Consider the following 57671-nt stretch of genomic DNA (forward strand, 5'->3'; position numbering starts at 1 on the left):
TCAGATAATTTTTATTTGCGGGTAACTTAAAAAATAACATTCTCGTCTGTATTATGCGTTTTTAAGTGTAATACCTCCAAATATTGTACTTCCGGTAATGTATATCTTCTTATTCGGATCCAGACCTATTCCGGAAGGAAACCGGCGGTCGTCGACATCACCCAATAAAGAGGAAATGTTGGAAGAAGCCTGCCAGTGGCTTGGAAGAATAATTTGTGTACTTCCGAATAACTGAAATACCTCTATCGCTATTGGTTGCTGCAGATCCGCCTGTAATAAATTGATTTCTACAGAACCGAATAAGTTGGAAACACGGCCTCCAAGAAATTTTTTGGATAACACCAGTTTTTTCATTGAACTGAATGCTGAGTTTACATTCAGGATATCTTCAGACTGTGGATTGAACCGGTCATAAGAAGATTGCCCCGTACTTTGGTACGAGGACTGAAAATTAGGATCTGTATTTTCGGTTTTACTTTCAGAAGAACAATTTGCAGCTGTTTCTTCTGATGAATCAACTACTCGTTTATCCCAGTCAAAGTCATCCTGACCCGGTGGTACCGGAGGCACAGGAGGTATGTAGTTTGAATTCTTTTTAGATATCAGGTAGTATCCAAGTATAATGATACCAAGTGGAAGTATTACTCGTCCGAAGGAAAGGTCTGTAATTTCTCTGAATAGAAAAAGCCCACCAATGATTAACAGGATAATAGAAGCCTTACGTTCAAATTTGGAATTGACACCTATAATAAGACCTACCACCACCAATATCATCGGCCAGCTAAACAACCAGTCCGGGAACAGATCTCCGATGTTAAGGTTTTTTAATAGTAATGCTAATCCAGTTATTATAATGATTGCTCCTATGGTATTACGGTTGTCGTTCGGCATGCGTGGGATATTCGGAGGCGTCGAGTTATTATTTGTCGTTTTCATTGTTTTATTTGTTTTACTATGTTTTTGATAGTTCAAATGTAGAGCTAATATAAGGAGAGCAAAACACTATTTAGGTTATTAGAATCAAAAAGTCGGTGAATATCGCTTTTTTATCGGTAAAATGTTTTCCAACCATTATTTGTCATAAAAAAAGCAATATTTTCCTATTTTGAGAAAAATAATAAGTTTTTTATTATTAAAATTTGGAGAAAAGAATATAATTATTATATATTTATGACGGAAAATGGAACTTAAACTTAAATAGTTAATAATGGGAGATTTTGAAAACAAAGAGCGCGAAGAGGTATTTTCAAAAAAAGTGAGAGCTGGAAAACGTACTTATTTTTTTGATGTAAAGGCAACTCGTTCAGACGATTATTACATTACCATCACAGAAAGTAAAAAACGTTTTGAAGACGGACAGTTTATCAAACACAAGATTTTCTTATATAAAGAAGATTTTGAAAAATTTGCTGAAGGATTAAAAGATGTTGTGGAATACATCAAGTCGAATCAGGATGTTGTTGAGAAACGTTACGAGCCTAATTTTGAAGATGCAGGTTATGCTGAGGGTAGCAAAATTGCTCAAAGAGACGACTTTTCATTCTAAGGTGTGCCTAGCCTAGAATAAGAGCCACTATTCCCATAGTGGCTTTTTTTATAAAGTTGTTACATCTGTTTGCTGAAAAGCAGATGTAATATGCTTATTTTCGAAGAACTTAAAAAATAACTTCAAACTTAATATGAATAAATATGCTGCCGGTTTTTTCGGCTTGTTTGTACTGTTCTATCAGCATAGTGATGCACAGACAAAACGTCTGAATTTTGAACAGTCATGGGGAAGACAGCTTTCTGTTACCAAACCAATTCCTTCCTTTTCCGGATGGGCAGACGGGACGCATTATCTGGAAGGTAATCCCAGAGATAAGCAAATGTTCCAGGTAGATGTCAGTACAGGAGAACGAAAAAGCTACACTGTTCCGACAAAATCAGGTACAACCGTAGAAGTGAAGGATAAAGATGTGCAGATCCGCTTTGCGGATGGTACAGTCAAAAAACTTACGAATTCTCCCGATATAGAAGAACAAAACCCAACCTTATCTCCGGATGGAAATTATGTCGCTTATACCAGAGCGAGTAATCTCTTTGCTGTCCAGGTGTCATCGGGTAAGGAGATTCAGTATACAACCGATGGTACTGATGTGATCTATAACGGTTATTCTTCATGGGTATATTATGAGGAAATATTGGGGAGATCTACTAATTATAAGGCTTTCTGGTGGTCTCCGGACAGTAAAAAGCTTGCCTTTATGCGGTTTGATGATACAGAGGTACCTATGTTTCCCATCTATGTATCCAAAGGTCAGCATGGATATCTGGAAAAGACACGCTATCCGAAAGCAGGAGATAAAAATCCTTTGGTAAAGGTTGGTGTTGTAAATACTGACGGAGGCGCTGTGGTCTGGGCCGACTTTAATGAGCAGGACGATCAGTATTTTGGCCAGCCTTACTGGGCATTTAACAGTGAAAATATTATGGTGCAGTGGATGAACCGTGAGCAGAATAATTTAAAATTCTATCAGGTAAACCCGCAGACTGGAGCGAAGAAAGAAATCTATGACGAGAAACAGCCTTCCTGGATAAATCTGGATCACGATGAGCGTATTACCTATTTGTCGGATAATAAGCATTATATTCTAAAATCCGACAAGACTGGCTGGGCGCATTATTACCTATATACATTAGATGGTAAGCTGATTAATGCTATTACCTCAGGAGACTGGCAGGTGACTTCTATTGCACACATTGATGAGAAAGCAAAGGTTCTGTATGTGAATGCGCGAAAAGAAAATTCAGCAACAGTAGATTTATACCGAGTAGATTTTTCAGGTAAAAACTTTAAGAGACTTACTTTCGGGGACTATACACACAATGTGTCTGTATCCCCTGATGGTAAATATTTTATAACTAATTATTCCAATATCAATACACCTAATAAAGTAGCGTTATTGCGTACGGATGGAAAACTGATTCGTGAGCTGGCAGACAGTAAGGGTGAAAGTTTTGCGGACTATAAAATTGGTAAGACAGAGTATCTGACTATACCTTCGGATGATGGTAAATATCAGCTTCCGGTTATTATTACTTATCCGACTGATTTCGACGAATCAAAATCTTATCCTGTTGTGATGAGCATCTACGGAGGGCCGGATGCCGGAACTGTCAAGAATACCTGGAAAGGAACTTCTAACCAGTATTGGGCTATTGAAGGGGTTATCCAAATCGCTGCGGATCACCGGGCTTCAGGTCATTTTGGTAAGCAAGGGGTTGCTCTTATGCACAGAAACCTAGGACATTGGGAGATGATAGATTATAGCACTGTAGCAAAATGGCTGAAGGCAAAACCCTGGGTCAAAAAAGATAAATTGCTGATCACAGGACATAGTTATGGTGGATATATGACTTGTATGGCGCTGACTAAAGGATCTGATTATTTTGATTACGGAATAGCAGGGGCTCCGGTGACCAGTTGGGAATTATATGATACCCATTATACCGAGCGCTGGATGGATACACCTCAGGATAATCCGGAAGGGTACAAGAGCGGATCTGTCCTGACTTACGCTGATAAATATAAGGGTGGTCTGCGTATTATGCATGGTGATCTGGATGATAATGTGCATCTTCAGAATACGATTCAGCTAGTGGACAAACTTACAGACAGAGACAAAGCGTTTGAGCTGATGATCTATCCGGGAAGCAGACATGGTTTTGAGGCATCAAAACGTAAATATGATTTTAATGAGCGCGTTCGCTTTTATTATCAGTATCTGTTAGAGAAGCCTGTTCCTCAGGATTTTAAATAGATTTTTATAATGCCCGAATAAGAAAAAGAGGTTTTGCTGTTTGTCAGTCAAAACCTCTTTTCATTTATAATTGTTAAAAACTGTTTTTTTTGGTAAAAACGGATGGAAGGAGTTGATGCACACGAAAATAAATCACATCTTTGCGGTAATTCTATGAGTTCAATGATACAATATTTAAAGGAAAGCACGTTTGCTGTAAATGAGGTGTTTGCAAAATCTGTAAACATTCTGAAAAATCATTATTTTTCGGTGGCAGGACTATGTTTTTTACTATTTGTCACTTCTAATTTGTCCAGTATGCTGGCCAGCTATATGAGCGAGTACAATATTGTTTTAAGTGGTTTCATGGCGTTGATTTTTATGATCTTTTATTTCGGGGTGAACCTTACCTTGTTTAAATATATCATGGAGATTATCGATAAAGAGGACGGAGCTAAGTTGTCTGTATCTATTCCGACTACAAAAGAGCTTCTTTACTTTTTTACGGCTATGTTGATCATATTGGGTGTCTCCATGGTTATTCTGCTTGTTATTTCAGTGGTTTGCTGGCCTTTAATCTATATCAAAAAAGAAGTCAGTACAATGGCTAGTGTATCTCTGATTGTTTCAGCTATACTAACGTTTCTGTTTATAATCCGGGTAGCTTTTTATCCGTTCTTTATTATGGACAAGCATGCCAGTTCATTCCGGTCCATCCGGTTGAGTTTTGCATTGACAAAAGGCAATGTGACTAAATTATTGCTGATTCTTTTTTGTTTTGCGATGCTCCATATTTTGCAGGTTTATTTCAATTTTGCAGGATATACATTTTTTTCCATATTTTTAAGCATCATCAATTCCTTTCTGGTTGTACCTTTATCCAGTATTGTGATTACGGTTGCCTACCGGAATATGATGACTGCTTATGCAGGCGGAGAGAATCCGGAGATTTTAAAGAATATTATTTAAGAAATTTAACAACCCTTGGAGTATAAAACAATAGCGGTACTCGGTTCGACAGGTAGTGTGGGTACACAGGCATTAGAGGTAGTCGAATCTTTTCCCGAACGATTAAAGGTGTCTGTACTTACCGCAGGATCAAATGCGGATCTACTTATCAAACAAGCCCTTCAGTTTCAACCCCGCGCTGTCGTTATAGTAGATGACAGTCAGTATCTTCGTGTCAAGGAAGCCCTTGTGGGTTATCCAATAGTTGTCAGATCAGGAGAAGCAGCGTTGGAAGAAGTGGTGCAGTATGAGGATATTGACATCGTATTGAATGCAATTGTCGGATCGGCGGGACTTCGTTCTACCGTACGTGCAATCCAGAGTGGAAAGGATATTGCTCTGGCTAATAAAGAGACACTTGTGGTGGCAGGAGAGCTGGTCATGGGGCTTGCCCGTAAGCATCAGGTACGTATGCTACCGGTGGATTCGGAGCATTCTGCGATTTTTCAGTGCCTTACAGGTGAAGAAGCCAATCCGATTGAAAAAATATATCTGACCGCTTCCGGAGGACCTTTCAGAGGTAAAGATCTGGATTTCTTATCTTCCGTGACAAAGCAGCAGGCTTTAAAGCATCCGAACTGGTCAATGGGTGCCAAGATTACTATTGATTCGGCCTCTTTAATGAATAAAGGGCTGGAAGTTATCGAGGCCAAATGGTTATTTGATCTGGATGCAGATCAGGTGGATGTCATTGTACACCCGCAGTCTATCGTCCATTCACTGGTGCAGTTTAGAGATGGTTCTATGAAGGCACAAATGGGCGTGCCGGATATGAAGTTGCCTATTCAGTATGCATTGACCTATCCTTCCAGATGGGAGAATAAATTTGAACGATTTGATTTTGCTAATTTTGCAAGTCTTACATTTGAACCTGCCGATACAAAAACATTTCGTAATTTGGCGATTGCTTATGAAGCATTGCGTCAGGGGGGCAACAGTGCTTGTGTCATGAATGCTGCAAATGAGATTGTGGTTGATGCTTTTCTGAAAGAAAAAGTATCGTTTCTGGGCATGAGTGAAGTGATAGAAAAAACATTGGGACGTGTGGAGCATGTAGCAACTCCTACATTGGAAGATTATTTATATGCCGATCAGGAGAGCAGAAGGATTGCTCAGGAGTTGATTTAAGAATTAATGTAAAAGATTAAAAAGTTAAATGGGAGTTTTAATAATGGTTGGACAGGTCGTCTTAGGCCTGTCAATTTTGATTGTATTGCACGAATTGGGGCATTTTTTAGCAGCACGTGCATTCGGTATTAAAGTAGAAAAGTTTTATTTGTTTTTTGATGCCTGGGGTGTCAAATTATTTAAATTCAATTATAAAGGTTGTGAGTACGGTATTGGATGGTTACCTCTCGGAGGATACGTGAAGATTGCCGGTATGATCGATGAGTCCATGGATACAGAGCAACTGAAGGGAGAACCTCAGCCCTGGGAGTTTCGTTCGAAACCAGCCTGGCAACGTCTTATCGTAATGCTAGGCGGAATTATTGTAAACATTGTAGTAGGAGTAGTGGTGTACTGGATGCTGGCTTTCAGTCAGGGTGAATCTAATTTCGATAACCAAAAGCTTGTAAATGGAGTTGTGCCGGGGATTATCGGTAAGCAGATCGGCATACAGACCGGAGACCGTATTGTTGCAATAGACGGTCAGAAAGTAGGTTTTTTCAAAGAGCTTCTGAGTTCAAAAGTACTGATGGGTAATACCAATCTGACAATTGAGCGTAACGGAGAGACAAAAGAAATTCATGTTCCGGCTGATATTCTGAATGCTGTAGCAGACCATAAAGCAAATGAATTCGTACAGATCCGTACCAAGATGACCGCCGTAGATAATGTGGTAAAAGGTTCGGAAGCGGCCAAAATGGGACTCGTAAAAGGAGATAGTGTGATTGCTGTAAATGAAGTGCCTGTTCGTTTCTTCGATGAATTCAAATCCATCTTAGAAAAAGATGCGGGTAAGCCTGTCATGTTGACTTTAATAAGAAAGGGACAGACGATTACAGTGAAAGGGCAGGTTGATAAGGACGGAACCTTAGGATTCAACCGTAACTACGATTACTCTCTTCCATTAGTTATTACAGAGTATAGTCTGGCGGAAGCATTTCCGGTAGGAGCAAAGCAGGCTTTTTCTGTTATCACAGATAATATTAAAGGATTCGGTAAGATCTTCCGAGGAGAAATCAGAGCTGATAAGGCGCTTTCAGGTCCTGTAGGTATTGCTACGTTATTTGGAACAGAAGTCGATTGGGTTCGTTTCTGGAGTCTGGTAGGAATGCTGTCAATGGCACTAGCTTTTATGAATCTACTTCCTATTCCTGCACTGGACGGGGGACATGTAATTTTCTTGCTTGTGGAAATGATTCAGGGCAAGCCATTGAGCGAAAAATTCCTTGAAAAGGCGCAAATGGTAGGTTTCTTTATCTTACTGGCTTTAATGATATTTGTGTTTGGAAATGATATTTTCAAACTCTTTAAATAAAGATTTTCAATAGATAAGCAGAAGGTCTTTCATTTGAAAGGCCTTCTTGCTTTTTAAAAGATATACTATGGACGGAACGAACAGAGCAGATATAAAACCAGGGATACTGGTTAATATTATTTTGAAAAAAGATCAACGTACGGGAGCATTGACAGAGGGTATTGTAAAAGATATTCTGACATCATCATCTTACCATTCCAGAGGTATCAAAGTACGTCTTACAGATGGTCAGGTAGGTCGAGTAGCAGAGATTATAGATGAAGATTAATGTGTGCGGAATAAAAGTGTTGAAAACTTCTTAAAATAATTATACTATTTTAATGAATAATATGTACCTTTGTCCCTCGTGAAAATTGAAGTAAATCTTTTCAAGGTGAGCGCAGAATTTATCAGTGTATTCATTGATCAATATGTCGATTAATTGCTATTTAGCCCGTTGAGGGCTTTTTTTGTGCCCTTGAATGATGAGAAGAAAGAGAAGCTTAAACATAAAATAATAAACGTTAATAATGACCAACTACAGCAAATTGCCTGCAATTTTAGTTTTAGAAGACGGTACCGTGTATCATGGTAAAGCTGCTGGGAAAATTGGAACAACTACAGGAGAGATCTGTTTCAATACCGGCACTACTGGTTATCAGGAAATTTTTACCGATCCTTCTTATTTTGGACAGATTATGGTAACGACCAATGCTCATATCGGGAATTACGGTATTGCCAATGAAGAATCTGAATCTAATCAAATCCAAATCGCAGGATTGGTGTGTAAGAACTATAATATCAACTATAGCCGCAAGATGGCTGATACTTCTATTCAAAACTACTTTGAAGAGGAGAATCTTGTTGGTATTTCAGATATCGATACCCGTTCATTAGTCCGTCATATTCGCAGTAAAGGTGCAATGAATGCGATTATATCTTCCGAAAATCTGGATGTAGAGTCTTTGAAAGCACAACTGGCACAGGTTCCTTCGATGGATGGACTGGAGTTGTCTTCAAAGGTTTCGACCAAAGAACCTTATTTTTATGGGGATGAAGATGCTTCGACACGCATCGCTGTTCTGGATCTGGGTATAAAACGTAATATTTTGAGAAACTTTGACGCACGTCAGGTGTATGCAAAAGTTTTTCCGGCAAAGACAACATTTGCAGAAATGGAAGCATGGGGAGCTGATGGTTACTTTATCTCTAATGGCCCTGGCGATCCGTCTGCAATGCCTTATGCGATTGATACCGTTAAAGAGATTATTGCTGCTGAAAAACCAATGTTCGGAATTTGTTTAGGACATCAGATATTAGCTTTAGCGAATGGTATCCGTACCAGCAAAATGCACAATGGCCACAGAGGTATTAATCACCCTGTCAAAAATATTATTGCAAACAGATGTGAGATTACTTCCCAAAACCATGGTTTTGGTGTGGTAGCAGAAGATATTGAAAAATCAGAAAAGGTCGAGATAACGCATGTCAACCTAAATGATGGTTCTATAGAAGGTATCCGTGTCAAAGGTAAGAAAGCATTTTCGGTGCAGTATCACCCGGAATCATCTCCGGGTCCGCACGATTCGAGATATTTATTCGACGATTTCGTTGCTTTGATCAAAAAATAAAACGCTGTATAACAGTTAGAAAGGGTTGAATTGAAAATATTCAACCCTTTTTTATTATTCTGCTGTAGCGTAAAGCCAGTTTGTCCCGTTAGGAGTATACAATCATATTTAGGTTTATGATTTGAATGGTAATCAATGTTTAGCAAGACAGCCCTCCTGTCTTGCTTTTTTTATTTAAATCTCTCCCAAATAATTTTCTAAGAAGCATATTTTAGTTATATTTGGTTGTATATAAATGATAAAGCATAAAAAGTGTACTTTATACACTTAGTGCTGATTTTTATTTGAAGATAATCATACAACCAGAAAAAAATAACAATGAGTTTAATTATTGATGTTAGAGCGCGTCAGATTTTGGATTCGCGCGGAAATCCTACAATTGAAGTAGATGTAACTACACAAAATGGTTTTACTGGTCGTGCTGCTGTACCTTCGGGTGCTTCTACCGGTGCGCATGAAGCTGTAGAATTGCGTGATGGCGATAAGAAAAAATACTTAGGTAAAGGTGTTCTTAAAGCTGTTGAAAACGTAAACACTAAGATTGCGAAAGCCTTGGAAGGTGTAGATGTATTCGAGCAGAATGCAATCGACAAGTTAATGATTGATCTTGACGGAACAGAGAATAAAGGTAAACTGGGAGCTAATGCTATCCTTGGTGTTTCTCTGGCTGTAGCTAAAGCTGCTGCACAGGAAAGCGGACAACCTCTTTACCGTTATGTAGGTGGTGTCAATGCAAATACATTGCCTATCCCGATGATGAATATCATCAACGGTGGTTCTCACTCTGATGCTCCTATTGCTTTTCAGGAATTTATGATTATGCCGGTTGGTGCGCCTTCATTCTCTGAAGCTTTGCGTTGGGGAACGGAAGTATTCCACAATTTGAAGAAAATTCTTCACGACAGAGGATTATCTACTGCTGTAGGTGATGAAGGTGGTTTTGCTCCTACATTTGAAGGTACTGAAGATGCTATAGAGACGGTATTAAAAGCGATTTCTGCTGCAGGTTACAAACCAGGTAAAGATATCTGTTTAGCTTTAGACTGTGCTTCTTCTGAGTTCTTCAAAAGCAACAAATACGATTATACAAAATTTGAAGGTTCTAAAGGTGCTGTACGTACTATCGAACAACAAGTAGATTACCTTGCTGAATTGACAGAGAAGTATCCTATTATCTCTATTGAAGATGGTATGGCTGAGGATGACTGGAAAGGATGGAAATTGTTAACAGATAAAATCGGTGACCGTGTTCAGCTGGTTGGTGATGATTTGTTCGTAACCAATACTAAACGTCTTCAACAAGGTATCGATCAGCATACTGGTAATTCTATCCTTGTAAAAGTGAACCAGATCGGATCGTTAACAGAGACTATCAATGCGGTATCTCTTGCTCAGACCAGCGGATATACTTCTGTAATGTCTCACCGTTCAGGAGAAACTGAAGATACAACTATTGCAGATTTAGCAGTTGCGTTAAATTGTGGCCAGATTAAGACAGGTTCAGCTTCACGTTCTGACAGGATCGCAAAATACAATCAATTGTTGCGTATCGAAGAAGAATTGGGTGCAAATGCCCGTTTCATTGGTAAAGATTTCAAATACGCAATCAAGAAAAAATAAACATTAACAGCAATGTTAATATAGAAAGAGACTATTTCGATAGTCTCTTTTTTATTTTCAGAAAATTACTTTAATTTTAGCTTGTTAGAAATTAATAGGTAATAGTTTGTACTTTTGGCATATGGAAAGATTTTTGTACGTTATCCGAAATAAATACCTGCTTGCAGGTGTAGCTTTTGTGGTATGGATGTTATTCTTTGACCGAAATGATTTCAGTACGCAATACAGTTATCAGAAAGAAAAGTCTAATCTGGAAAAAGAAAAGGCATACTATGAGAAGGAGATAGCTGGTATTCAGCAGACTATTAAGGATGTACAGAATAATCCCAGTGAGATTCAACGTATAGCACGGGAACGCTATCAAATGAAAAAAGATAATGAAGATGTCTACATTATCCTTGAAAAGGAAGCCGAGAAAAAATAATATAAAGAGAAGGGGTATCTGATTTCAGATACCCCTTCTTGTTGATAAAAGATATATTGATTATCCCTCAGATATAGCATTGATAATATCATATTGCGTAATGATATTGATTCTTCCGTATTCATCTTCGACTAATACTGCCTGAGAATCCTTATTGATCAAGGCCGAAATTTTGTCTATAGAGGCATTAAGATCTACAAATGGAAAAGGCTTTGTACTGATGCTTTGCACTTTTGCGGATTTAGTGGATGGATTTTCCAGAAGTGCCGACAAAATATCAGACTCTGTTATCTTTCCGACAACCATTCCCTGCTGTGTAACAGGTATCTGGGAAATATTCAATGTTTTCATTGTGTTGAATGTTTCAATCACTGTCTGGTCAACATCTGCTGTTACAATGTCCTGTGTTTCCCGTTTTTTCAGAATAGTCAGAGCCGTTAATTTTTCATCTTTCAGAAACCCGCGTTCACGTAACCAGTCTTCATTGTACATCTTACCCATATAACGGGACCCGTGATCATGGAAGATAACCACAACTACATCTTCATCCTTTAGAGATGCTCCCAGCTGCAGGAGTCCTGCAACAGCAGCTCCTGCCGAGTTCCCGGCAAATATGCCTTCTTTTCGGGCCAGATCTCTGGTCTGAAGTGCAGCATCTTTGTCTGTTACTTTTTCAAACAGATCGATGACGCTGAAGTCCACATTTTCAGGAAGAAAATCTTCACCTATACCTTCCGTGATATAAGGGTATATCTCGTTTTTATCGAATATTCCTGTTTCCTTGTATTTCTTAAAAACAGATCCGTAGGTATCGATACCCCAAACTTTCAGATCCGGATTTTTCTCCCGGAGATATCGGGCTGTTCCCGATATAGTTCCGCCGGTTCCTACTCCGACGATCAGATGCGTGATCTTTCCTTCGGTCTGTTCCCATATCTCAGGACCTGTGGTCTCATAATGGGCCTGTGCATTGGAAGGGTTGTCATATTGATTAGCCTTCCATGCATTGGGTACTTCCTTTTGCAATCTGCTCGAAACAGAATAGTAGGAGCGGGGATCTTCAGGTTCAACGTTAGTTGGGCATACAATTACTTCAGCGCCGAATGCACGAAGTGCATCAGTTTTCTCTTTGGACTGTTTATCCGTAGTGGTAAAGATACAACGGTATCCTTTTACGACAGCCGCCATGGCCAAGCCCATTCCGGTATTTCCGGATGTTCCTTCGATGATGGTGCCACCCGGTTTTAGTAATCCCGCTTTTTCGGCATCCTCTATCATTTTGATTGCCATGCGATCTTTGATAGAGTTGCCTGGATTTGTTGTCTCTATTTTAGCCAGGATTGTACCCTTGAGGTGCTTAGTGACTTTATTCAGTTTAACAAGAGGCGTATTTCCTATTGTTTCCAAAATATTGTTATACCACATACTGTTTTATTTGTTTATGCAAAGGTAATCTTTTCCGTTGAGGGGATTAGAACTGCAGGTGTTTCACTGTTAAACCATTATTTATCAGCTGTTTCAGGGAATCAATACCGATCAGAAGATGCGTTTGTACATAATTAGCAGTTACAGATACGTCGCTTTCTTCCGTTTTTACCCCTTCAGGGATCATCGGTTGATCAGATACCAACAATAATGCTCCTGTAGGGATTTTATTGGCAAAGCCTACGCTAAATATTGTCGCAGTCTCCATATCTACACACATTGCGCGTATAGATTTGAGGTATTTCTTAAACGATTTCTCATGTTCCCATACACGTCTGTTGGTGGTATATACTGTCCCAGTCCAGTAGTCACGTGAATGATCCCGTATCGTGGTGGATATTGCTTTCTGTAAAGCAAATGCCGGCAGAGCGGGTACTTCAGGTGGAAAGTAGTCGTTTGATGTTCCTTCGCCCCGTATTGCGGCAATAGGGAGTACAAGGTCACCGATCTTATTCTTCTTTTTCAAGCCTCCTGCTTTTCCGAGGAATAATACGGCCTTTGGTGCAATGGCTGACAACAGATCCATTATCGTTGCTGCCATGGGACTGCCCATTCCGAAATTGATAATCGTGATACCGGCTGCAGTCACCGATTGCATCGGTTTATCTGTGCCGTAGATTGGTGCATTATCATGCATTTCGGAAAAAATATGCAGATACTTTGAAAAATTGGTTAACAAAATATACTCTCCAAATTCATCAAGAGGTCTTCCTGTATAACGAGGAAGCCAGTTGTGTACGATATCTTCTTTTGATTTAAGTCCGGCTTTGACCGGGCTGTTTTCTTCTTTGTTTTTGCTCATAACAATTTTATTAATAGGTGTTACTTTATATATCTGAAAACCGGATACACGCTATCCTGCCGATTGGAGAAGAACGATCAGCAAGTATAAGCATATCCGTTTAACTTTCTGTTAAAGTGCTGTAAAAGAACTTTTGTGTGCGACTGCATCTGCCCGGAATACATCTGTGTCAGATTGTATTCATGAGCAATAGTTATAGCGGATAAGAAACTGTTGGGCTATGACCAATGTAGGCCGGCATTGCGCTGATCTACTGTTGTCAGTATTGTGTAATAAGCGGATTGGAACCGAATATAAACAAGGCTCTCCTCAATGGAGAGCCTTATATCTTTTAGTTACGCGACATGCAGTTTTTTGATGTCTGACTTTTCAAATTTTTGTTTGGCGTAGTCTAGCGTAATGTGCAATGTATTGTCGGTAATGTCTTCTCTTGAAGTCGGAATTTCGAACATCGCATCCAGCATAATTGCTTCGCATATGGCCCTTAATCCTCTGGCTCCTAATTTGAATTCATCTGCTTTGTCCACGATAAACTGATAGACATTTTTATCGAACTCTAACTCGATACCTTCATAGTTAAACAGTTTTTTATACTGTTTGATCAATGCATTTTTGGGTTCCGTCAGGATGCTTAACAACGTTTCCTTGTCCAACGGATTTAAATAGGTCAATACAGGAAGACGGCCGATCAGTTCAGGAATCAAACCAAAGTTTTTCAGATCCTGAGGAGTGATGTACTTATACAGATTGTTTAAGTCAATCTCCTGTTCGTCTTCTCTCATTTTGTAACCTACTGTCTGTGTTCTCAGGCGGTTTGCGATCTTTTTCTGAATACCGTCAAAAGCTCCCCCGCAAATAAACAGGATATTACTGGTGTTGACAGCAATCATTTTCTGATCCGGGTGTTTACGTCCTCCCTGAGGCGGTACATTGACCACTGTTCCTTCTAATATTTTTAACAGCGCCTGCTGTACACCTTCACCGGATACATCCCTTGTGATGGACGGATTATCGCTTTTACGTGCTATCTTATCGATTTCATCGATATAAATAATACCACGTTCGGCGGCAGCTACGTCATAGTCTGCTGCCTGTAATAAACGCGTCAGTATACTTTCCACATCTTCACCCACATAGCCAGCTTCTGTCAGTACTGTAGCATCTACGATGCTGAACGGTACATTCAAAATTTTAGCTACTGTCTTTGCCAATAGTGTTTTTCCGGTTCCTGTTTCCCCTACGATGATCAGGTTTGACTTTTCAATCTCAATATCGTCTTTGTCTATTTTTTGATTCAGACGTTTATAATGATTGTATACCGCAACCGAAATCACTTTTTTAGCATCATCCTGACCAATAACGTATTGATCAAGATGCTGTTTGATTTCCAGCGGGCGGATTAGTTTTAAAGCAGTCTGTAAAGATTTGCTCTTGCGTTGCTTCAGCTCTTCAGCCAATATTTCATTGGCCTGCATGACACAGCGGTCACAGATGTGAGCGCCGTCTCCGGCAATCAGCATTTGGGCATCATTTTTACTGATGCCACAAAACGAACAGCGAATATCTTTTGTGTTATTTTTGCTCATTTATCTATTTGATTTCTTTTTTGGAAGACAATACTTCGTCCACCATTCCAAATTCTTTTGCTTCTGCAGCTCTCATCCAGTAGTCACGGTCAGAAGATTTTTCTACCCATTCGTACGACTGACCTGAATGCTCTGCAATGATAGTATAAAGCTCTTCTTTCAGCTTAAGCATCTCACGAAGATTGATTTCCATATCTGCAGCAACGCCCTGAGCACCGCCTGATGGCTGGTGGATCATGACACGTGAATGTTTCAACGCTGCGCGCTTACCTTTGGCTCCGGCTACTAATAATACAGCTCCCATTGAAGCGGCCATACCAGTACATATTGTAGCTACGTCCGGAGAGATATATTGCATTGTATCATATATTCCTAATCCGGCATATACACTACCTCCCGGTGAATTGATATAGATCTGTATATCACGTTGCGCATCCGTAGACTGAAGAAATAATAATTGTGCCTGAATAATATTAGCAACCTGATCGGTAACAGCATCTCCCAAAAAGATGATGCGGTCCATCATTAATCTGGAGAATACGTCCATTTGTGCCACATTTAGCTGACGTTCTTCTACAATGTAGGGAGTCAGGTTAGTGGGCATATTTTGTTGAACACGTGAAATGAAGCTGTCCACATGTTGGCTTCCGATACGGTGATGCTTGATAGCATATTTTCTGAATTCGTTTTTATCTATGTTCATAATATTAATTTTCCTTTTATTAAGACGAATATAAAACTATATTTTAAAAGTTGTATATGTTGCACCTTATGTTTTACATCCAGCCAACAATTAAGTCAGATGACGAAATAGTCCGGCAAATCCTTTAAAAATTCGTAAGATTTTGTCTCAAAACTAATTTTACAATAGAAATGATCCAATCCATTACTTACTAACAATAACGGGATTTGATGTACGGTATTGTAATTTGCAATCTGCTCGAACACAGATTGTGTAATCTTTACATGAGGAGCTTTGAATTCAGCCAGTAATATCTTTTCTCCTTTATTGTTGTAAATAAGCAAATCACTTCTCTTCTGGAGGGTATTCAATTTAAGTCCTCCTTCCGTTTTCATCAAGGATTTTGGATATTTCTTTTCCTGATGTAAATAATTGATCCAATGTTGTCTTACCCATTCTTCCGGTGTCAGTACCAGCTTTCTTTTACGTAACTCATCATAAATGAATATGATGTCGTTTTCCCTCGATAGTTTAGCAGAAAAAGGTGGTAAATTTAAGGGAATGGGTGTAAACATGTGCAAAGATACGAAATCTGTTGTAAATCGTAAATCCTTCAAATTCTTAAAAGTTATAACAAAGGGAAGGGGAATTAATTTGTATTTTTGTTGGGTATGAATGTCAGTCCTATTCTTTCGGATATCAAAAATAAAAAACTCAAACCCGTTTATCTTTTACACGGGGAGGAACCTTACTTTATTGATCTGATCAGCGATACTATTGAAAGTTCGGTGCTGGATGATGCACAGAAAGGATTTGATCAGACGATCCTGTACGGCAAAGACACGGACTTTATCACTATAGTGAATGCGGCAAAGCGTTATCCGATGTTGAGTGATCATCAGGTTATCCTAATCAAAGAAGCTCAGGATCTGAAGTGGAAGCAGGGGGAGGAGCTCTTGCTAAACTATGTGGAGCATCTTACGCCTAGTACCGTGCTGGTATTCAACTATAAATACGGCAAATTTGATAAGCGTAAAAAACTTTATAAGGCTATTGAAAAGACCGGTGAAGTTGTAGAGTCTAACAAGCTTTATGAAGATAAAGTGGCTGGCTGGATTACTTCTTATGTGAAGGATCATGGCTGGTCCATTCATCCGCAGGCTGCAGCAATGATGGCTGAGTATTTAGGAACAGATCTTTCCAAGGTATCTAATGAGCTCGATAAACTGATGCTGAATGTGCCAAAGTCTACGGAAATAGGAGCAGGAGATATCGAACGAAATATCGGGATATCCAAAGATTTTAATGTGTTTGAACTGAATACGGCTCTGGCGAAGCGCAATGCGCTGAAAGCGTACCAGATTGTCGATTATTTTGCTGCTAACCCCAAGAATAATCCGTTAGTAGTCGTATTGGGGGCAATGGGCGGTTACTTTACAAAAGTATTAAAGTATCATTATCTTCCGGATAAATCTGCTGCTGCCAAGGAACTGGGGGTTCATCCCTTTTTTATAAAAGAATATGAGATTGCAGCGCGGAATTACAACCGTCGTAAGGCATTCGATATTATAAACCATTTGAAAGAAGCAGATCTCAAATCAAAAGGAATGAATGTAGGCAGTAATACGGGTACGGATGATATTCTGAGAGAGATGATCTTTAATATATTAAATTAATAATGGACTGTGGTGTCAACTGATGCCGGCATAGCTTATTATTAAATGCTTTAATTATACTTTTCAACCTTTATTCAGGGTTTGTTGCTGCCCTCAACGGCAACATAAGTTAGTCCTGTGGCCAGGATAGCTCTACTTTACCCACTTTTCCTTTAATATATTGCTGGTTTCCTACCCGCAAAATTGTAGCTGACAAGCTATCTGATTTTCTATAGCAAACTATTTATGTGATCATAATTAAATGGCAGAAAGATGTTTACGAAATCCTGTGATGTCTTATTTTTCATTTCAATGTCATCTATGCAAAAAATATAAATTAAACATTTGTTTAAATTAAACGTTTGTTTAATTTTGGCCCGTCAAAAATAAATGTCTTATCATGGAGATAAACGAAAAGCAACTGGAAATACTGAATGTCGCCGAGAATCTTTTTTCGATAAAGGGTTTTGACGGGACTTCTGTTCGGGATATTGCCAGCGAAGCCAACGTAAATGTGGCTATGATCAATTATTACTTCGGATCGAAAGAGGGGCTGCTGGATACATTGATCAATGTACGCGTGGAGAATTTTAAAATGAATGGCGAAAGTTTGAAGGATATTTCATCTCCGATGGAAAAAGTGGATAAGATGATCGAGCTGTATGTCAAATCGATGAACTGTAACCGTGGTTTATATCAGGTAATAGCAGTGGAGTCGACGATCAAACGTAAGCTGCTGCTTTCGGAATCATTTCAGGAGCTTAAATACCACAATCTGCGTGTAATTGAAGAAGTTGTTCAGGATGGAGTGGATAAAGGGGTTTTCCAGCCTGGAAACAGCTATATCCATATTCATGCAACGCTGATGGGTACATTTATGAATTTTCAAATGAACTATTTATTTCTCAAATCAGCACTGAATATGGATTCGGAAGAAGAGTATTCCAATTACATTGAGACAGAACTGATTCATTATTTACAAAAGAATATTAAAGCACTACTCACATATGAAAATTAAATTATTGGGTTTGGGTGCACTTTTAGTGTTTGCTCATCTGGATGGGTTTTCTCAGGAAAAACGTAAGATGACACTGGCTGAAATTATACAATTGGCCAGTACGCAAAGCACAGAAGCCCACTTATCGGATACCAAAATCGAAAGCCGCAGGTTAGAAGTACAATCTGCAAAAAACAGTCAGTTGCCGGAAGCACAATTAAGTGGTCAGTACATGTTGATGACAACTCCGGATATCAATTTCCATATCCCACTCGGGGGAGAGGGAGGTGCACCTGATATTAAAGCTAATCAGCTTATGCTGGGGAGAGCAACGATCAATATGCCGATCTACACCGGAGGTAAGATTACGGAAAGTATTCACGCTTCAGAAAATGCATTGAAGGCTGAACAATGGTCAGCACAGGCAACAAAGGATCAGCTTTCCAAGCGGGCATTGTCCTTGTATCTGAACTTGTATAAGGCACAGCAGACTAATCTGCTGATTGAAGAAAATATCAAACGTGCCAGACAGCGTGTAGAGGATTTTAAAGCTATGGAAACGAATGGAGTGATTGCCCGTAATGATCTGTTGAAGGCTGAATTACAATTGTCTAATTATCTGGTAGCACAACAGGAAGCTCAGAAAAATGTGAAAGTGATGAACTATCAACTGGCAAATTTTCTGAAACTGGATGAACAGACTGAATTTGCACAGATAGAGCTGGAAACAGGCAATGTTTCAAATCTTCACGCTTCTATGGAAACTGCTGTGGCTCATCGTTCGGATCTTAAAGCTGCAGAAGCACAGCATGATGTAGCCCTGAATCAGGTGAAAATCGCTAAAGCTGCTAACTATCCGACTTTGTTTGCAACAGGTGGCTACACAGCTATGGATGTGAAAAATGTAATTACAGTGAAGAATGCTATGAATGTAGGCGTAGGGGTGTCTTATGATATCAGCTCACTGTATAAAAATAAAAAGAATGTAAATGTTGCCCGCAATAAGGTTCGTGAGGTAGAAGATAATATGAGCTTGCTGAATGATCAGATCAAAGTACAGGTACAGCAGGCTAATGAAAATTATGAGCTGGCAAAAGCGCAGGACAGGGTATACGTACAGGCGGTAGATCAGGCCAATGAAAACTTCAGAATCGTAAAAGATAAATATGATAACGGTGTGGCAGATACGGATGATCTGCTGGAGGCTGACGTACAACAACTGCAAAGCAGAATCAATCTGGCTATCGGAAAAGCAAATACAGTAGAGAAGTATTATGATCTACTATTGACTAATGGAGAAATCAATCAGAAATAATCGTTATGGAAACTAATAATAAAGAAGGTAAAAAATCAAATAAAAAATTTGTCATCATCTTGGTGGTTCTTGTACTGCTGGGAGGTGGATATGGTACATATAAATATTTACACGGCCAGGCTCATGAGACGACAGATGATGCGCAGGTAGACAAAAATATGAGTCCTATCATCCCTCGTGTAGGCGGGTATGTGTCAAAAGTTTTTGTTAAAGACAATGACATCGTGAAAAAAGGAGATACATTGTTTACAATTGAACCTCAGGATTACCTGGTGAAAGTACAGGAAGCTCAGGCGGCTTTACTGGCTGCAGAGAGTTCTCTGGAAGTATCCAAAGCAGATGTTTTTGCTTCTTCTGCTAATGTAGCCATCTCTGATGCCAGTATCAAATCTAATGTAGGGAGTGTAGATGCGGCTAAAATACGTGCTGAACAAGCTAATAACGATTACGTACGGTATTCAAATCTGTATAACAATCATTCTATTACCAAACAACAATACGAGCAGGCTTTGACAGCCAAGCTGGAAGCAGAGAAACAGGTTGAGATTCTGCAACAACAACGTAATGCAAGTACATCTCAGCGTAACGCGGTTGTGAGTAAGACTACGGTTGCTTCTAAGCAAACTTCCGTTGCACAGGCGAATATTGAACGTGCAAAAGCGGTTCTTGATGCAGCCAATTTAAGTCTTTCCTATACTACTGTAGTTGCGTCTGTAGATGGTCAGGTATCGAATATCAAAATTCAACCTGGACAGATGATCAATCCCGGACAATCGTTGTTTTATATTGTTGACAACAGTGAAACCTGGGTGGTGGCCAATTTTAAGGAAACGCAGCTGAATAAAATGCGTCCCGGTCAGAAAGTAACTATTAAAATTGATGCTTTTCCGGATACAGAATTTGAAGGTGAAATCAACTCTTTCTCTCCGGCTACAGGATCCCGTTTCTCTTTATTACCTCCGGATAATGCGACCGGTAACTTTGTGAAGACGGTACAACGTCTTCCTGTCAAGATCAGATTAACCGATAAAAATACAAGTGATAAAATCGCATTATTGCGTCCGGGAATGAATGCGGACGTTGACGTTCATGTAAAATAGATATGGAAACATTACAACAGGATAGTCTGGTTGAATATGGTTTCCGTCGCGTAGTCATTACGATTACAGCTGTATTATGTGCCTTGCTGGAAATTGTGGATACGACTATTGTCAATGTAGCCTTGAATGACATGAAGGGCTCCCTGGGCGCTACGTTGACAGATGTTGCATGGGTGATTACAGCTTATGCTATCGCCAATGTAATTGTAATCCCGATGACCAGCTGGCTTTCGCAACAGTTCGGAAGACGAAACTATTTCGCAGCATCCATTATTATTTTTACGGTTGCTTCCTTTTTGTGTGGTAATGCAACCAATATCTGGGAACTCGTTTTCTTCAGGTTTATTCAGGGTATGGGTGGAGGTGCGCTTCTGGTAACTGCGCAGACGATTATCACAGAGAGTTATCCTCCGGAGAAAAGAAGTATGGCACAGGCCATCTACGGTATGGGTGTCATTGTGGGGCCTACCTTAGGTCCTCCGTTGGGTGGATATATCGTAGATGAATATTCGTGGCCGTATATATTTTATATCAATGTGCCTTTGGGTATTATTGCGACACTTTTAACCTTATCTTTCGTCAGAAGTCCGAAATATGGTAAGAAACAGTCTGCAAGTGAAGTGGATTGGTGGGGTGTGGTCTTTCTGATTATGTTTATCGGATCGCTGCAGTATGTGCTTGAACATGGACAACAAGACGACTGGTTTGAGAATCGTACGATTGTCACTTTGTCGATCTTATCTTTCTTTGGGTTGTTTTTCTTTATCTGGCGCGAATTGACATACAAGAATCCGATTGTCAATCTTCGGGTGCTGAAAGATAAAAATCTGCAGGTGGGAACTATTATGAGTTTCATTCTGGGATTTGGTTTGTTCGGGTCCACCTTTATCATCCCTATCTATACGCAGTCTATTCTGGGCTGGTCTGCCACAGATGCAGGGTTGTTGCTGATCCCGAGTTCGATTATGACCGGTTTGATGATGCCGTTTATAGGGAAAATGATTCAGGCGGGCTTACCACAAAAATATATGGTTGCAGTAGGCTTGTGTATATTTTTCGGGTTCTCATTTTTCATGTATGGTATACTGACGAATGACACAGGATCAGAGCATATGTTCTGGCCGCTGATTATACGGGGAGTGGGTCTGGGATTATTATTTGTACCGGTGATGACTTTATCTCTCTCTACTTTACAGGGAAAAGCGATTGGAGAGGGGGCTGCATTTACAGGGATGATGCGTCAGCTGGGCGGATCCTTCGGTATAGCCTTGATCACAACTTTTATTTCCAGAGATTCACAAAAACACCGGGTAGATCTGGTTTCACATCTGGACTCCAGCAGTTTTGAAGTGCAGCAGCGTATACAGCAGATGCAGGCTAATTTTATGTCTAAGGGATTCAGTTCCAATGAAGCGTTAGCTAAGGCGCATCAGCTTCTCGATCTTTCAGTCACCAAGCAAGCTGCAGTACTCTCTTATATGGATGTATTTCTGTATCTGGGAATTGTTTTTCTGATTTGTGTGCCTTTTGTACTGACAATTAAACAAGGTAAAAATAAAGTGGATATGTCCAATGTTCACTAATAACATAAAGGTCTTTCCCCGGGGAGGGGAAAGCCTTTCTTTGAATAAACCAATTATGAGGAGATCATTAAGTGCTATAAAATATTGTCAAAAGTAATAGCCGTATAATATAAGGCTCCGAGTGTAGGGCCTCCGGCATACTGAATGTAGTGCTTGTTAAAGATGTTACTTCCACCTGCTTTTATGGCTGCTTTTCCAACTCTGTAGCTTACCTGCGCATCGATATTGCTGTAAGCATTTACTCTTGCATTGACGAGCGGACTCTCCCAGTCAAATGCATCCTGCCATTTCCATACAATATTGAATCCGAAATTTGGGAGTATCTCTCTGTTACCAAAAGAAAGATTGGTTGCCCATTTGGGGGTATTAAAGCCGGTGACGAATATGTCTTTCTCTTTATTTTCAGTGATGGCACTGTAATTAATATTTCCGGAAAGGGTATACTTTTCGTAAAAATTGTACGTCAGCCCTAATGAACTTCCGTAGTTGTTATAGCTGTTTTTTGCATTGGTATATACTCTGTAACGGGTTTGTTTAGCACGATTGGCGGCCAGCATATCGATTACAGAAGCATCTGTAGTGATGCGATCTGTTGACGGTACAGCTACCTCTACCTGTCCTAAGAAACCGTGATATACATTGCTGTAAATATCCCAGTCAATAGCCAGTTTATTATCCAGGATAACGCTCTTATAGCCGATTTCGAAAGAAGTAATGCGCTCGGGATCGGTGGCTTTCAAATCGGTGACGGTCAGAAGCCCTTTATTCTTTAATGCAGCATCATTTGCTGTTAATCCTCCTGCGACGTCCTTATTCACGGCTGCATTGAAATTGTTAACGGAGGCCAGGGTATACGAATTGTCCAGGTAGCCCAAACCCTCATTTATATAAGAAAGACCGCCCACACGACGTACATTTCCATTGTTGACAAAAGAAAGAGCCTCAAAGAGTGCAGGAAAACGGAAGCCGTTCTGGAAAGAAGCTCTGAAATTGTGCTTTTCTGTAAGTGTGTATACTGCTGCAAAGCGTGGGTTAAATTTGGCTTTGAATTCGGGGTTATAATCTACACGAAGGGAAGCAAAAAGCTTTAACTTTTCTTCCAGCAGAGATTTAGTTACCTGAGTGAATCCGCCGAATTTTTTATAGTATACATTTTCTCCGAAAGAGCCATTTTCCAAAGGGATATTACGCTCGGCAACAGGTCTTTTGAAGTCTACGAAGTTATTTCCGTCCGGGATGACTTCATAAATAGTCGCATCTGCACCTAAGAGTATGTCCACCACTTCTACGTGACGGGAAAGATCCCATTGCCCGTTTGCATGATAGGTGCGGCTCATTTGTTTGAGTTTTGCACCGCCGGTACTTGTTCCGGTTGATACTCCTGCATTGGTATGATCCCAGTTGTTGATCCCAATAATTGTGTTTTTGAGTTCATCAAAAGCTTTTGTTCCGGCTTCTACACGTCCCAGATCCGCATCTGCGCGTGCTTGTCTGGCTGCATCAGCCAAAGCAATTCCGTTGTTAAGCTGTGTTTGGAGAGAGGCTTTGAATTTATCTCTCCAGGCATTGTTGGATAAGTGGGTAAGATCCAGATTATCCGCCAGAGGTTTGATATTGTATGAATCGCCGGTATTCTCCGAAGATATATATGTCCGGATGCTATAATCACTTCCTTTTAACTCCAGTTTATGATTCTGAACTCTTACATTATCAAGCTGAATTTTGTTTCCTCTTTGAAATACACCATCCATACGCCCAAAACGGTAGCTGTAGGATAATTCTGCATTTTCGCTTAGCCGGTAGTGTAATGCAGCATCAAATTTGAGATTCTCTACAGTAGGTTTGGATAAATCCTGTTCTTTGTAGCCGGTTCTTCTGACGATCAGAGACTGATTAGATTTTCCATTATATGTTAATCCTGATACCGTCACTGCATTATTATTTTCATCACCATAGATGTTCCATCCATCATATGCTGTATTATTAATGCCATCTAATTCCGGATAGGAAGGATTGGCGGTTACAAGGTTATTCGGATTTTGATCCTGATATGAATTAGATAACCAATCTGTTCCTCTCAAATAACTGAGATTGACTTTGAATGCAAATTTGTTGTTAAATGCTTTAGCGTATCGGATTGCATTTTCAGTTAGATTGCTCAGCTCCCGTCCTGTGCCTCCGGTATGATTGAGTCCGTTTTTACTGTATACACTCAGTCCCTGATATAAGAAGGGATTTTTTGTGAGCAGATTGGCCATACCATTAATAGCATTCATGCCATATAGTGCAGATGAGGCTCCGGGAGTGATTTCTATACTGGCAATGTCCAGTTCTGTAGGGCCGATAGCGTTTCCAAGTGGAACACCAAGAGTCGCTGCCTGCATGTCTACTCCATCAGCCAGTTGTACAAAACGAAAATTGTTCGGGATATTAAACCCTCTGGTATTCGGAATTTTAAAAGTGATACTGGAGGTTGTCATCTGAACCCCTTTTACATTTTCCAGAGCATCGTAAAAACTGGGAGCAGGAGACTGACGGATAGCCCGTATATCTAATTTTTCGATAGCTACCGGAGATTTAAGAATATTTTCTTCTACCCGGGATGCCGTGACTACGACTTCTTTTCCCAATATAGTCTGTGTGAGCAGTTCGAGGTTTAAATTGGATTCAGGTCCGGTGATTTCATAGGTCCGCGCTGCGAATCCTACTGCTGACACTTTAAGTTTGAACGGATATTTTGCTCTTGTGGTCAGTTTGAAATCTCCTTTATCATTGGTCGATGTTCCGTTGACTGTTCCTTCGACGAGTACAGTTACTCCCGAGATAGGTTGTTTTGATTCCTGATCAATAATGTGACCGGATAATTCAATAAGATTATTGCCCTGACTGTATGCGGATTGCACTGTAAAGAGGAATAAAATAAAAAGGATAGGTCGAAGTTTTGTCATTTAATTTTATAAAGTCTATAGAATAAGTAGACAAATATATTTTGATGAATGTTATTTTACAAATTAATTTGTGTTTGTGTATGTAATTGATTGTTTTTCAGTGTTTTAATTTTTTATAACAGGTGTAAATTTACTCTCCTAAATAAAACTTGTTCTGACTCGTCGGAAGGATTAAGGAGTTGTTCTTTGCTCTGTTGGTGAGTGGAGCAGCAAACGTATCTGGTTTTTAACCTCTCTCCCGATACATCGGGATCTCTCCTTGAAAAGGAGAGAGGAGGGGGTCGCTAAGGGGCTTCAGTTTACTTCTAAGGAAGGAGGAGAGATAAGCTCCGTTAAAAAGTTCCCTCTCCTTTCTAAGGATAGGATTAGGGAAAAGTTCTTTATTCTGCTAATGAAGGTGTAAGCAAACGGATTTAGTTTTTAACCTCTCTCCCGATACATCAGGATCTCTCCTTGAAAAGGAGAGAGGAGTAGTTCCCTAAGGAGCTTCAGTTTACTTCTAAGGAAGGAGGAGAGATAAGCTCCGTTAAAAAGTTCCCTCTCCTTTCTAAGGAGAGGGTTAGGGAGAGGCTCTTTATTTTGCTAATGAAGGTGTAAGCAAACGGATTTAGTTTTTAACCTCTCTCCCGATACATCGGGATCTCTCCTTGAAAATGAGAGAGGAGGGGTTCGCTAAGAGTGTATACAAAAACACCTTACTTAATTAACTTAAGTAAGGTGTCTCGAATAATAAGTATAATATGTATTAACTGTACATCTCTGCTCTTTGTGCCTGAACGGCTTCGCTATTGATGTATTCGTCATAAGTCATCAGCTTATCGATGATTCCTTTAGGAGTCAGCTCTATGATACGATTTGCTACTGTTTCTGTCAATTCGTGGTCACGTGAGGTAAACAGCATAGATCCTTTGAAATCTTTCAAACCGTTGTTTAAAGCGGTAATAGATTCCAGATCCAGGTGATTGGTTGGTTCGTCGAAAATCAAAAAGTTAGCTCCCTGAAGCATCATTCTGGAGAACATACAACGCATTTTCTCACCTCCGGACAAGACTGATGCCTTTTTAAGAACTTCTTCTCCTGAGAATAGCATTTTACCTAAAAATCCACGAAGGAACTGTTCATCTGCTTCCGGATTAGTCGTGTATTCTCTCAACCAATCGATCAGGTTGTCATTCTTACCATCAAAGAATTCAGCATTCTCTATTGGCATATCTGCCGGGGTAATCGTAATTCCCCATTTGAATTCGCCTTGAAAATCTTTATCACGGCCGGTGATGATATCGTAAAATGCAGAAGTAACAAGTGAATTGCGTCCTAAGACTGCAATCTTATCACCTTTGTTGATCATGAAATTAATGTCTTTGAAGAATACTTCTCCACTGACTGTTTTGCCAAGACCTTCTACTGATAAAGTCTGATCTCCCGGTTCCCGGTTCATCTGATTAAACATGATAGCCGGATATTTACGGTTAGATGGTTTAATCTCTTCTATATTGATTTTATCAAGAGCTTTCTTACGGGAAGTTGCCTGTTTGGATTTAGATGCATTGGCCGAGAAGCGACGGATAAATTCCTGTAATTCCTTGACTTTATCTTCCATCTTTTTATTTTGATCCGTACGTTGTTTCAGGACCAGTTGAGAAGACTCATACCAGAATGAATAGTTACCGGTATAGATGGTCATTTTGCTGAAATCAATATCTACGATATGCGTACATACGGCATCCAGAAAGTGACGGTCGTGAGAAACGACCAGTACGATTGCTTCATAAGTTGCCAGAAAATCTTCTAACCATGCAATGGTGTTGATGTCCAGGTCATTGGTAGGCTCATCCAGAATCAGGATGTCTGGTTTTCCGAATAAAGCCTGCGCCAAAAGCACACGTACTTTCTGATTACCATCCAGTTCTTCTAACAATTTATAATGCAGGTCTTCTGAAATCCCCAGGTTACTCAATAAGGTAGCTGCATTACTTTCGGCATTCCATCCATCCATTTCCGCAAAAAGACTTTCCAGTTCACCGGCACGCTCGCCATCTGCATCTGTGAAATCTTCTTTTAAGTAAATGGCATCTTTTTCCTTCATGATTTTGTAGAGCTCCTGATTACCAATCAGAATAGTCTCAATGACGGAAAATTTATCAAATTCATAGTGATTCTGTTTCAATACAGACATTCTTTCACCGGGAGTGAACGCTACAGATCCTGTTGAAGGATCGATCTCTCCGGAGACAATCTTTAAGAAAGTGGATTTTCCGGCACCATTTGCACCGATTATACCGTAGCAGTTTCCAGCAGTAAATTTAAGGTTGACATCTTCGAACAGCACACGTTTGCCGAAACGAAGAGAAAGATTGGACACATTAATCATGGCGCAAAGATACGGTTTATTTCCAGAAAAACGGGTAATAAAAAAGAGGATAAACCGGTGTGGAATATCCTCTTAAACAAGTGGGGTGTGGCGTTATTTATTCCACCATATTTTATTGGTGATGACGTCGTCTCCCTGAGATTTTAAAGCATCCTGATAGTTTGCTTTATTGGTATTCTGTTCAATGATCGGGTATACCAATCTGTTTGGAATAGCCGTGCCTACTTCAGGTGTAAAGTAGTAGGTTTTTGTGACACCTCCCACAAGACCGGTCCATAACAGATCTCCGCTTTTGATCAGGAATAAGGGATATCCTGTCCGGCGTATTTCTGACCAGGATTCTATACCTTGATTGTAAAGGGCCAGATATTTTTGAGTCAGTACATTTTGTTTGTTAGCTGCCGGTAATGCAGAAAGATATGTGGCTGCATCTGTATCATTTACACCCCATTTTGTTAATGAAGCTTTTACTCCGTTAGCATAGGCTGTCTGATCCCAGTTTTTATATTCAGAAATCAAAAACTCAACTTCGGAGTATTCCTGTAATACTTCCGCATAGTTTGCTGCATTAATGATTGTTCCCGGTAATGAGATCGTGTTTTCCGGAAATAGTTGTCCTGCTTCGAGCGGTAGTCCGTAGATTTGTCCGTTATATACACCACTTGCATTTGGATTGGCATATTTAGCCAGCCTCGGATCCGGAGTTGTAAAAGGTCCGCGAATTCCTTTCAGGGCATCGATAATAACATTAGAAACGGCAAAATCCTTTCTGTTTGCAATTACTGTAGCACGGTATAATGGAGCTTCATTTGGGGATGCTGATGAATATTTGAAAGCTGCATTATCATCATTCGATGTGAATACACCTTGTGCCAGCGCACTTTCAATATGGGTACGGGATAATGCGGCATCTTTGAGTGCTATACGTGTTGCCAGACGCAGGCGTAAAGAGTTTGCAAATTTATACCATTTTTGATTGCTTCCTTTGTAGATATTATCTGATGTGCCGAATGTGTTGGCAGAGCTGTATTTGAATAAGGTGTCTGCGGCCTGTTTCAGTTCGTTGAGAATATCTTTATAGATCTTTTCCTGTGTAGCATATTTGGGGGTCAGATTGTCCGGACTTTGTTGTAAGGCCTGGAAATCAGCATCCTTGTTGCCGTAAGATTCGTAGGGAATATCACCGAATACATCTGTCAGCGAATGAAAAAGATAGGACTTCAATACGCGTGCTATAGCGATCTGGTTTGTATTGGTTCCCGCATTATTCGCCGTCACTCCGATACGTGTAGCTTCATCTGTGTTGAGTTTGATAATCTCATTCAGATTATTAAGCGCTTTATACGATTTGATCCAGAAATTATCCGAATAACTTGTCGGTATCTGATAGCGGGAAGGATCGGTATAAATATTCTGACTAAAATACTGTGCAAACAATTGTGCTCCTCTGTAGTTGATCTCTTCACTGCGGATAGCGTCCATCGTTTGTTTCTGGGCAGATATCAGCAGACTTGTCGTCGATACTTTAGCCGGAAGATTCGGATTTGTATTTATCTCTGTAAATTTCTCATCTGAACATGAAGCCTGTATCAATAATGATAGACCTAGTAAACCTGTATATGTGAATTTGAGTAATTTCATGGAAAATTAGAATTTAAGATTAACATTAAAACCATAAGTTACCGGGGTAGGAATGTTTCCTCCTTCTATACCTTGTACATTGCCTCCGCTATTGGTAAATTCAGGATCGATATACTTGCTTTTAGTATAGATATTCCAAAGGTTACGGCCATAGAGAGATACGCCAAGATTTTTCACAAATGTGGTATTCTTAAGCCTGAATGAATAACCAACAGTTACTTCGCGCAACTTGATAAAGGTTCCGTCAAAGATGGAGAACGTAGTCGGTCCGTTGTACTCGTTACGAGCCCACTGCTGAGCTGTAATACGGGTGTCGTTTTCTGAAATATTGGATACCGTGTAAGAACCGTCCGAGTTAAAAACTACATTGCCTTTGACACCATCTAATATGACGCCTGTTTCACGGATATTATTTTCTGCGGTACGATCTAATATACCTGCATACATACCGACTTTATACGTTTGAGAGAAGAAGCTTCCACCTACACGGCCATCGATTAAAAATCCTAAACTTAGGTTTTTGTAGCGGAACTGGTTTTGAAAGCCAAATATGTAGTCAGGAAGTACAGATCCCAATGGTACGAGTTGGGATGTTCTCATATACGTACCATCTGCCTGAACAACTCTTCTGCCATCATCTGTTTTTACAAAATCATACCCTAACAATTGTCCGTATTGCTCACCTTCTCTGGCAACAAGGCTTACCAGTGAATTGCTCAGTGTATACGTATTGGCATCATCAGATAGCTTGATTACTTTATTTCTGTTGCGGGACCAGTTTAATGTACTGTTCCATTCCAGGTTTTGAGATTTAACAGGCGTACCGTTCAGCGTTATTTCCAAACCTTTGTTATTGATCTTACCGGCATTGATAATTTTGTATTCATATCCGAATGCAGGAGAGACAGGTAATGGAATGATCTGGTTTCTGGAACTGTTATTATAGTAAGTCACATCAATTCCGACTCTGTTTTTAAGAAATTGAAGGTTCAGCCCCGTCTCCCAGGAAGTCGTAATTTCCGGTTTCAGTAACGGGTTGTTCAGTTGATTCTGTAAACTTGTGGAAGGAAGTCCGTCAAACGAGAGATCTACACCATACACTTTGTATAATTGATAAGGATCTGTGTCATTTCCCACCTGCGCCCATCCCAGGCGTAATTTACCGAATGAAAGCCAATCCAGATTTTTAACACCTTCTAACTGACTGAAGATAAAACTTCCTGTGAATGATGGGTAGATAAATGAATTGTCATCGACTGGTAGAGTAGAGGACCAGTCGTTACGTACCGTACCATCAATATATAGTAAATCATTGTATCCTAAAGAGAAGCTACCGTACAGGGAAGATACTCTTTTGTGAAAGCGGTTATTATCAACTTTAACGCTGGAAGCATTTTTTAAATTATAGTATTCAGGTACTATCAACCCGCCCTGTGTAATGGCATAATCTACTTTCCGTTGCTGATCGCGTAAGTTTGCACCTATGTTAGCTACTAAAGAAAATTTATCCCAGTTCTTTTTGGCTGTAGCGAGGAATTCGTAGTTGTATTCATTCAGCTTATTACTGGATTCTTCGTATTGCGAAGCAGAGCGGGAGTATACCGCTATGCGATCCTGATAATTAAAGCTGTAAATGTCTCCATGTACTTTTGCTCCTACGGTCAACCAGTTATTGACATCATATTGTAATCCGAAATTACCGTAAAAGCGATCCCGGCTCTCTTCCATATAACTTTCATATGCAGACCAGTACGGGTTGTCAATAAATCTGGTGGCTTCTGCAGCCGGAGTATTTTGCCAGCCTGTACGGTTCCACGCCAGCGGAGTGCCATCTGCACGTTTATAGTTTTCTAATATTTTGTAGTCCACCTGTACTGCTCCCCACTGGAAGGCTTCCAGCATAATATTACGGTTAGAAGCTCCGCTCCAGGGTTTACCAAGAGAAGAATTTTTGATATAGTTGAGTGTAGAAGTGATCTTCAGATTGCCTAACTGTGTTCCTCCCGAAAAATTCAGGGTGTTACGGTCAAGACTGGAATTAGGGATTGTCCCGGATACATTCTTGTTGGTATACGAAAATCTGTAGTTTGTACTTCCACTTGTTCCTGCTATAGACAGGTTATTCGTATTGGAAATACCCGTTTTGAAGAAATAATTTACATCATTCTTAGGGTAGGACCATGGAGTCGGTTTGAGGTAATTTGCTTCATCTTCCGGATTCAGGCTATACCACTGTAATACCGGTGTGCCATCCAGACGAGGTCCCCAGCTTTCATCAGATGCGTAATCTACAATTTTGTAATCTGTACCATTGATATTCGCTGTCGGGAAGGTAGTCGCATATCCCTGACCGTATAATTTTTGTCTTTTGGGAAGGCGTACGATATTTTCAAAATCTACACCTGTATTAAGGCTGATATCTACACGTTCACCTTTAGCAGCTCTTTTTGTAGTGATCAGGATGACCCCGTTTGCTGCTCTGGATCCGTAAAGTGCTGCTGCGGAAGGTCCTTTTAATACCGAAATATTCTCAATATCATCCGGATTAAGATCCTGGATCATGTTTCCGACATCTTTTCCCGCACTACCATTTATCGTTGCGCTGCTGTTAAGATCGCTGTTGTCCATAGGTGTACCGTCTACGACATAAAGAGGCTGATTATTTCCGGCAATAGAGTTGATACCTCGCAGCAATACGCGTGTAGATCCACCGATGTTACCGCCTGATGAGACAACCTGTAAGCCTGCTACTTTTCCTGAAATAGCACTGAGTGCATTTGTAGGACGGGTTTGCAGTTCAGTAGATTTGACTTCCTGTACCGCATAACCCAATGCTTTTTTCTCACGGGATATACCAAGTGCAGTTACCACTACTTCTGTAAGTTGTGTATTTTCACTTTTCAGACTGATTGCCAGCTGCTGTCCGCTTTTGACTGTAAGTGTCTGCGATTCATATCCGATAAAAGTGATGCGGATTTTTGTTTCTGCAGAGGAAATTTGAAGCGTAAAAGCTCCGTTCTGATCTGTTTGTGTTGTATGTGTACCACCTATTTCAGTGACGGTTACTCCGGATAGTGGAAGATTTTGCTCATCTGTTACTTTTCCGGAAACATTATTATTCTGCGCATGCAGGTAAGACGGAAGTAGTATGCCGACGATAAGAATAAGAAAATGATGAATTTTTAAATTCATGAATGTAAAAGTTTAGTTCATAAAATATTAATATAAAAAAAGGATAGGGGTAGGAAAACAATGATTTGCATTATTTTCCTGAGAGCATTCGAAAGCAGTAGTGTTTGTGTGTTTTGGTATTCATTGCAATTTATTATTTTGCAAATATATAAAATCTATATGAATGGTAGATTATATAGTTTAAAAAAATTATTTTATGACAGTAAATCAGTAATAAAGATTTTAAAGGGTACCCTTATTTCAGAACTTATCTGTAATTATTAGTTTTTGGAAATTGAATAAAAGGGGAAGGGATACGTTATCAGGCAGATTGTATCAAAGAAAGCTATCTGGTGAGAGAAGGCTTATATATGGAAATATGTTTGAAAGCAGTCATTGCAGAGTTATTACATAACGCTCGAACATGTCGTCGCAAATACCAGTATGAGAGCTACGACCAATAGAATTGCAAAAGTTGTAAATGGAGTTCTTTTCATTTTAGTTCAGTATTGAATAGTTAAATCAGGTACTTGCAAATATCGTACCTAAGATAAATTTACCTTCCTGAACTGTTGCTGGTTTCTTAAAGTTTATCCAATAAAAAGAAGTAAGATTTAAAACCATGATGCATAAATGGATGATTTATGTCATTCGGAAATGAGCTCGTATAGCTGCTATCTGGTTTTAAAACAATGTGTTGGCCTGCTCGCATATAATTTGATGAGGGGAAATATTTCGGCTCCACTAAATTAGGATATTTTTTTTTGAGAAAAGTGAAAACTTTATGGCCCAGTAATTTTTCTATATTTTTTTGACTTTTTTCTGTAGGTTTTTTTATCCTATTAAGATAATGTTTTATCACAATCTTTTTGCCGAAGGATTGTTTTTGTATTGCTTTCTGTAATTGCGGAAAAGGATTAATCTCATTAAAATCATCTAATTTCTGTACAGAAAACGGTGTTTCAGGAACCCAATCCATTGTATTGACGACATTGAACGCCCATCCTATCTGCGTATCCGCTTCATATTGATAGGCATAATACAGGTTTCCAACTTTTGGTGCAGCAGAACTGTATGTTTTAAACTGTATATCTTTTGGTAATTGTCCCTGTTGTTGCAGATGGCGAAGATGGGAAGTTAAAAGGTAACTGATGGCTCCGCCCTGACTATGTCCTGTAATATAGATATCTTTTATACCAGCTTTATAACATGAGTCCAGATGAGGTAAAATATCAGCAGAGAGAAAACCAATGCTGAATGTCCAGCCTACGTGAACTGCTGCTTTAGGGTCGTCCGAAAAGTTATATTCAAAAATCCGGGATTCGTCTAATTGTAACTGCCCTTTGGCAGGAATCATAGCTGCATAGAAATTAGCCATCCAGCTTTCCGAGCTTGATACTGTTCCTCTGATTCCTATTATAGCCTGTTTATGTTGATCGTTTGTCCACAGCCACCAGCGGTTTTCGAGTCCCATAACGGGGGATGTGTATTTCAACGTAAAATCCTGATATACGGGATGATCTTTTACCTGGCTCATTAAGGTGAGCATGGTTCTGTATTCCTCTTTCTCAAAGCCTGGTTTGAGGGATTGTGCGAATGTAAGGGATGTATAGAGACTTAAGACGACTATCAGAAACGGGTATTTCATACAGAGGAGTTAATGTTTTATTGTATTGTTTACAATAATAAGGTCTTTTGATCTGAAATACAATCTGCAGGTTTAAGATTAACATTAAATTAACCCCATTCTGTTTGTTTTCTGTGTTTGTCAGGAACTCATTTTAACAATACTTCCTTTTTCCAAATCCTTGATAACTGTTACGGACATAGGAATACGTTCTTTCAACTCTTCCACATGTGAAATGATACCGACTATTCTGTTTTCCTTATTGAGATATTGTAATGTCTCGAATACGGTATTCATACTTTCTGCATCCTGTGTGCCAAAACCTTCATCAATAAAGAAGAAATTTTTATCGGCCTTATTGAGCGATTGTATATTTTCGGCTAATGCTAATGCCAGACAAAGGGATGCCTGAAAGCCCTGTCCTCCGGAAAGTGTTTTTACAGAACGATGATAGCCGTTGTTGAGATAATCGATGACCTCGAATTCGTTGGCTTCATTGATAATGAGGCTGAGCTGATTTTTGGTGAGCCGGTGGAAACGCTGATTTGCAATATCGCATAAGCGTTGTAAATGGATGCTCGATACATAATTTACAAATCCCGAACCCTTAAACATATTATCAAGTGTGCGCAGATTATCTTTGCGGTGGCTCAACTTTTCAAACTCTGTCAGAAGTTTTCCTTTTTTCTCGAATTCCTGTTCCAAACGTTGCAATTCACGTTCTAATGCTCCTGTGTGTGCGATCTGCAATTCCTGTGCAGATTTCTTTTCTTCTAATTCGATTTTTGTACGTTCGAAAAGCTCTTCGTCAAAATCCTGAACCGAACTGTTCTGCATAAGCTCGGTGATTTGATTTTGAAGTGTTTCGTAAGCTACTTTATAGTCTTGTATACATTTCCGGTTTTCAATGACAGGCAGATTTTTTTGTAATACGAGCTGAATGGCTCTCATACCCGGCAGATGTTGCTGCTCGATGTGAGCGAGTATTTCCTGATTCAGCGTGTCGATCTTTTGTACCGTAGTCTGGTAATTCTCCAGTGCCTCTGTATGTTTTCCTTGTATAGAAGCGATTATTGTGTGGAGTTGATTGATCGCTGTCTGCAGCGTTTTATGCTGTTCTTCAGTAGTTATTATCAGTTCCTCGGCGCTTTGTATTTCTGTTAAGAGATCCTGATCGCTATCATTGTTATAATCTTCAATCTGAATAGCTTGTATCTGAATCTTATGCTGGGTGATCAAGCCTTCTATAACGGCAATTTGTTGAGTGAACTCATTTAATGACCGTTCGAATTTTGCTGCTTTACTCTGTGTCTCTGTTAGCTGTACACGCAGTGATTTTAACAGCAGCTCAGCTTCTTTTATCTGTATTTCACTTTGTCTTAAAGCTGCTTTCTTTTCGTCAAACAGGGTACGGTCGTCCCAATGGAAATTTTCCCAGCTGAATCGGGAACGGAGTGCTGTGAGTTGCTCATCTGCCTGTTGCAACTCTTTTCCGGCAGCTTCCAGTTGTACTTTTTTATCCTGATAGGTTGTACTCCATCGGGTCGTCTGACTGAGAAGGGATTGCAATTGCTGTTGTCTTTCTGTAATCTCCGTTTGTTTTGCTTTTAATTCCTCTAACTGTATGCTGACATCATGTATCTGCATCGGGTGCGGATGATCCAAAGATCCGCAAAGGGGGCAGGCTTCTTCATGATGAAGGTTGTCTGCAAAGCGACCGAGTTCTTTTTGTACATGTAAATCAGTTTCCTGTTTAGTTAGCGCTCTGATATCAACGGTAATCTGCTGGAGTTGACTGCTGATTTCAGATTCCCAATTATCTACTGTATAGCCGTTATCTGTAAATAAACCTGTTATTTCTTCCTGCTGTGCCTTTAAAAGATCAATCTTTTCGATTAGAGCAGATTTGTTTTTCAGGAGCAGATCATGACGTTGGTACCAGTTGTCTATTTCTATCAATTCAGAAGTGTCGATCTTGACAGATTTTAGCTGTTCGAGAGTTGTTTCCTGAAGATTTATATCTTCTGTAAAAAGCTGTTCTTCCTTTCGTGTCTGTTCCAGTATAGGTGTTCCTTTAGCTAAACGGCTTTGCAGATTATTTTTTTCAGCCTGTTGTGTTCTTATCTGAATCAGATTTTTAAGATCACTGATTTTTATTCTGAACTCTTCCGTTTTCAGGAAATCTTTTTCAACTTTCTGAAAAGAATGCTCTTTCTCTTTCAGTATCAGGGATGTTTGCTGTTTCTCCTGTAACAGATTCTGGATTTTTAGTTCCAGCTGATCCTGATCCCGTTGTAAAGAATCGATTCTATCCAGAGGTTCCCGAAACAGGGACACCAGTTTTTCATATTCATCCAGTTCTTTTTCCAGATGAATGATTTCAGCTTGTTTTAATTTTAACTGTGCAAACTGTTCTTCTTTTTCCTTCAGATTCTCACGATTGGTTTTCGCTTCAGACAGTATTTTGTAACTGTTTTCTGTTTGTTGATATGCTGATCTTAGTGTGTCTAATAATGCTTTAGCGTCGTTTAAAGCAACTTTTTTCAGTTCAATTGTTCCTGAGTTTATTTCTTCAAATCCGGATAAGGCACCCTGAAGGTGCTCCATCTTTCTGTTGTTGTCAATTTGGAGCACGGATACTTTTGGTCCCAGGTCGTATTTATCAAGGTTGAAGATTTCCTTCATCATATCCGAGCGGTCTTTACCTTTGAGGTCAAGAAACTCTTTAAACTGTCCCTGAGGAATGATGATAGTTCTTTTAAAATTCTGATAAGTCAAATTGGTGATATGGGTAGCATCTGCTGATTCCATAGGAACCCAGTTCTGCTGCAACCATTCATAAGCAACCCTTTCTATCGTGGAGGTCTGATCAAATTTCTTTTTTCTTTTCCAGTGTACGGCAAATCTGAACTTGCGGTTTTCAAAATTGATGAAATCAAAGATGATAGTAGCAGCTGCAGATTTAAGATTGAGCATATTGTAGCTACGGTTCTCTTTGGAATTGAGACGTTCGGTGTTACCGTACAAGGCAAAACTAATCGCTTCGAGAATGGAGGATTTTCCGGAACCGACATTCCCGAATATACCAAATAATCCCGCTTCAGTAAGCCTGGTGAAATCTATTTCCTGTTTTTCCTGATAAGAATATAAGCCTTCTATACTTAAATATATGGGTAGCATCTGTTAGTCTTCTGTATCGTTGGTACTGTTCAAAACTTCGTTAAATAAGGAGATCAGTTCATCATTAACCTCTTGTCCGTATCTGGATTTAAAATAATCTTTGAAGAGATCCTGTATATCCTGCTCAAGGTTGATATGCGCTGCAGCAGACAGTTGTTGCTCCTGTTGTCTGACGATTGGTATAATATGGATAATTCCGTCATGTGCTGCATGAATACGTTTCAGATCCTGTGAGGTTGCAAACGTTTCACTTACCAGTGTGAGTTCTACCAATGCATTTGGATGTGTCTGCAGCCACGATACCGCTTCGTCCGTATTATCGAAGCGTTTGCGATAAAGCCTGCGTCCGGATTGCAGATTGCGTGTCTTTATCTGTACCTGTCTGTTTGCTTCGGCTTCAATAATGACTACTTTCTTTTCCTGTCCGGCTTCGGAAAATGAATAGGCAAGCGGACTACCGCTGTAGACTACCGGTGCAAGAGGTCCACCTATATTCTGATAGCGATGGAGATGCCCCAAAGCGGTATATTGTATTTGTAAAGGTATACCGTCTGAATACACGATATCTGCATTTCCTATTTTGATGGGTTTCTCTCCATCCGGTTCTTCGAGTATTTCGCCTCCTCGCTTTAGCATATAGAGGTGAGTGACCAGAATGTTTACACCATATTTATCTGCATAGCTATCTGCCAGTGTGCGCCAGGTATTTTTGAGCACCTCATTGAGATTTTCTCCTTTGTCAGTAATCCCCAGATACTGTTTGAGACGAATTTCGTTTGCAAAGGGAGTGGACAGTATGCGTAACGGAGATGAATGCTTTGGCAGCTGCAGTTCTATAAAGCCAAGATCGGATCGTGTAATCGTAAATCCGTTTTCTATCTGAATAGGCTTGATGGCTGTGTCAGGGTATCCCATAAATATAATTCCGCATTCACGGGCCAGAGCGTCAGGCGCATTTATACGGTCGGGACTATCGTGATTTCCAGCAATTGCAAGCACGGGGCGTGCTCCATTGTTAGCAAGCCTCTTGAGGGTCTTATATAATAAATCTACGGCTTCAACCGGAGGATTGAACGTGTCAAAGAGATCTCCTGCTACAATAACTGCATCTACCTGTTCTTCTTCTGCAATATTACATATTTCTTCAAGTACGACACGTTGTTCTTCTATTCTTGTGAAGAAGTCCAGTTTTTTTCCCAGATGCCAATCGCCCGTATGCAGTATCTTCATGCTTTTTAATTGTTATGCTAATATACCTTTAATCTGTAAAAGGTCGAAATACCTTTTAGGTTATCATATGCTTACAGCATCAATGTACCATTGCTGACAGGAGTTGTTGTTGTACCTATGCGTCTGATTTTCTGTCAGAATGCCCCAGATCTTTATCTCTGGCAACGATATCACGAACTAATTGTTTTAATTCTTTTATTTCAGGAAAGCGTCCCATGCGTTTGCGGTCAAAAATTTCCGTTTCATCAACAGTAATCAGGTAGCGTCCGCTTATTTCGCTGGGTTTCAGGGTTACAGCATGGAGTTCTTCTGTAAAGGTAGTCAGGAGCTCCTGTGCCATATATGCTGCACGTAACATCCAGCCGCATTTGGGGCAGTATTCTATTGTAATGGTTGGCTTCATCGCAAAAACTATGTCATTATTCTTGACTAATTTATGGATTTGTACACGCAATCCGGGTATATTTTGCTATTTTAGATATCTCATTTCTTTATAAAACTCCATTTACTATGAAACACTCTACACTTCTTGCTGTTTTTCTTTTGCTCTTTCAGGGTATACTTTTAGCACAATATGATCTAAAGAAAGATGTTGCTTATTATCCGGAGGCAAAGGGTAAAACGGCTGAATATGAAAGATGTAAACTTGATTTTTATTACCCCGTCGATAAGAAAGATTTTGCTACCATACTGTGGTTTCACGGAGGAGGATTGACCGGTGGTCAGAAGGAAATTCCGGAATATCTGAAAAACCGCGGAATGGCAGTAGTAGGAGTAGGGTATCGTCTTTCACCTCAGGCCAATGTCGAAGGTATTATTGAAGATGCTGCTGCGGCTATTGCATGGGTATTTAATCATATTGAAGAGTATGGTGGTTCCAGACGACTTGTTTTTGTATCGGGACATTCGGCAGGCGGATATCTGGGAATGATGACGATATTAGATAAACATTATCTGCAAAAGTATACCATAGATGCAGATCAGATAGCCGGATTAATCCCCTTCAGCGGACAGGCGATAACACATTTTACGAGTCGTCAGGAGCACGGTATAGCAGAGAAGCAACCGACTATAGATCGTTTTGCGCCCTTGTTTCATGTTCGTCAGGATGCTCCTCCGATCTTGTTAATAACAGGTGACAGAGAGCTTGAGATGTTGGGCCGATATGAAGAGAATGCTTATCTGGCACGTATGTTAAAAATAACAGGTCATAAAGACGTTCGTTTACTGGAACTTCAGGGATTCGGACATAATATGCAGTATCCTGCCTATCCGTTATTAATAAAGGAAGTAGAGGAAAGGACAAAAAAGATTTTACAAAAATAAGCGGAAAGATTCAGGAGTCTGAGTCACAGACAAAGAAAAGCGGTTTTAAAACAAAAAAGGAGCACCAGCTCCTTTTTTTTATCTTTTTTTATAAGGATACTACTTCCGGATGTTTTTTACCGTTATGACAAGTCATGCAACTTATCTGAGCTATTGTTCCGGATTTTTCGTCTTTATGTGTGAAATATTTTTTATTGATTTTCTGAGTCATCTTCATCATACTTCTTGCAATTTCTTTATGCGGGTTTTCATCGCTTGCAAAGTCCATTTTCTGAGGGTCAGTGGTACTTTTAGCATGGCAGAAATTACATTTTACGCCTAATGCCACTTTAAAGTCGTCCATAACTTTGTCCAGCTCTTCATTACTTATATTTTTAGGAAGTACTTTCAGATTTTTTGCTTTTTTTTCCTGCGTAGGCTGGGGAGCCGGAATAAATGCACTCAAAGCGATAATGGCAGAGAAAATAACAGTTACAATAGCGATTTTTTGAAGTCTCATAATGTAAAGTGTTTATGTGGATTGTCGTGTTAATGTAAAATTAGGATATAAAGATCACATATGGTTATACAATAATCTATTTAGAATTTGTATCAATAATCCGTCAAGAGTTTGTATTTTAGTGACCCGAATATTAAATTTTTGACCCTATGTATATGTATATCAAGTCTGTAGTAAGTTTTTTAATATTTTTAACTTTCTTTATTCAGGCAACAGTTGCACAACCAAGTCCGGTTAAGGGAGAGACTGCATACCCTTTTATGATCCAGTTACCTAAAGCTGAAATTCTTGAGAATAAGCCTCCTATATTAGTGTTTCTTCATGGCAGAAGTTTATCAGGGACTAATCTGAATCGGGTAACCCGTTACGGAGTACTCTATGCGATGGCTAAGGGTCAGGAAGTACCAGCCATTGTAATAGCTCCGCAATCCAGAGGTGGATGGGATCCAGATAAAGTAATGGAAGTAGTTGATTACACAATCAAGAAATATAATGCGGACAGTTCCAGAATATATGTTGCCGGCATGAGTATGGGTGGATATGGCACTATGGATGTAGCTGGAAAATATCCTGACAGAATAGCTGCAGCAGTAGCTATTTGCGGGGGAGGCACATTGAGTTATGCACAAAATCTGGCTAAAGTACCTCTTTGGGTACAACATGGAAATAAAGATTATATCGTACCGATGTCCGAATCCAAAAAGATTGTCAATGCTATAAAAAAAGCAGATGCAGATGCGGACGTTACGCTAACTATTATCCCGGGAGGGAATCACGGTAGTGTAGAGCGCCTTTTTCATCAGGATGATATTTATGACTGGATGTTCAAGCATGTAAAAAATTAAATGATCTATAATCAAAAATGCTAATATTTTTAGTATTTTTGATTATGGAAGAGACGAATTACTTTAAGGGAAGAGGCGCACAGGTCAATCCAAATAATAAATTTTTTACCTCTCAATATGTACAGGAGCATATTGAAGGTTTAGATGAACCCTTTCTGGAGCATGTGCCTACGCAATTGATTCCCACTCATCCTAAGAAAATTATTTCCGTTTCGGATAGTCCGGATCTCCATTTTACACAATCTATTAATCCTTACCAGGGATGTGAGCATGGTTGTATTTATTGCTATGCCCGCAATGCTCATGAATATTGGGGATTCAGTGCGGGATTGGATTTCGAACGCAAGATACTGGTGAAATATGATGCTGCCCGTCTCCTGGAAAAGCAATTTAATAATATAAACTATCAGCCTTCTACAATTATGCTTTCCGGTAATACAGATTGCTATCAACCTATTGAACGCAAACTAAAGATTACAAGGTCTATTCTGGAGGTCATGTTGAAGTACAGACATCCGGTATCTATCATCAGTAAGAATACATTGATGTTGCGGGATCTCGATATAATTGAGGAGCTTGCTTCATTGCAGTTGATCTCTGTAGCTGTTACTATCAATTCTCTGAGTGAAGAGGTAAGGCAGAAGATGGAACCCCGTACAGTAACTGCTTCAGCAAGATTGAAGCTGATTGAAAAGCTAACCGGTAAAGGAGTGCCGGTAATGCTTATGGTGGCGCCAATAGTACCCGGAATCAACAGCGATGAGATACCGTTACTGATCAAAAGAGCAGCAGAAGCGGGAGCGCGTTCGGCCAGCTATACTGTTGTCAGGCTAAATGGTGCTATAGCTGGCATCTTTAAGGATTGGTTATATAAAAATTATCCGGACCGTGCGGACAAAGTGTTGCACGGCATAGAGGATTGCCACAACGGAAAACTGAATGACAGTGAATTTGGAAGAAGGATAAGAGGAGAAGGAAACCTTGCGGAAAGTATACGTGATCTGTTTCGCTTATCTGTAAAACAACACATGGGTAAAAATGATCTTCCAACACAAAGAACTGATCTGTTTCAGGTTCCTAACCGAGGGCGACAACTGGGACTTTTTTGATATTTGCTGTAGATATAATTGAAAAGCTCAGAAATAATTGTTTCTGAGCTTTTTTATTATGGAACGAGTAGTGTTGTTGTTTGTTTTAAGTTGTTTTATATGCATAAGGCTTTGTTTTTTATTTTTTAGGGTACGAAGTAACGACCTGACTTACTTTCCATATTTCTCCATCGCTGCAAACAGTTACATATTCTACTTTTGTAAAGTTCTTGTACGTCAATGTGATTTTAGCAATTGCACAATTGTCATTGCGTTCGATAATGGTATGACTTGTCTGGCAGTTCTGCACATAGCCTTTCTGGCTTTTTACATAGTCTATAAATGGTTTTTTTGAATGGGTTATCACTTTTGAAGGAGTGGAAACTGTCTGAAAGAAATTGTCTGTGAACAAATTTTCAATATTGGCAGGATTTCCCATAGTCGTCGTTTCGATATAATTGCTGATTACAGCATCTGCTGAATAATTTTTGCCAGGATTATAAATTCCGGAAGCAAAAGAGCTTGTTGTTATTGCAATGAATAATAAGAAAGCTACAGTTTTGATTAGATTTTTCATGATGTTTTTTTGGTTGTTTTTAATTTTTTTATGGTTCTTGTTAATTGTTTGATCCAAAGGTATAAGCAATAACAAACCCTGGCCATAGCTAATTGGTGAGTCCAGTCAAAAAATCGGTAAACAAGGTAAACTGATCGGTGAAAAAGTCGCAGCAGATCTGCTTTTCGGTTAAAATTCCGGTGTAAAACCAGAGAAGTCTGTTTTTTTGGGTTTTACATTCTTCTCTGGTTAGTTCGTATAGCAGATTAATCGAATTGTTTTAGAATATCTTTTATACGGTTTGTATACTTCTCATAGGTAGATTTAGCTGAATATTCTGCAATGGTAAACAGGAATACAAGCGTGCTGATAGTGAGTGCTATGTATGCCGTTGTTCCGGGTATTAGGGATTCCACCTTATATGCAAGGGGTCCGAAGTCGAATTTTTTAATATATAAACAGGTGATTCCATAAGCAAGGGCTGTGATGATCGTAATAAAATTGAAATTGGTATAGATGTTTACATTTAATTTCAATTCATGGTAGAACCAGGTCAGATCTTTTGAATTTTCCAGATCAACCGATAGTGTTGACTTGTAAAAGGTATAAAATTTATATATATAATATCCCGAGAAGGATAATGTCAGGGAATAAAACAGCATGTAAACTGAAGTCATTGCCTGATTGAAATTAAAGTAATATGGTACAAATAACAGTGCGACCAGACCAGTGATCTGTGTAAAGAATTCAATTCTCATTTGTTTCCTTACCGGCTCTGCAATAGTTGTGTTTAAATTTTTGGCTTCCATAATTTCTGAATATTAGATTTTACAGAGTTAGTACAACTGTTTAGCGAAACGTTACATGAGTTGTGAAAAATTATTAAATTTTTTTTGGAGGTCGCTGAAAAGTGTTTAAGTACTATTTAAGGAAGTTCATTTTCTTTATTTATGGAAACGCAAAAAAGGCCTTACAGATTTGTCTGTAAGGCCTTTTCGCATTTAAAGATTTGATTATACCAAAGGAGCCGGAGCTTCTTCGTCAAATATTGGTAACTCTTTAATAATGTTATACCAGGAGATAATTTTCTTGATATCTGAAGTATATACACGGGACTCATCATGTCCAGGTGCTACTTCACGGAAAAAATCACGTAATGTATCTCCGCTAGCTTTCACATCAGGTGTTTCCAGCCCTTTTGTTTTGATCGTTTCGAATACGTCCAGTAACTTGATTTCTTCTTCTTCTCCATAGATAGTGATATCTTCCAGAGTTGCCATCTTTGTAGTAGACAGGTTTACTACTGATTTTATCTTAGCTTGATCTAGTGTTTCCAGGATAAAGCCACCTTTGTTTTGTCCGATCAGTTTAAATAATCCCGGTTTTCCGGTTACGGATACTAATGCTCTTAAATTCATTTTAATGGTTTTCGGTAGAGGGATTAATCTTCGATTACTTCAATAGTCAGGATACGGTCGCCCTGACGGATATCATCCACTACATCTACATTTTCAACAACTTTACCAAAACAGGTATGGTTGCGGTCTAGGTGAGCTGTATTGTTGCGGCTATGGCAGATAAAAAACTGAGAACCTCCGGTATTACGACCTGCATGTGCCATAGAAAGTACTCCACGGTCATGGTACTGGTTTTCTCCTGTCAGTTCACAATCTATTTTGTAACCCGGACCACCTGTTCCCGGTACACCTGCTGCGCCTTCTTTAGAATTAGGGCAACCTCCTTGAATAACGAAATCAGGGATAACACGGTGAAATGCTAATCCGTCATAATATCCTGATTTAGCCAGTTTGATAAAGTTATCTACGGTATTTGGAGCATCAGCTGTGTAAAATTCCACAGTCATGTCGCCTTTTTCTGTTTTAATAATCGCTTTGCTCATATCAATATTTTTTTGGATTACAAAGATAAGATTTACAACTGACTTGGGAAAACGTAAAAGTGGATGATTTTCTTTGCTTAATGAATTAAATATTTTGAGAAATAACTTTTCTTTGAGCGATATTGTTATCTTTAGAGTGAATTATATAATTTTTAATTATGAGTAAGTTAGCGATAAATAAATGGGCAGAAAATGACCGGCCACGAGAAAAGCTGGAAAGGCGTGGAAGAAGGGTTCTGAGTAATGCAGAGTTACTGGCTATTCTTATCGGTTCCGGTTCCTTTGGGGAAGATGCTGTCGGACTGGCTCGCCGTATACTTTCAGATCATCAGCACAATCTTGATTTCTTGTCTCAGCTGGATGTGGATGATCTAAAGGTATATAGAGGCATAGGCAGCGCTAAGGCTATTACTATTATAGCTGCTTTGGAATTGGGCCGAAGACGAAAAGAGAGTACGGAGAAGGAAGCTGTGGTCCTTAATTGCAGTCAGAAAGTATTTGAGTACTTTAAATTCCAATTACAGGATCTTCAGCATGAAGAGTTCTGGGTATTATACCTTAACCGTGCATCTGTTGTTCAGAGTCAGCAACTCATAGGGAGGGGAGGGAATGATTTTACACCTGTAGATGTCCGTATTATCCTCAGACAAGCACTGAATTGCCATGCCAGTTCTATGATCCTCGTTCACAACCATCCTTCAGGTTCCCTGAAGCCAAGTAATCAGGACCTTCAGCTGACAAAAAAAATTGTAGATGCTTCAAAAATAATGGATATTAGAGTAATGGATCATGTCATATTTACAAACAGCAAATATTTTAGTTTTCAGGACGAGGGATTGATGGATTAATCTGATCGCTTCATGCCATTAAAAAAACCATTTACAAATGAAAAAGAACGTTGACAGATTTACAGACCGGGTGGTTGATTATGAAAAATACAGACCCAGTTACCCGAATCAGATTCTTTCCCTACTAACTCAGGAAATCGGGTTTAATAAAGATTGGTTAGTCGCTGATATTGGTAGCGGAACAGGTATATCGACCAAACTGTTTGTGGATAACGGTAATAATACCTTTGGTGTGGAGCCAAATCAGGCTATGCGTGAAGCCTGTATTCATCATTTCAAGAAGAATAGAAATTTTATAGCGGTAAATGCTACAGCAGAAGATACCAAAATTGATGATCATTGCGTTGATCTGATATTTGCAGGACAGTCTTTTCACTGGTTTGATAAAGTAAAGACAAAGGCTGAATTTCAGCGGATTTTAAAGTCGGAAGGGCATATCGTACTGGTATGGAATCAACGCAGTCCTGAAGATGAGTTTCAGCGTGCTTACGAAGAATTTCTGGTCAGACATATTCCGGAATATCAGACAGTCACTCAGAAGAATATCACAGATGAACATATACATGACTTCTTTGCACCTAAATCCATCCGTAAGTTTTCTCTGCCAAACCAGCAAACTTTTGACCTGAAAGCATTTTTCGGACGGGTAAAATCTTCATCTTACTTTCCAAATGAGGAAACCGAAAGTAAGAGCCTGTATGAAGGACTTCGGGAACTTTTCGATGAATATGCTATTGATAAGCGGTTAGTGTTTAATTATCAGACAGATATTTATATCGCTTAGAGATGACGATAATAAACTACTTAAACAGAAGGAAGATCGTATTGATAATAAATACAGAGGAAAATAGATTTTAAAAGCAAAGGCCTTTCCAACGGGAAAGACCTTTGCTATAAAATAGAGTAGTGTTAATTTTGTAATTCAAATTTAGAAGTTAATACATCTTTGGAATTTGTTCCGACATATACTTCAAATTCGCCTGGCTCAGCGACAAATTCTAAATTTTCATTATAGAATTTTAAATCTTCTTCTGTCAGATCGAATTCAATTGTTTTTGTTTCGCCAGCTTTGAAAGCTATTTTCTGAAATCCTTTCAACTCTTTCACAGGACGGGTTACAGAGCCGACCATATCACGGATATACAATTGTACGACTTCTTCACCATCATATTTTCCAGTGTTCTTTACTTCGACAGTAACCTTAATTTTACCTTGTTTCTCTAATTTAGAAGTACTTAGGCGAAGATTGTTATACTGGAAAGCAGTATAGCTCAATCCGTATCCGAACGGATAAAGCGGATCGTTGTCTACATCCAGATAGTTAGATCTGAATTTTTGGAACCATTTGCCCTGCTCCAAAGGTCTTCCTGTAGTTTTTGCATTATAGTATAATGGAATCTGGCCTACATTTTTAGGAAAAGTAGCCGGTAATTTTCCTGAAGGATTTACATCTCCGAATAATACATCTGCTACTGCTTTACCAGTTTCAGTACCTCCAAACCATACATTCAGGATCGCCGGTACATGTTCATTTTCCCAGGTCAGTGTTAATGGTCTGCCGGTAAAGAGCACAAGTACTACCGGTTTTCCGGTTTTTAACAACGCCTGTAGCAGACGTTGCTGATTTGCAGGTATTCCTATTTCTGTGCGACTGGAGCTTTCCCCACTCATTTCAGAGCTTTCTCCCAATGCTGCTACAATCGCATCTGCACCTTCCGATGCTTTGATTGCTTCTGCTATCAGTTCCTGTTCGCTGCGGTTATCACGAGGAATTGTACGGCCAAACATGGTAGCACGTTCCTGATAAACAGGATCTTCTAACAGATTTGTACCTAAGGCATACTGAATAGTTACCTTGTTACCCAATGCATCCTTCATTCCCTGTAAGAGTGATGGCGTGTGTTCCAAATCAGCACTGACACTCCATGTACCCGGCATATTCGCACCTGTATTAGCAAGGGGACCTACCAGAGCAATTTTTCCTTTTTTTGTAAAAGGAAGAGTTTGCTTATCATTTTTTAATAATACAAATGATTTCGCAGCTACTTCACGGGACTTTGCAAGATGCGCTTTAGTGAGTATGTTATTTTTAGCACGGTTTACATCGCAGTATTTGTATGGATCGTCAAATAGTCCGAGTTTATATTTAGCTTCTAAGACTAATCTGCACGCTCTGTCGATATCAGCTTGTGTGACTTTGCCTTCCTGCAATGATTTTTTTAATGTTCCGAGGTAACCTTCACCTACCATATCCATATCTACTCCGGCTTTCAGAGAAAGTGCAGATACCTGTTGCAGGTCTCCCAGTCCGTGATCAATCAGTTCGTTTATGGCGGTGTAATCGGTCACAACCATACCCTGAAATCCCCATTGCTGACGTAACAGATCAGTCATAAGCCATTTGTTGGCTGTAGCTGGTACACCGTTAATATCATTGAATGAAGTCATGATACTGCCAGCTCCTGCATCAATAGCAGCTTTGTAGGGCGGAAGATACTCGTTGTACATTCTGTGCAGACTCATGTCTGTGGTGTTGTAGTCTCTTCCGGCTTCTGCTGCTCCATACAGCGCAAAATGCTTGACACATGCCATCAGTGTATTATGAGCAGCAAGGTCATTGCCCTGATAACCTTTAACCATTTCGATAGCGATTTTGGAACTGAGATAAGGATCTTCTCCGTTTCCTTCTGAAAATCTGCCCCAGCGCGGATCACGCGAGATATCTACCATCGGTGAGAACGTCCAGTTGATACCATCTGCGGTAGCTTCTGTTGCCGCGATCTGAGCAGTCTGCCTTACCAGATTCATGTCCCAGGAAGAAGCTAGTCCGATAGGAATAGGAAAAATCGTTTTATATCCGTGAATAACATCCATACCAAAGATAAGAGGAATGCCTAAACGGGACTGTTTGACAGCCAGATCCTGAGCTGCACGTATGCGTTGTGGTGTACTCATACTAAATATACCTCCGATAGCCCCGGATTTGATTTTTCCTTCTACTCCCGTACTGACTGTACTTCCTGTCGTTGCTTCTCCTCCCGTCACCAGATTAAGCTGTCCTATTTTTTCCTCCAATGTCATTTTAGACATCAGCGTATTAATAAAACTGTCCATCTTTTGGTTGTTCTGCTGTGCTGTAACAGTGCTGGTCACGTACAAAGTACATATGGACAGCACTAATCGACTGTATCTGCTTATATTCATATCTATTGTCTTTTAAAAAATTATTACTGAACGTACTAAAAGTGCGGGCTTGTAAAACCAAGGCCTTTCAATCCTTTCTGTACATCAGGAGCGCCCATAAAAAGTTTCCAGAATAATCCTGTTCTATAGTTCTCAATCATGACCACGATAGGCCCCTGATCTATGGCAAGGTATCGCTGCGGAAACCAATTGTCTGTCTCGCTGTATGCATCATAGAAGCCATACTGTCCCCAGACTTTGGTACTCAGATGCTGATTCAGGTATCGGGCAAACGCAATACTTTCCTTTGGTGTATAGGGCATCGAAGAGAGGGCTGCTGTAGGACTGATGACACCATGATCATTATCAGGATGATGTGCATCGTAACCTTTCACGGAATAACTTGCTGTCAGTCCCCAACCTTTGTCTGCTCCGTAGCCTTTATATTGTTTGGGGTTTTGTTCGGCGTGTGCAATATTGATTTTGCTGTGATTGACGACAACATCCCAGTAATTAGCATATTGATCTTTCAGACCTTTGGGGTCTAATCCCAGATAGGAGTAATGTTCCCAGAAAAGCGGACCTACACCGCCATTGGGTGCATTATGTTTGAGAATCATCGGGATATCGTATTTTTTAGCATCGGTTACGATTGCTCCGTCTCTTGCCCATCCCTTGTGGTAGGTAGATGCGGGTATAGGATGTGTAGGGGAGGAGGCTGCCAGTATATACGTGATCAGACATTCATCATATCCTTGTATGGCATGGTTCATACCCCATCCGTATGTTGGGCTCCAGTGCCAGAAAAGAACATCTTTTCCGTTTCTGAAGAAGTTCCATTCAATTCCTTTCCATAATGCATCTGCTTTGTTTGCAATTGCTTTTTCGGTTTCCGAACCGTTTTTATAATATTCTCTTACAACAATAAGAGCTTCTGCCATAAAAGCCGTTTCTACAATGTCAGCCCCATCATCTTGTTGACTAAACGATTTAGCTTTTCCGGTTTCTCCGAAATACCAATGTGACCAGGCTCCTTTGAACCGGTCTATGCGACCCAGGTAATCCATGATATGATCTAATCTCTGAGCTCCTTCTTCTTTGGAAATAAACTGACGCTCGATACCTGTAATAATGGCCATGATGCCAAATCCGCTACCACCAATGGTAATAACATTCTGATCATTTTCCGGATAAGCACCATCTATATGTATGCGTTCGCGGGCCATGCCGGAAGTCGGTTCTGCGCCCTCCCAGAAATATTGGAAAGTTTGTTTTTGTATAAGTGTGAGAAGAGAGTCAGTAGACAGACTGTCTTTTGAGTCACGTTGTGTGTCCGTGCTCTTTTGCTCCTGATTTGAAAAACAAGATTGTAATATGAGGAGCGGAATAAAAAAAGTGTAAATAAGTGCTTTCAAAGCGGAGAGGTGTTAATTATTAATAATACAATGTTGTGAAAGAAGAGCACAGACGGCTGTCTATGCTCTTCTTACCCGCACTAGTAGTTTGGATTCTGGATCAGAACACCACCTGAGCGGTCTATTTCATTTTGAGGAATAGGAAGGTATCTGTTTCTAAGCTGGTAATTTGTTTTACCGGCATCTTTGAAAGTTTCTGCATCGATATTCCAACGTATCAAATCGAAAAAACGTTCATTTTCCATACCTAATTCCACTTGTCTTTCATGTCTGATTGCAAGTCTCAATTCCTGTTGGTTTGTAGTTGTAACTTTCGGAAGGATAGCATTGTTGCCAGCTCTTGCCCGAACTCTTATCTGCTCTAAATAAGCCAGCGCTGCTTCCTGTTCGCCAACTTCATTTGCAGCTTCAGCGGCCATCAGGACAACATCTGCATATCTGATTACGCGGAAATTGAACCATTCTCCGGCCTGACTTCCTGTTGTTGTACGGATTTTAGGATCGGTATATACTTTTTTGTTCCAATATGCTCTTGGTACTGTTGCAGTTGCAGCAGGAATAAGTTCTCCGTAAGGAGTATTTACCTGGCCTGCATACAAAAGAGTTTCATCTTTCCGTGGATCACCCACCTCGAATGCTTTTGCAAGTCTTTCATTCGGCACGTTCCAGCCCCATCCCAGGTTCATAGCACCGGACCCTCGTACGCCTTGTCTTCCTGCGTAGGTAATACCCAGATTTGTCTGTCCCTGTGCATAGTATGCTTGTATCTCAAATACAGATTCCTTACTGTTTTCAGAACTTTCTCTAAAGATCTGATTGTAAGCTACACTCAGATTATACTGTCCTGAGTTGATGACCATACGGCTCGCTGCAAGAGCTTTGCTATACTGTTGTCTGGCCAGGAATGTTTTAGCCTGTACGGCAAATGCTGCTCCTTGTGTAATACGGCCTATAAATCTGGATTCCCAGTTTAGCGGGAGATGCTGTGTCGCATATTCCAGATCGGCATCTATCAATGCGTAGATATCTGCAACAGGAGATTTTGGAAGAATACTTTCCTTCTGATCACGAACACGGAAATCAATTTTTGGTACTTCGCCAAATGCACGTACTAAGTTGAAGTAAGCCCATGCTCTGAAAAATTTCGCTTCTGCTAATCCTCTGGCAACTTCCGGACTCTGGCCGCCCAGAGAGTCAGCTGTTTCAATTGCTGTATTCGTCAATGCAATCAGCTTATAATGGTCTGTCCAGTAATTTCCCCATAACCAAAAGTTGGTCGTATATTGGAAATCATCCGTATTAGGAGCGGATCCGGCTTCATCACCTACGCTCGATCCGATTTCGGCATCATCCGAACGCATATTGTGTACACCTACATAGGGAAGACCACTCGTTCCTTCACTTCTTAACCCCGCATAGATAGCCAATACCTGACCTTCTAAGGATCCTGCAGGTAAATCTTCTTCTGTCAATTGTCCTAACGGCTTGCGATCCAGAAAATCTTTGGAACAACTGCTCAGCACCAAAAGTGCCACAAGAGCTGCCGATATATATGTTGAAATATTTGTTTTCATCACTTTCTAATTTTTAAAAATTAACATTCACACCTACAGTATAGATAGCCGGGATTGGATATGTTCCGTTGTCTACACCCACAGCGATTGCACTTCCTCCGATTTCAGGTGTATACCCTGTATTTTTGGAGAAGGTGAATGGATTCTGTGCATTCAGGAATAATCTTAATGACTTAAGTTTTATTTTTTCCAGCGCTTCTCTCTTGAAGTTGTATCCTAACTGGATGTTACGAACACGGAAGAAACTGCCATCTTCGATAAAGTAAGAAGAGAATTCTCTGTTGTTGGTTCTTTTGGAATCCATAATAGGCTCGAAGTTAGATGTTCCTTCGCCTGTCCATCTTCCCAATCTGTCTTCCAGAAAGTTGAATGTGGAATACTGATTTCTGTTCCAGGTACGGATCAGCTCGTTTCCGGATACACCCATAAATTCAGTTCCGAAATCAAAATTCTTATAGCTTAGATTGACAGAGAAACCATAGATAAAGTCAGGAGTAGGATTTCCGATGATGGTTCTGTCCTGCGTGTTGATTGTTCCGTCGTTGTTGATATCTACATATTTGATATCTCCCGGTTTGAAAGCAGCTCCTAGACCTGATTTCGGTCCTGCATCTACTTCAGCCTGATTTTGGTATACTCCATCAGTTCTCAAACCGTAAAAATAACCTACCGGTTGTCCGGACATAGTACGTGATACACCATTACCTGCAAGTATAGCGAAATCATCATTTACCAGATTAAGAACTTTGTTTTTGAGTGTTGTCAAGTTTGCATTTACACCCAGTTTCAGATCATCAGTAAGTTGTTGGTTCCATCCTGCAGAAAATTCAAATCCTTTATTTTGAATTTCTCCGGCATTTCTTAATATCGGTAAGAATCCGTTTACTCCCGGTACTTCTACCAATATATCTTTAGTTTTCTTGTCGTAATAAACAGCTTCCAGACTTAATCTGTTTTTCAGCATCTTAGCTTCAAAACCTGCTTCCCATGAATGTACGGATTCCCAACGTAAGTTAGGGTCAGGAGAATAAGCAGGAGATAATGCCGGATAGATATTATCTCCAAATGAAGTCGAACTACCTGAAACCAGTGTCGGATATACCGGATAGCGGTAGCCATCACCTGTGTTTTCATTTCCTAAGACACCCCATGAACCTTTGATCTTTAAGTTGTCAAAAAGTTGCTGATCCTGCATAAATGATTCTTCAGATACAACCCAGCCTGCACCGATAGCACCAGAATTCTGCCATCTGTTTGATCCAAGGAATGCAGAAGAACCGTCTCTTCTGAAGGATCCGTTCAATAAGTATTTGCCTTTATAGTTGTATAAACCTCTTACGAGATAAGATAATGTAGCACGTTCCCATTGCGATCCGCCAATAGATCTGGTCGTCTGATCACCCATGGTTGTGTAAAAGAAGCGCGGATCATTAGGAATAGGATCGCCGCTGCCCTGACCTACATTAGTGATGATACCTTCATATCCTCTGTAATAGGTTGTAAATCCGGCAGTAGCGGTCAGACTGTGGTCTCCCCAATTGTTCTTGTATGTCAGGAGCCAGTCACTCTGTGCCTTTTTGTAGGTGTTCTGTTCTTGTGATACACCGGTTGTGCGGACAAGTGTACTTGTTTTATCCGTACCTTGTATGTTAGGATCATATACGTTTACAATAGGTGTATAGCTTCTGATTCCGTTAAAGCCATAGTCATACAGGAATGAGGCTTTGGCAGTGAAATGCTCCAGGAACGTAAGTTCTGCAAATACACTTCCTACCGCTCTGTATTCATCACTGATACGTGTATTCTTTCTGAGTTCCAGACCAACCATCGGTGAGTAGATCTGTGGAGTCTGGAAAGGAGGCGTATTATGATAAAGACCGTATTCATCATTAAAAACAGGAGTTACCGGAGAAGCGATAATCGCTGTATTGATAAGGCCGCTCTGAATCTGTGGTAAACTTGCTTTGTAACCGCTGAAGTTCATTCCTACTTTAAAATTGTCAGTAATTTTCAGCTCATCGTTGATGTTCAACGTTAGTTTTTTGTACTCTTCATGTTTGACTACCCCTTCTTCGGTGGTATAACCCAGACCCATATAGAATTTATTCTTGTCTGTAGCTCCGCTTACACTCAGGTTGTTGTAGTTTAAAATACCTCTTTGGAAGATTTGATCCTGCCAATCCGTATTTGCATTCCAGTTGGTATAGTCGAAAGGAGTTGCGCCTTCATTTTTAAGCTGCTCATTATACAGGGTTTTAAATCCTTCCGCATCCGTCATTTTCATACGGTGATTGACATCTTTAAAGCCTAGAGTAGAGTTGAAATTGAAATTAAGATCACCTTGTTTTGCGGATTTGGTGGAGATAATAATCACCCCGTTGGCACCACGTACCCCGAAGATCGCAAGGGAGGAAGGGTCTTTTAATATCTCCATGGATTCAATATCCGATGGGTTTAAGAAGTTAATATTATCATTCAGGATTCCGTCAACAACATAAAGAGGGGAGGCTCCGTTAATGGAGTTTGTACCTCTTATTTTTACGTTAGGAGCTCCTCCGGGTTCACCGCTGTTGGTGATTTGAACACCGGCTACTTTTCCCTGAATAGAGGCAATCGGATTTGGCGAAGGTTTGTCTGCCACATCTTTTCCGCTAACTGATGCAATCGAACCTGTCAGATCGCGTTTTGCGGCTGTACCGTAACCAATAACAACGACCTCTTCCAAAGCTTCGCTGTCGGAAATAAGAGAGATGTTAAGATTTGTCTGATTGTTTACAGGGACATCCTGTGTAACATAACCGATGTACCGTAACTGAAGTATATCCGTAGGTTTTGCCTCAATGGTGAAGAGACCTTCGTCATTACTTTGAACAGCGGTCGTTCCCCCTTTGATCGCAATTGTCACCCCGGCAATTCCGATTCCTGTCCCGCTGTCTTTGACAGTTCCGCTTATTGATATTTGCTGTCCGAACAGGGGGGTGGACAGAGATAAACTAAATACCAGTAAGAAATAAGTAAAAAAGTTCCTCATTTTTTGTTTAGTTAAATAATGAATTGTTTTAAAATGTTTAGTTAGTCCGCTAACCTGATTAAGTTATGATTTCGAATTTTCCTCTTTATAACTGGTTGTTATATTATTCGGGGATGTAATAAACACTTCACAAATATGTGATGTATAGCCTGTAAAAGCAAAGATGCCTACCTCAACATTATTACATCGTCAGAAAATGAAATCATTTAATTTGTTTTTCATTTTATTTAACTTATTAACAATTAAGAAGTTGCTTTTGTTTTAGTATGAAGTTTTTCGATGTTGTAAGTGTATTTTTTACACACAGAGGTGTGTGTGGTAATGATGTAGTCATTTAACACAATTTCACATCACATGAGAGGTGTCAGATGTTCGGTTTTTAGACCTCCAACAGGAATTCTGAAAGATTTTTTTCAGTCGGAATATTCAGTTTTTTGCGCAATCTGTATCTTCTGATTTCTACTCCTCTGGTCGTAATATTAAGCAGTGAAGCAATCTCTTTACTGTTCATATTCATCCTCAGATATGCACAAAGTTTGAGGTCATTCGGGACGAGCGCAGGATAATCTTTCTTTAGTTTTTTGAAGAAGTTTTCATGTGCTTCATTAAAACTTTTTTCAAACAGATTCCAGTCCCGTTCATCATTATAAGCTTCGTTGATAATTTTGCTGATCTTCTTAACATGTTCGTTGGAAAGCTTTTTGCCGTCATTATCTTTCAGGCTGATCAGCTCTTCATGAATGGTGTTGAGCAGTTCATTTTTATAAACAATGTTCATAGCTGAATTTGCCAGTTCTCTGTTTTTGCCAGCCAGTTCCTGTTCCAATTGTTCATTTTTCAATTGAACCATCTGACGCTCTTTCACTTCCATTTCTTTTTTCAGCGTTTCTTCCTGCTGTCTGCTGAGTTTTTCTCTGAGTATTTTCCGATGTTTCTCAAGTTTATGTTCGTACCATTTTCTACCATAATGTACGCAAATGGCAAATAATAAGAAGTAGATCAGCAGTGCCCACCAGGTGAGGTACCAGGGTGGATTTACAGTGAATTCAAGACTGGTGACGTCTGTGATTGTACCATCTGGCAGTTGCGCCCGGACTTTGAATGTATAAGTTCTGTTTCTGAGATTGGTGAAGTCCTTTTGATATTCTTCGGACCAGTCAGACCATTCTTGGGAATATCCTTCTAAAAAATATTGAAAGCGGACGGCTCTGGAGCTGTACCATGGAATCGCAAACCGGATACGGATATTGTTGGAATTATAAGGAATGCTTAATTCTTCATCACTGTCTGTAAAAGCTTTGATTTCTTTGGTGATATTATATACACCCTGAATGATGGGTTTGGGTTTATATGATGACGCTTCAAGCTTAGTTTTGGGATTATAAAGCGCAAACCCATTGTCTATACTGATGAGAAACAGATTGGGACTTATCTGATTGATATTCTCATAATATTTCATCATTTGATTTTTCAATGTAGCAAATCTGGAGGAATCTATCTGAAGCTCTCCCTTAGGCATGAAGGTGGCATAGGCGATATGTCCTTTATTAATAAACCAGAATTGATTGGCCTGTGCCTGAATTATTTTGTTGGAATAAGCAAAAGAACCCAGTTTTTCATTTAAATAACGGTATGGTGCAAACTTATCGGAGATGTCGTCATATCTGTAAAAGCCGGAGTCGGTAGAAAAAATAATGCTTCCGTTGAGATTCGTAGGATGATTGCCAGTTGGGGCTGGCAATCCTTCTTTTGTGCCGAATGCTTTTGTCTGTATAATATTTCTGTATGCAGAATCTGTAGTGATCAGGTTAAGCCCCTGAGCATTACTTACCCAAAACTGATTTTCGGATTTTTGCTCAATAGCACTGACAGGAAGATTCCGATTATTGATTTTAGTATCAAGTGTCCATCCATTATTTCCTTTCCGGAAGAGTGCCATTCCTGTATAATTTCCCTGCAGGAGGAGATTGCGATGTCCTTTTATTTGTTTTATCACCCAACCACCAGTCATATTCGATATTTTGGTAAACTGTTGTCCGGATACTTTAAATGTTCCGTCATTATGACCGCATATCAGTTCTCCGTCAATCACAGAAAGATCCCATACCTGTCCCTGGGATTGTGGAACTAAATTAAATTTCATTGGGGTTTGGGCGGTATTTGAAGACCATGCGCTATAGAACAAGCCCTGATTGGTACCCAGATAGAGATAACCGTTAAATATTTTTGCACTATATACTGTACCTATACTTCCGCTGTTGTCTGCATAGAAATATAGGGGGGATTGTATATCGATACGGGCTATACCATTGTCCAGTCCTGCCCAGATTTGCTTCTGTAGATCGGTTGTCAGCGATAATACGGTGTTGTTCTGTAAACCATTTTGTTTATTTATGTGCTGAATGAGCTGACCGTCTTTATTAATAATATATATCCCGTTCAGAATCGTTCCGTAAGCGTAGTAATCTTTAAATACCTGTATACCGTTATTGAGCTGTGCATTTTTGAGCTGCTCGTTGATTTCATTATTCCATGGACGGATACCGGACTGATCGTCATAGCTGTATAGTCCGTTTTTAGCTGTACCTATTAATAAAGACTGATCAGATAAAGGGAGAATGGAAAGGATAAGCTGATTTCGTAATACCTCATTGCCTTTCAGGGGCAGGAGTGACTTGTTTTTTAGTTCAAAAAGTCCACCTGGTAAATTTTCTATAAAAATGCGGTTATTTGCTTTGAATGCAAATAAGAATGGCTGGTTGTTGCCGCTTACCAAATCTATTTTACCGTTTTCATAACAGTAGAGGTTAGCAAATGACTGAAAGATAATTCGTTTCCCGTCAATGATGATTTTCCATATCTCGTCTTTCAGTATTGTTTCTTTACTGACCAGTTTACTTATACTGTGATAGGTAAGTTTTCCTGTTCTTGACTTCTCCCAATATCCAAATTCACCCATACCTCCGGTATAGATGCGTTGTTGCGGTCCCACAGTTACTGCTCTGACTGTAGATTTGTTAGGTAGCGTATGCAATGACCAGACCTGACCATCAAACTGCAGCAGTCCGTCGCCGTTTCCTACATAGATCACTCCGCTTGAGTCCGTC

At 39.8% G+C, this 57671-nt stretch carries 44 protein-coding genes (2 of these 44 only partly in view); 19 read left to right on the forward strand and 25 right to left on the reverse strand.

All coding sequences use genetic code 11. The annotated features are described in order from the left end of the window. Positions 1-40: the beginning of a sensor histidine kinase gene (locus B4B65_RS08895; RefSeq protein WP_002993709.1), read on the reverse strand. The gene continues 1004 nt to the left of window position 1, outside the view; 40 of the gene's 1044 nt are visible here — the first part of the coding sequence; the start codon lies at positions 38-40; its stop codon lies beyond the left edge, outside the window. An 11-nt stretch (positions 41-51) separates the two neighbouring features. Further along, on the reverse strand, positions 52-936 hold the full coding sequence (locus B4B65_RS08900) for a LiaF transmembrane domain-containing protein (protein WP_293915179.1): 885 nt from the start codon (positions 934-936) through the stop codon (positions 52-54). A gap of 271 nt (positions 937-1207) precedes the next feature. On the opposite strand from B4B65_RS08900, the gene B4B65_RS08905 reads away from it, so the two are divergent. The 9 genes from B4B65_RS08905 to B4B65_RS08945 all read left to right on the forward strand — a co-directional run bounded on the left by B4B65_RS08905 (position 1208) and on the right by B4B65_RS08945 (position 10926). Beyond that, positions 1208-1546, forward strand: coding sequence for a DUF3276 family protein (locus B4B65_RS08905; protein ID WP_002993713.1), 339 nt, complete (start codon positions 1208-1210; stop codon positions 1544-1546). Positions 1547-1679: 133 nt separating this feature from the next. Further along, entirely contained in the window at positions 1680-3803 is a 2124-nt protein-coding gene (locus B4B65_RS08910; RefSeq protein ID WP_293915182.1) for a S9 family peptidase, read from the forward strand. Positions 3804-3956: 153 nt separating this feature from the next. Then, a complete protein-coding gene (locus B4B65_RS08915) occupies positions 3957-4751 on the forward strand; it encodes a beta-carotene 15,15'-monooxygenase (RefSeq protein WP_293915184.1) in 795 nt (264 codons plus the stop codon). Between the two features lie 15 nt (positions 4752-4766). After that, entirely contained in the window at positions 4767-5918 is a 1152-nt protein-coding gene (locus tag B4B65_RS08920) for a 1-deoxy-D-xylulose-5-phosphate reductoisomerase (RefSeq protein WP_293915186.1), read from the forward strand. Positions 5919-5946: 28 nt separating this feature from the next. Beyond that, complete coding sequence (rseP, locus tag B4B65_RS08925) at positions 5947-7272, forward strand: RIP metalloprotease RseP (RefSeq protein WP_293915188.1); 1326 nt, start codon at positions 5947-5949, stop codon at positions 7270-7272. A 67-nt stretch (positions 7273-7339) separates the two neighbouring features. After that, on the forward strand, positions 7340-7540 hold the full coding sequence (locus tag B4B65_RS08930; RefSeq protein ID WP_002993725.1) for a YwbE family protein: 201 nt from the start codon (positions 7340-7342) through the stop codon (positions 7538-7540). A 241-nt stretch (positions 7541-7781) separates the two neighbouring features. Then, entirely contained in the window at positions 7782-8882 is a 1101-nt protein-coding gene (gene carA, locus B4B65_RS08935) for a glutamine-hydrolyzing carbamoyl-phosphate synthase small subunit (protein ID WP_201680042.1), read from the forward strand. A gap of 318 nt (positions 8883-9200) precedes the next feature. Continuing rightward, entirely contained in the window at positions 9201-10502 is a 1302-nt protein-coding gene (gene eno, locus B4B65_RS08940) for a phosphopyruvate hydratase (RefSeq protein WP_201680041.1), read from the forward strand. Positions 10503-10623: 121 nt separating this feature from the next. After that, a complete protein-coding gene (locus B4B65_RS08945; RefSeq protein WP_201680040.1) occupies positions 10624-10926 on the forward strand; it encodes an FtsB family cell division protein in 303 nt (100 codons plus the stop codon). Positions 10927-10986: 60 nt separating this feature from the next. Here the strand turns inward: B4B65_RS08945 and B4B65_RS08950 are convergent, their stop codons facing one another. The 5 genes from B4B65_RS08950 to B4B65_RS08970 all read right to left on the reverse strand — a co-directional run bounded on the left by B4B65_RS08950 (position 10987) and on the right by B4B65_RS08970 (position 16056). After that, positions 10987-12351, reverse strand: a complete 1365-nt coding sequence (locus B4B65_RS08950; RefSeq protein WP_293915191.1) for a pyridoxal-phosphate dependent enzyme — start codon at positions 12349-12351, stop codon at positions 10987-10989. 46 nt (positions 12352-12397) lie between these two features. After that, positions 12398-13213 (reverse strand): AMP nucleosidase, encoded by an 816-nt coding sequence (locus B4B65_RS08955; RefSeq protein ID WP_002993736.1) that lies wholly within the window; start codon positions 13211-13213, stop codon positions 12398-12400. Positions 13214-13548: 335 nt separating this feature from the next. Further along, positions 13549-14799 carry an ATP-dependent Clp protease ATP-binding subunit ClpX gene (gene clpX, locus B4B65_RS08960; protein WP_201680038.1) on the reverse strand — a complete coding sequence of 417 codons (1251 nt, stop codon included), beginning with the start codon at positions 14797-14799 and terminating at the stop codon, positions 13549-13551. 4 nt (positions 14800-14803) lie between these two features. Next, complete coding sequence (gene clpP / locus B4B65_RS08965) at positions 14804-15502, reverse strand: ATP-dependent Clp endopeptidase proteolytic subunit ClpP (RefSeq protein ID WP_002993743.1); 699 nt, start codon at positions 15500-15502, stop codon at positions 14804-14806. Positions 15503-15597: 95 nt separating this feature from the next. After that, entirely contained in the window at positions 15598-16056 is a 459-nt protein-coding gene (locus B4B65_RS08970; protein WP_293915194.1) for a type I restriction enzyme HsdR N-terminal domain-containing protein, read from the reverse strand. A gap of 96 nt (positions 16057-16152) precedes the next feature. Between B4B65_RS08970 and holA the strand changes: the two genes are divergently transcribed. The 5 genes from holA to B4B65_RS08995 all read left to right on the forward strand — a co-directional run bounded on the left by holA (position 16153) and on the right by B4B65_RS08995 (position 22131). Continuing rightward, positions 16153-17157: a DNA polymerase III subunit delta gene (gene holA / locus B4B65_RS08975; RefSeq protein WP_201680037.1), complete on the forward strand. Its 1005-nt coding sequence runs from the start codon at positions 16153-16155 to the stop codon at positions 17155-17157. 379 nt (positions 17158-17536) lie between these two features. Continuing rightward, on the forward strand, positions 17537-18154 hold the full coding sequence (locus tag B4B65_RS08980; RefSeq protein ID WP_201680036.1) for a TetR family transcriptional regulator: 618 nt from the start codon (positions 17537-17539) through the stop codon (positions 18152-18154). Continuing rightward, the gene (locus tag B4B65_RS08985) at positions 18144-19448 is read left to right on the forward strand and encodes a TolC family protein (RefSeq protein WP_201680035.1); all 1305 of its coding nucleotides are present in this window, start codon (positions 18144-18146) and stop codon (positions 19446-19448) included. Before B4B65_RS08980 ends, B4B65_RS08985 begins: the two co-directional genes overlap by 11 nt. A 5-nt stretch (positions 19449-19453) precedes the next feature. Then, a complete protein-coding gene (locus B4B65_RS08990; RefSeq protein WP_201680034.1) occupies positions 19454-20548 on the forward strand; it encodes an HlyD family secretion protein in 1095 nt (364 codons plus the stop codon). A gap of 2 nt (positions 20549-20550) precedes the next feature. Continuing rightward, on the forward strand, positions 20551-22131 hold the full coding sequence (locus B4B65_RS08995; protein WP_293915198.1) for an MDR family MFS transporter: 1581 nt from the start codon (positions 20551-20553) through the stop codon (positions 22129-22131). A gap of 74 nt (positions 22132-22205) precedes the next feature. On the opposite strand, the gene B4B65_RS09000 is transcribed toward B4B65_RS08995, so the two are convergent. The 8 genes from B4B65_RS09000 to B4B65_RS09035 all read right to left on the reverse strand — a co-directional run bounded on the left by B4B65_RS09000 (position 22206) and on the right by B4B65_RS09035 (position 38702). Further along, positions 22206-25079, reverse strand: a complete 2874-nt coding sequence (locus tag B4B65_RS09000; RefSeq protein WP_293915200.1) for a TonB-dependent receptor — start codon at positions 25077-25079, stop codon at positions 22206-22208. Positions 25080-25824: 745 nt separating this feature from the next. Next, positions 25825-27450: an ABC-F family ATP-binding cassette domain-containing protein gene (locus tag B4B65_RS09005; protein ID WP_201680030.1), complete on the reverse strand. Its 1626-nt coding sequence runs from the start codon at positions 27448-27450 to the stop codon at positions 25825-25827. A gap of 93 nt (positions 27451-27543) precedes the next feature. After that, positions 27544-29091: a SusD/RagB family nutrient-binding outer membrane lipoprotein gene (locus B4B65_RS09010; RefSeq protein ID WP_293915202.1), complete on the reverse strand. Its 1548-nt coding sequence runs from the start codon at positions 29089-29091 to the stop codon at positions 27544-27546. Between the two features lie 6 nt (positions 29092-29097). Further along, positions 29098-32283, reverse strand: a complete 3186-nt coding sequence (locus tag B4B65_RS09015; protein WP_293915204.1) for a SusC/RagA family TonB-linked outer membrane protein — start codon at positions 32281-32283, stop codon at positions 29098-29100. Positions 32284-32845: 562 nt separating this feature from the next. After that, on the reverse strand, positions 32846-33910 hold the full coding sequence (locus B4B65_RS09020) for a lipase family protein (protein WP_293915206.1): 1065 nt from the start codon (positions 33908-33910) through the stop codon (positions 32846-32848). 120 nt (positions 33911-34030) lie between these two features. Then, positions 34031-37069 carry an AAA family ATPase gene (locus tag B4B65_RS09025; RefSeq protein WP_293915208.1) on the reverse strand — a complete coding sequence of 1013 codons (3039 nt, stop codon included), beginning with the start codon at positions 37067-37069 and terminating at the stop codon, positions 34031-34033. 3 nt (positions 37070-37072) lie between these two features. Continuing rightward, positions 37073-38299, reverse strand: a complete 1227-nt coding sequence (locus tag B4B65_RS09030) for a metallophosphoesterase family protein (protein WP_293915210.1) — start codon at positions 38297-38299, stop codon at positions 37073-37075. A gap of 115 nt (positions 38300-38414) precedes the next feature. Then, positions 38415-38702: a SelT/SelW/SelH family protein gene (locus B4B65_RS09035; protein ID WP_201680024.1), complete on the reverse strand. Its 288-nt coding sequence runs from the start codon at positions 38700-38702 to the stop codon at positions 38415-38417. 107 nt (positions 38703-38809) lie between these two features. Between B4B65_RS09035 and B4B65_RS09040 the strand changes: the two genes are divergently transcribed. After that, the gene (locus B4B65_RS09040; protein WP_293915212.1) at positions 38810-39625 is read left to right on the forward strand and encodes an alpha/beta hydrolase; all 816 of its coding nucleotides are present in this window, start codon (positions 38810-38812) and stop codon (positions 39623-39625) included. Positions 39626-39713: 88 nt separating this feature from the next. Here the strand turns inward: B4B65_RS09040 and B4B65_RS09045 are convergent, their stop codons facing one another. Further along, complete coding sequence (locus B4B65_RS09045) at positions 39714-40124, reverse strand: c-type cytochrome (protein ID WP_293915214.1); 411 nt, start codon at positions 40122-40124, stop codon at positions 39714-39716. A gap of 155 nt (positions 40125-40279) precedes the next feature. Between B4B65_RS09045 and B4B65_RS09050 the strand changes: the two genes are divergently transcribed. After that, the gene (locus B4B65_RS09050) at positions 40280-40969 is read left to right on the forward strand and encodes a prolyl oligopeptidase family serine peptidase (protein ID WP_201680021.1); all 690 of its coding nucleotides are present in this window, start codon (positions 40280-40282) and stop codon (positions 40967-40969) included. A gap of 17 nt (positions 40970-40986) precedes the next feature. After that, on the forward strand, positions 40987-42078 hold the full coding sequence (locus B4B65_RS09055) for a PA0069 family radical SAM protein (RefSeq protein ID WP_293915216.1): 1092 nt from the start codon (positions 40987-40989) through the stop codon (positions 42076-42078). 118 nt (positions 42079-42196) lie between these two features. Here the strand turns inward: B4B65_RS09055 and B4B65_RS09060 are convergent, their stop codons facing one another. The 4 genes from B4B65_RS09060 to B4B65_RS09075 form a co-directional block, all read right to left on the reverse strand. Next, positions 42197-42634 carry a nuclear transport factor 2 family protein gene (locus B4B65_RS09060; RefSeq protein ID WP_293915218.1) on the reverse strand — a complete coding sequence of 146 codons (438 nt, stop codon included), beginning with the start codon at positions 42632-42634 and terminating at the stop codon, positions 42197-42199. A 245-nt stretch (positions 42635-42879) separates the two neighbouring features. After that, positions 42880-43422 carry a hypothetical protein gene (locus tag B4B65_RS09065; protein ID WP_293915220.1) on the reverse strand — a complete coding sequence of 181 codons (543 nt, stop codon included), beginning with the start codon at positions 43420-43422 and terminating at the stop codon, positions 42880-42882. Positions 43423-43626: 204 nt separating this feature from the next. Next, positions 43627-44031 (reverse strand): DUF5606 domain-containing protein, encoded by a 405-nt coding sequence (locus B4B65_RS09070; RefSeq protein ID WP_201680017.1) that lies wholly within the window; start codon positions 44029-44031, stop codon positions 43627-43629. A gap of 23 nt (positions 44032-44054) precedes the next feature. Beyond that, entirely contained in the window at positions 44055-44513 is a 459-nt protein-coding gene (locus B4B65_RS09075) for a peptidylprolyl isomerase (protein ID WP_002993785.1), read from the reverse strand. Positions 44514-44671: 158 nt separating this feature from the next. On the opposite strand from B4B65_RS09075, the gene radC reads away from it, so the two are divergent. Together radC and B4B65_RS09085 are read left to right on the forward strand one after the other, a co-directional pair. After that, positions 44672-45361 carry a RadC family protein gene (gene radC / locus B4B65_RS09080; RefSeq protein ID WP_201680016.1) on the forward strand — a complete coding sequence of 230 codons (690 nt, stop codon included), beginning with the start codon at positions 44672-44674 and terminating at the stop codon, positions 45359-45361. 37 nt (positions 45362-45398) lie between these two features. After that, positions 45399-46145 (forward strand): class I SAM-dependent methyltransferase, encoded by a 747-nt coding sequence (locus B4B65_RS09085; RefSeq protein ID WP_293915225.1) that lies wholly within the window; start codon positions 45399-45401, stop codon positions 46143-46145. Between the two features lie 125 nt (positions 46146-46270). On the opposite strand, the gene bglX is transcribed toward B4B65_RS09085, so the two are convergent. The 5 genes from bglX to B4B65_RS09110 form a co-directional block, all read right to left on the reverse strand. Beyond that, complete coding sequence (gene bglX, locus B4B65_RS09090) at positions 46271-48565, reverse strand: beta-glucosidase BglX (RefSeq protein WP_293915227.1); 2295 nt, start codon at positions 48563-48565, stop codon at positions 46271-46273. Between the two features lie 35 nt (positions 48566-48600). Further along, positions 48601-49959, reverse strand: coding sequence for a glucoamylase family protein (locus B4B65_RS09095; protein ID WP_293915229.1), 1359 nt, complete (start codon positions 49957-49959; stop codon positions 48601-48603). An 80-nt stretch (positions 49960-50039) separates the two neighbouring features. Further along, complete coding sequence (locus B4B65_RS09100) at positions 50040-51533, reverse strand: RagB/SusD family nutrient uptake outer membrane protein (protein WP_236582244.1); 1494 nt, start codon at positions 51531-51533, stop codon at positions 50040-50042. 13 nt (positions 51534-51546) lie between these two features. Further along, positions 51547-54564, reverse strand: coding sequence for a SusC/RagA family TonB-linked outer membrane protein (locus B4B65_RS09105; RefSeq protein WP_293915233.1), 3018 nt, complete (start codon positions 54562-54564; stop codon positions 51547-51549). A gap of 379 nt (positions 54565-54943) precedes the next feature. Then, positions 54944-57671: the 3' portion of a transcriptional regulator gene (locus B4B65_RS09110; protein WP_293915235.1), read on the reverse strand. It continues 158 nt past the right edge of the window; 2728 of the gene's 2886 nt are visible here — the last part of the coding sequence; its start codon lies beyond the right edge, outside the window; it ends in the stop codon at positions 54944-54946.

This window comes from Sphingobacterium sp. UBA5789 (genome assembly GCF_002418355.1).
Lineage (GTDB): Bacteria > Bacteroidota > Bacteroidia > Sphingobacteriales > Sphingobacteriaceae > Sphingobacterium.

Excerpts from the sequence above, each read along its gene's own strand:
- B4B65_RS08985 (WP_201680035.1), top strand. The coding sequence starts at position 18,144 with ATGAAAATTAAATTATTGGGTTTGGGTGCACTTTTAGTGTTTGCTCAT.
- B4B65_RS09050 (WP_201680021.1), top strand. The coding sequence starts at position 40,280 with ATGTATATCAAGTCTGTAGTAAGTTTTTTAATATTTTTAACTTTCTTT.
- B4B65_RS09030 (WP_293915210.1), bottom strand. The coding sequence starts at position 38,299 with ATGAAGATACTGCATACGGGCGATTGGCATCTGGGAAAAAAACTGGAC.
- clpP (WP_002993743.1), bottom strand. The coding sequence starts at position 15,502 with ATGAACATAGATAAAAACGAATTCAGAAAATATGCTATCAAGCATCAC.
- B4B65_RS09070 (WP_201680017.1), bottom strand. The coding sequence starts at position 44,031 with ATGAATTTAAGAGCATTAGTATCCGTAACCGGAAAACCGGGATTATTT.
- B4B65_RS08950 (WP_293915191.1), bottom strand. The coding sequence starts at position 12,351 with ATGTGGTATAACAATATTTTGGAAACAATAGGAAATACGCCTCTTGTT.
- B4B65_RS08910 (WP_293915182.1), top strand. The coding sequence starts at position 1,680 with ATGAATAAATATGCTGCCGGTTTTTTCGGCTTGTTTGTACTGTTCTAT.
- B4B65_RS08995 (WP_293915198.1), top strand. The coding sequence starts at position 20,551 with ATGGAAACATTACAACAGGATAGTCTGGTTGAATATGGTTTCCGTCGC.
- B4B65_RS09025 (WP_293915208.1), bottom strand. The coding sequence starts at position 37,069 with ATGCTACCCATATATTTAAGTATAGAAGGCTTATATTCTTATCAGGAA.
- clpX (WP_201680038.1), bottom strand. The coding sequence starts at position 14,799 with ATGAGCAAAAATAACACAAAAGATATTCGCTGTTCGTTTTGTGGCATC.
- B4B65_RS08930 (WP_002993725.1), top strand. The coding sequence starts at position 7,340 with ATGGACGGAACGAACAGAGCAGATATAAAACCAGGGATACTGGTTAAT.
- carA (WP_201680042.1), top strand. The coding sequence starts at position 7,782 with ATGACCAACTACAGCAAATTGCCTGCAATTTTAGTTTTAGAAGACGGT.
- B4B65_RS09015 (WP_293915204.1), bottom strand. The coding sequence starts at position 32,283 with ATGAATTTAAAAATTCATCATTTTCTTATTCTTATCGTCGGCATACTA.
- B4B65_RS09060 (WP_293915218.1), bottom strand. The coding sequence starts at position 42,634 with ATGAAAAATCTAATCAAAACTGTAGCTTTCTTATTATTCATTGCAATA.
- bglX (WP_293915227.1), bottom strand. The coding sequence starts at position 48,565 with ATGAATATAAGCAGATACAGTCGATTAGTGCTGTCCATATGTACTTTG.
- B4B65_RS09055 (WP_293915216.1), top strand. The coding sequence starts at position 40,987 with ATGCTAATATTTTTAGTATTTTTGATTATGGAAGAGACGAATTACTTT.
- B4B65_RS09085 (WP_293915225.1), top strand. The coding sequence starts at position 45,399 with ATGAAAAAGAACGTTGACAGATTTACAGACCGGGTGGTTGATTATGAA.
- B4B65_RS08945 (WP_201680040.1), top strand. The coding sequence starts at position 10,624 with ATGGAAAGATTTTTGTACGTTATCCGAAATAAATACCTGCTTGCAGGT.
- B4B65_RS08900 (WP_293915179.1), bottom strand. The coding sequence starts at position 936 with ATGAAAACGACAAATAATAACTCGACGCCTCCGAATATCCCACGCATG.
- B4B65_RS08905 (WP_002993713.1), top strand. The coding sequence starts at position 1,208 with ATGGGAGATTTTGAAAACAAAGAGCGCGAAGAGGTATTTTCAAAAAAA.
- B4B65_RS08955 (WP_002993736.1), bottom strand. The coding sequence starts at position 13,213 with ATGAGCAAAAACAAAGAAGAAAACAGCCCGGTCAAAGCCGGACTTAAA.
- B4B65_RS09010 (WP_293915202.1), bottom strand. The coding sequence starts at position 29,091 with ATGAAATTACTCAAATTCACATATACAGGTTTACTAGGTCTATCATTA.
- B4B65_RS09005 (WP_201680030.1), bottom strand. The coding sequence starts at position 27,450 with ATGATTAATGTGTCCAATCTTTCTCTTCGTTTCGGCAAACGTGTGCTG.
- B4B65_RS09040 (WP_293915212.1), top strand. The coding sequence starts at position 38,810 with ATGAAACACTCTACACTTCTTGCTGTTTTTCTTTTGCTCTTTCAGGGT.
- B4B65_RS09035 (WP_201680024.1), bottom strand. The coding sequence starts at position 38,702 with ATGAAGCCAACCATTACAATAGAATACTGCCCCAAATGCGGCTGGATG.
- B4B65_RS09045 (WP_293915214.1), bottom strand. The coding sequence starts at position 40,124 with ATGAGACTTCAAAAAATCGCTATTGTAACTGTTATTTTCTCTGCCATT.
- B4B65_RS09000 (WP_293915200.1), bottom strand. The coding sequence starts at position 25,079 with ATGACAAAACTTCGACCTATCCTTTTTATTTTATTCCTCTTTACAGTG.
- B4B65_RS09100 (WP_236582244.1), bottom strand. The coding sequence starts at position 51,533 with ATGAAAACAAATATTTCAACATATATATCGGCAGCTCTTGTGGCACTT.
- rseP (WP_293915188.1), top strand. The coding sequence starts at position 5,947 with ATGGGAGTTTTAATAATGGTTGGACAGGTCGTCTTAGGCCTGTCAATT.
- B4B65_RS09105 (WP_293915233.1), bottom strand. The coding sequence starts at position 54,564 with ATGAGGAACTTTTTTACTTATTTCTTACTGGTATTTAGTTTATCTCTG.
- holA (WP_201680037.1), top strand. The coding sequence starts at position 16,153 with ATGAATGTCAGTCCTATTCTTTCGGATATCAAAAATAAAAAACTCAAA.
- B4B65_RS09065 (WP_293915220.1), bottom strand. The coding sequence starts at position 43,422 with ATGGAAGCCAAAAATTTAAACACAACTATTGCAGAGCCGGTAAGGAAA.
- B4B65_RS09020 (WP_293915206.1), bottom strand. The coding sequence starts at position 33,910 with ATGAAATACCCGTTTCTGATAGTCGTCTTAAGTCTCTATACATCCCTT.
- B4B65_RS08980 (WP_201680036.1), top strand. The coding sequence starts at position 17,537 with ATGGAGATAAACGAAAAGCAACTGGAAATACTGAATGTCGCCGAGAAT.
- B4B65_RS08970 (WP_293915194.1), bottom strand. The coding sequence starts at position 16,056 with ATGTTTACACCCATTCCCTTAAATTTACCACCTTTTTCTGCTAAACTA.
- eno (WP_201680041.1), top strand. The coding sequence starts at position 9,201 with ATGAGTTTAATTATTGATGTTAGAGCGCGTCAGATTTTGGATTCGCGC.
- radC (WP_201680016.1), top strand. The coding sequence starts at position 44,672 with ATGAGTAAGTTAGCGATAAATAAATGGGCAGAAAATGACCGGCCACGA.
- B4B65_RS08990 (WP_201680034.1), top strand. The coding sequence starts at position 19,454 with ATGGAAACTAATAATAAAGAAGGTAAAAAATCAAATAAAAAATTTGTC.
- B4B65_RS08915 (WP_293915184.1), top strand. The coding sequence starts at position 3,957 with ATGAGTTCAATGATACAATATTTAAAGGAAAGCACGTTTGCTGTAAAT.
- B4B65_RS09075 (WP_002993785.1), bottom strand. The coding sequence starts at position 44,513 with ATGAGCAAAGCGATTATTAAAACAGAAAAAGGCGACATGACTGTGGAA.